Source organism: Thiocapsa sp. C2-2m (assembly GCF_041903745.1).
In the GTDB taxonomy this organism is placed as follows: domain Bacteria; phylum Pseudomonadota; class Gammaproteobacteria; order Chromatiales; family Chromatiaceae; genus Thiocapsa; species Thiocapsa roseilacustris.
The window spans coordinates 57,158-113,438 of the sequence record NZ_JBBWVD010000014.1 but is presented as its reverse complement, the minus strand read 5'-3'; the positions used below and the strand labels follow the sequence as shown (position 1 = coordinate 113,438).

The window sequence follows — 56,281 nt, the reverse complement described above, 5'->3', positions numbered from 1 at the left end:
ATTCAGTGGAACAGCGTCGTTATTGATGTGACCCAGCAACGCCACATCCAAAATGCGTTTGATAGCTTTTTCGACCAGCAGATGAGCTTGAACATGATCGTTGACTTAAAAGGAACCATCCTTCAAGTCAACCCGCTTTGGGAGCAGACGCTGGGCTACACCCGAGACGAACTCATCGGAACGCATTTCATCGACTATGTGCACCCGGACGATCGACAAAGGACCCGGGATGAAACAGGAAATATCGCAGAGCAAGGATGCGGTTCCGGCCGCTTCGAGAATCGGTATCGGCATAAAGATGGAGGCTACCGTCTCATCTCCTGGTCCTCCCGGATCTCTTTCGATGAAGGCTTGATCTATGCGATTGCCACGGACATTACCGAAAGCCGTCAAGCGGAGGAGAAGCTACTCCAGGCGGCAACGGTCTTCAACAGCACTGCCGAAGGGGTGATGGTCACGGACCTCAACGGGATTATCCAGGATGTCAATGGGGCTTTTCTCTCCATCACGGGTTACGACAAGCACGAGGTCATTGGTAAGAATCCACGCATCCTGCAGTCCGGGCGCCATGACCACCTCTTTTACCAGACCATGTGGCGTACGCTTCGAGAGACCGGACACTGGCGCGGCGAGATTTGGAACCGGCGCAAAGACGGTGACGCGTATCCCGTGCTCATGAGCATCAGCACGATCTGGGATGACCAAAAGCAACCGCGAGGCTATGTCGGTATCTTCACCGATATCACGGCGATCAAGGAACATCAGGACCGACTCGACTATCTGGCACACCACGACCCGTTGACGGGACTGCCCAACCGGTTGCTGTTCGACTCCCGACTAAGCCAGAGCATACGCCATGCGACCCGCGCAGGTTCGACACTCGCGGTGGTCTTTGTTGACCTTGATCGATTCAAGCACATCAACGACAGCATGGGCCACGCGGCAGGTGACGCCCTGCTGATTCAGATTGCAGAGCGGCTGCTCCACGCAATCCGGGCCGTCGATACCCTAGCGCGAATCAGCGGCGACGAGTTTGTCATCCTGCTCGAAGACATCGGTGGGCCGGAAAATGCCGCTCACGTGGTTGGCAGCTTGTTGGATAGCTTTGCCCCGTCATTCCAGGTAGACAACCGTGAAATCACCATGAAGGCAAGTATGGGTATCAGTCTGTTTCCCCAGGATGCATCAGATCCATCAACGCTCTTGGCCAATGCCGACGCGGCCATGTACAAGGCCAAGGAGGCTGGGCGCAACACCTACCTGTTCTACTCCGAAGAATTCACCACCCAGGCATTTGAGTACATATTCCTCGAAAATGCCTTGCGGCATGCGCTCACGCACGAGCAATTCTATCTCGTCTATCAACCTCAGGTCCGATTAGATAACGAGGACGTCGTGGGTATGGAGGTGCTCCTGCGCTGGCTACATCCGGACCAGGGCATCATCTCCCCGCTTCGCTTCATTCCGATTGCCGAACACTGCGGCTTGATCCGTGACATTGGGCGATGGGTGCTGATGTCGGCCTGCCAACAAGGTCGGTCTTGGTTGGATGCTGGACTCCCCGTAGGACGGATGTCGGTAAACGTCGCCGGACCGCAATTCCAGCACGAGCACTTTGTCGATGAAGTGACCCAGATCCTGGAGCGAACCGGCTTCCCCCCGCAGCATCTCACCTTGGAGATCACCGAAACCTTTGTGATGGGTCACGCCGACAAGTCCATCCACAAACTGAAACAAGTCCGACAACTGGACATCGAGGTGGCGATCGACGATTTCGGAACGGGGTACTCTTCTTTGAGTTACCTCAAAAAACTGCCTATTGACAAGTTAAAGATCGACCAGTCGTTCGTGCGTGATATTCCCCGCGACTCAGATGACGTCGCCATTGCAGAGGCGATCATCGCCTTGGGTAAAGCCCTCAATTTACAAGTGATTGCCGAAGGCATTGAGACGCTGGAGCAGGTCGAGTTCTTCAAAAGCCACATCGGCATGGAAGGTCAGGGCTATCATTTCGCTCGCCCGATGGAGGCCGCGAAGATGCAGCAGTATCTGACTAGGAAGTTGCGCCTACCCAGGATACGCGACTAAAAAAGTTCATACAGTTAACTGTTGAACGAGACCCTTGAACACATTCCGCCATTTCAGTATTGAGACGGCAGCGGGCACAAGCCTATGCCAAACCTTGGGAGGGAGATAGGGATGCTTAAACAGAATTTCTATTCTTACCAAACGTCAGAGAAAGCATATTGGAGGAGCAAACGTCACGGTAGGCATGTGGAGGGACCGCTTCTGGCCGAAACCAGCCCACATGCATGGCTTGCTATTGCAGGATTTGATGCCAGAGTGAGCCGCGATCTCAAGGGTGCGAACGCTAGCAGTGATGCCTGAAGTCGGGTGGTGTCGATCTGCTAGGTTTGACTCAAAGTCCGCGAACAACCCGAAAATCCGTGATGCTGCGCGCCTGATGACCTAGGCGCGGGACCACGTGTGTGTTTACGAGCCGCTGCAATGCTATCAGCAAGGCCGACTCAGTGCGGCCGTCGCACGTGGTTCCGCTGGCCTTTTCCGCGATCACGATGTCGCAGCCGGCCACGCAAGGCGGCCTTGCCCGAGTAGCCGGACCAGCCGAACGCGCGTCAGCGATCAATCCTCGCGTGACGCGGCGATTCGCACAGCCCAGACCGCGACCTCAACGCGGGTCTTCAGGTTGAGCTTTTTGAACAGATGCTTGACATGGACCTTGACGGTGCCGGGCGACAGATTCAACTCGCGCGCAATCAGCTTATTGCTGAACCCTTCGGCAATCAGCGACAGAACCTCCCGTTCACGAGGGGTCAGGCCGGCCTCATCAGGGCGCACGGGGAGCCCGTCGTGGCGAAGCGCGCGTGCGATCAGCTCCGTCAGCCGGTGGCTGATCACCACGCGACCACGCCCGGCTGCGAGCAGGTTCTCCAGGATCTCCTCCGGCTCCATGTCTTTGAGCAGGTAGCCGTCTGCACCGCCACGTAGCGCGGCGATCACGTCCTCCTCGGCGTCCGAGACGGTGAGCATCACCACGCGGGCGTCGAGGTCGGTCCGTCGCAGGCGCTCCAGGGTCTGTATCCCGGTCATCCCCTTCATGTTCAGGTCGAGCAGGATCAGGTCAGGGCGGGTGGCGATGGCGATCCGCACTCCGCTCTCGCCGTCACCGGCCTCGCCGACCAGGATCAGCTCCGGGGCCATCGCGATCAGGTCGGCCAAACCTTTGCGAAACAGCGGATGGTCATCAATGACGACCACAGCGATGCGGGGCGGGGGCGGCTCGCGTGCGGTGGTCATGGCGGTGTGATCGCGGTCGGATGGTGCTCGCCCTGAGCCGGCGACCGGCTCGGGAATCGGAGCTGTACCCGCGTTCCGCGATGCAATCCGGGCCCGATCTCGATGGCGCCGCCGAGGCTGGCAGCGCGCTCGCGCATGATCTGCAGACCGTAGTGTCCGGCCGGGATGGTCAGCGCTGGGATGCCGCGTCCATTGTCCTCGATCGTCACCAGGATTTCGTCCTCCACGGCTGTTAAGCGCAGTGAAGCCCGCGCCGCTCCGGCATGGCGGAACACGTTCGACAACGCCTCGCGCACGATCTGTAGCACATGGATCTCCTCGTTGGGAGTGAGCAGCAGGGCAGCGAGGCGATTGTCCAGGCTGATCTGGGTTTCTCCGCGCGCACGATACTCTGTGACGGTCGCATTGAGCGCGGCATTGAGTCCACGGTCGTCCACCTTGAGCCGAAACGTGGTCAGGAGCTCGCGCAACTGACTGTACGCATTACTGATTCCGTCGCGCAGATCGGCCAACACCTCGCGTGCCTGCGCCGGGTCGGCGTTTGTTTCCGCGGCCAGGCGCGCATCCAGGCGGGCCGCCTGGATCTTGAGGTACGAGAGCGACTGAGCTAGTGAGTCATGCAGCTCGCGCGCGATGGTGGTGCGTTCCTCGTAGACCGACAGGCGTCGTGCGTCGCGTTGGCGCTGGTGCAGACCCAGCGCGGTGCCGATGCGTGCCGCCAGGGACGTCAGGAGCCGCCGTTGCCGGAGTGGGATGTCCCTGCAGTCGCCCGGGTCGACGATCATGACGCCGAGCTCCTGGCCTTGATTGGTCACCGGAAAGAAAGCGCAGTGGCGCACATCGCCCAACGCGGTCCCCAACGCGGCCGCGGTATGAGCCGGGATCTGGGCCTGAGCAGAATCGTGTTCTTGAGCATCGGCGTTTGAATCGTCCAGACCGCCAGCGTGTGACTCTGCACCGCATGGACTGCGATTGCCAAGGGCGCTGATTCGATGAAGATCCTCACCTTTATCGGGATCATGCCACAACGCCAGGCTAACGCCCTGGAGGCCCAACTTGCCCTGAATCTCTGCGAGCACGCATTCGAAAAGGGGTCGTGAGACTGCTGATTCGTGGAGTCGCTTGCCGACCCGATACAGAAGCTCCAGCGACTGGTTGGCCTGCTCCAGGTCTTGTGTCCTGTCGGCGACGCGCTCTTCAAGACCGGCATAGAGCCTGGCCAGATCCTCTGCCATGCGATTGATGGCCTCGCCCAGTCGTCCCAGCTCATCTGCGCCGGTAAAGGGTGTCCGTCGGCTGAAATCGCCGCGCCGCGACGAATCCGCGCAGCGCAGCAGCTCGCCGAGCGGGACAATCACGCGATGCCGGACCAGGATCATGGTGATCAGCACCGCCACCAGGGTCAACGCAAGGGCGACGATCTGCACCAGGCGTAGCATCGCGATTCGCCCCTCGGCCACCGCCTCTAGTCGACCGACGAGGTCGTCGATCTGCTCGACGAAGCGGTCGACCTGCAGGTGATACGACAGGGCGGCCAGACCCTCGGCCGGGCGTGCTCCGGCCGGCTCTCGAAGCTGCTCAATGTTCAGGTACAGCGCAGGGTGCATCTGTTCGGCCCAGGTCCAGCGGACCCCTTCATATGCTGCGCGCACCGGATCCCCGGCGGCGAGCGGAATTGCATGCGTGAGCCGAGGACTGGCAAGACGTTGCTCGAACTCCGCCACAAGAGCCGAGACCTGGTCGGCGCGTTGTCGGGCGGGAACGCTGGACTCCGCCAACACCATGCCGATGCGGTAGGACTGCATGCGCAGTGAGCCCGACTGATTGACCGCGGACGCGAGGCCCTCGGTGGTTTGCGCGACAACCCCGGTGATGAGCATGCTGAGGATGCCCAAAAGCAGGATCAGGCTCATCAGCAGACCGACACTGATCAAAAGTGACCGGTGGAGCAGGGATGGCAAGACAGATCGCATCGCTACCGCCTGGGCCATACCTGTTCGCGCTCAGCCGACTGGGCCGTCATAAAGGGGTACCACCAAAGCGCCAAAGCCGCCGATTAAAACCGCGCGCAGCTGTAATCAAAACCGCCTAATACGAACATTTTCAGTGTGATCAGAGTGTACTGCGACTACCACCAAAGAGGTAGGTCGACCTCATCGCGCTCAGGTGTATGCCACTTGTTACGATCGCGCGGGCGGATACACTCGGAACGATGAATGACGTCGACCGGTCGTTGAGCTTTCTCCCGCACCTGCGATCGATCGAGGCGTTCGCGGAACTCGACGAAGAGCCTGCGCGCTACCTTGCCGGCGGCAGCCAGATCCGCACGGTCGCGCGGGGCCAGATCATCTGCGAAAAAGGCAGTCTCTCGGGCGGTCTTCAATGTCTCCTGGCGGGTCGCATCAAATTGTCGGTCATCTCTGCGTTGGGCACCGAACGCGTCCTCGATATCCTCTTGCCCGGGCGGGCCTTCGGGCTCGCGGCAGTTCTCCTCGATGAGCCCTGTCCTGTGTTTGCCGAGTCGATCAGCGACTGCCGTCTCCTCGTCGTTGGTCGCGAGCGCATCCAGATCGCCATCGCCGAGTGGCCGCAGGTGGGCGGGATGTTGTTGAAGCTGAATGCCGCCGACGTGCATCGACTCATTAGAGATCTTGAAGCCTGTTGTCTCATGACGGCACGTCAGCGCCTCACGGACTTCCTGATCAAGCAGGGGCGCTGCCACAGCACCGACGACGCGGATGACGTGACGGTGGTTCTGCCGGCCTCTAAGTCGTTGATCGCATCCAGTCTCAACATCAGTCCTGAGACCTTCTCGCGCGAGCTTCATGAGTTGGCCAGTCGAGGACTGGCCCAGATCGAGCGACGGACCATCCGGATCCCATCGCTGGATCGCCTGTCGCAATTCCTTCACGATGAGTCCAATGCAACCAAGGTCACGCCATCGCGCACCGCAGGCCAAGTCGACGAGGCTTCCAGCCGGCCGGTAACCGGCTCGACGGTCCGGTACAGCCATGGAATACTCTGTGATAGCAATGAAGGCGATTTCCGGAAACGCGCTTGCCCGCCAAGCTAGCCCCTGGGGGTCGCGCTTCAGCCCTACCCGAACACCGGGCTGACGACGGACAATCCAGCTCTGCCGAGCTGGGTCCGCCATCTTCCTTGACTTGTTATGAGCGCGCCGGAATGCTCGGCCGGCCCTGACCTTCGCAATGCGTAAAAACAGTATCCAGGTTTACCTCTCGATGTTGTTGATGCCAATCGCATCATGAGGCGTGATGTGATTCAAGATTCAGCTATCACTGACATCGCGCACATCATCCAACTCTCCGTTGTCCACGTGTTTTTTCTCTCGGGAATCGGTGCCATCCTCGCGGTCATGGCCAACCCTCTGTCGCGTATCGTCGACCACGCTTGACCGGTCGAGACAGATGTCACCGCGGATCCGATGGATGCGCCGAGCGCCGCCCTTGTACTGGTCCTGCTCTCAGGCCGCGCGAAGCTCATCGGTCTGTCGATTGGCCTCTTTTCGATGACGGCCCTTTTTTGCCCTCGGAGATTGCGATGCTCTTTCTCGGAGTTTTTTCTCGCTTTCGATGCGTCGGTCCTAGTCGCGCTACTCTTCATCGCGGCTATGGTCGCTTCCATCGCCGCGCTGGTCTTTGTGCCTGCGCAAGGTGTTTTTAGCCACGGCCGGACTGCGATTCGGACTGTGCAACCGTCAATCGATCCGGATCAGTCAGGCGGCCGTCGCATGGCCGTAACGATCAGTCGAGACCGGATAAAGCGGCGATTGCGACGTCGGCTATTTCGGACATCGACGGCTCACGGAGCAGTCAGCGCCGCTTAAACACCCTGCTCATTCACCAACGCCTTTTCGGTAATGTCTCGATAAAGATGCACGACCCGCGAGTACAGGTCTTTGCAGTGAGGGACTTCGGAGATGAGGTGAGCGTTGTGCTGTGCGTCGGCGAGAACCTCCGTCAGAAAATCGATGTCCCCGGCGCGTAGCTTGCCGCCCTCGTCGACCTGCTGTTTCAGCGCCAGAATGCGCGGAAGTCGCTGACGCTCGAAACGTTCCAAAAGAGCTTCCAATACGCCTTCGCGGTTTTGCTCTGAAGTCATTGACGGGCTCTCCAGTCATTGGGATAGAAAGAGATCGGCCTGGCGGATGAAGTCAGGTGCCGGTAGCAGCTCATGCCGATGGAATTTCACCAGGGCACCTACGCGGGGAGCATGGGATGCGATCTGAATCTCGGAAAGGATTAGCCGATACCCTGGTTCATTCGAGCTTTCGCTGATCTGAACCCCGAGCCGGCTTAGGTTCAACGGCTTCCGGATGGCGCTCATCATCGCGGACGGGTTGGCGAGGATTCCGGCGACGAAGCGTAGTTTTTCCGCAATATCGGCGATGGGCTGATCCTGGCGGGCGATTTCGCGCTCGACGGCGGCAAGCTCGAGCTCTAGCGCAACGCGACGATGATCCGTGCCGGGTTCGGTGCGGAGTTGTCTGAGGCGCCTGCGAAGGATGCGAGCAGCGTCGCGACGCTGCGTCGCCTCCTCGAGTCGCTGGCGAGTAAACCCGAGGAATCCATTGAAGATGCAGCACTTCAGCGCTTGCCTCGCGTCGCGCTCGGTCCGTCCGGGTGCGACGACTTGATGCTCGCAAAAGCTGATGGTCGTCTGCATGACATCGCGTTGGACCTGATCGCGCACCAACGCAAGTCCAGGCCTGGACTTACCCTTCATTTGCATACAGAGCAAGGCCCAACATGCGTCGGCATCCGGTTCGTCATCGAAGACCTGCCGAACTTCTCGGCTCTGGCTGAAGACCTCTTGCAGGTGTCCGGGGCTGACGAAGAAGGCGTTGACCTGCGAGTCAGCGGCGAAGGACTCGCGACTGCATGTCAGCGGCCCGGGAACCAGCTCGGCCATGGCATCGATGTGTCGGAGGGCTGCCGCGACCGGTTCGCGAAGGACCTTGGCATACCCGGGCGCCGCACGTAGTCGGGGCGAGACGTGGTCGACCACGTGCTCGACGGCCAGCGCGATCGATGCGTGACATGCGCCCTCGCTCGCCCCGGGGCCCACGCTGGACAGTGCAGCCGGCGCATCCCGCAAGCGCGCAAACAGTTCCTGAACGAGGCTTTTCATTGGTCGCCGAAATCGTTTCCGACCAGTAGATCGACCTCTGCCTGAGGAACGTGGCACTGGGTACAGAAATAGCGGGTTCCGATGATCTTCTTGGCGATGACATCGGGTGCTGTGCGCATGCTCACGTAATGGCTCTCGGGCATCGGGGAAGGTTCCTCCGCGTCCTTGTCCTGATCCCAGAGATCCTGGTCGTGATGGCATTTCAGGCACTTGTTGTTCTTCAGGGTAATGAGGCCGGATTCCTCGATGCTGTGCGGAATCAGGGGCGGGGCATCCACGAACGCCGTCGGCAAGGTCGAGTCGGCATCCTCCGGATCGATCGAGATGTAGTCGAACCGCATCGGCTCGGGAGAATCGAAGGCGTTCCCGACGAGACCGATATCCTCGTCGGTCCAAGACAGGTCTTGTGCGAGTGCGAAGCTGCCGGCGAAAACAATCGCGGCGACTCCCGCGACGGAACGGCGAAACATGATCATGAGCAATCCTCCTTCATTATGAGCTTATTATGAGCACGAGCCTGGTCAGGGCTCGGTGTGCCGAGACGCCACCCAAACGCCAGGCTATTCTCCGGGCAGATCGGTATACAACGTGCGCAATTGGTGCATTCTCCCGAGAGAACCTGGCCGTCCCGTGCCAACCGTTTGAGGTTCAAGACCTGAGGCTCCGGGCAGATCGCTTGGCATTTCCCGCAACCGTTGCAACTGGCTTGATCGAATTTGACCCGGATCTGGGCCGTATGGCGCCCGACCACTGAATAGAAGGCGCCGAGTGGGCAGAGGTGGCCGCACCAACCGTGCTTGACGACCAGCCAATCGAATAGAAAAAGGCCGACCAAGGCGGTCCAGCCCAGACCCAAACCGAAGATGATCTCGCGATGCATGGCCCCGATCGGACTGACCCATTCGAATGCCGGAAGCCCGATCAAGACCGACAGCACCAGTGCGAGTGCCAGTACCGTATAGCGCAGGTGACGGGGAAGCCCGAAAAGGTTTTTATGCCAGGTCTTGCGATGCAGAAAGCCCGCGAAATCGGTGACCAAATTGACCGGACAGACCCAAGAACACCAGACCCTGCCTCCAAGGATCAGGAAGACGCCCAAAACCAGGGCTGCGCCTAAGAGCACTTCGGCTTGAAGGACGTGTCCGGTCAGCAGAATCTGGAGCGTCGCGAAGGGATCGGCGAGCGTCACCTGGCCGAGGATCTCCGATGCACTGAGGTTTCCGCTCAAAAGGGGAAGACCGAATAAGGACCAGCCCCAGTGCAGGGTGCCGAAGAACAGGAGCAGGACACCGATCTGGACGACCCGCCGCAGAATCAAATGGCGCCAAGTCCAGAGTCGTGCCGTTACCGGACGGTCGCTCGCCATCTAAAACTCCGGCTGATTCAGATAATCCAATCCGGGCGCCTGACCCTGCTCCGGTGCGGAATCCAGTTGTCCCCTCCAGGTGTCGCCGGGTTCGGGACTGGGCGGCGCCCACCCCATCCTGAAGTGGTCGCCGATCTTCCCTTGAATCAGTTCAGCAGGTAGCACCTTGATTGCGGCAATTTCGGTCGGGCAGGCACTCTCGCAGATGCCGCAACCCGTACAGCCCTCGCTAAGGACGATCGGCAGGAGCATGGCGTGCTTGCTCAATTCACGCCGTCGGGTTTCGACGCGAATCGCTTTGTCTCGCAGCGGGCAGACCCGATAACAGATCTCGCAACGCAGCCCCTGCCAGGAGAGACAATGTTCCGTGTCGATAAAGGCGAGACCCATCCGCGAGTCCATCACATCGTCGAGCGTCGGCGCCAGCGCGCCGGTCGGACAGGCGACCTTGCAGGGAATGTCGTGACACAGGTAGCAGGGGATTTGCCGCGGCTCGAAATAGGGCGTGCCGAGCGGTGCGCGGTCGGCCAACGCGGCCAGCTTCAGGGTGTCGTACGGGCAGGCGACCACACAGCGCCCGCATTTGATGCAGAGCGCATTGAAGTCCGCATCCGCAAGCGCGCCGGGCGGGCGCAGCGCCAAGGGCTCGGCGCGGGCGTTCTGAATGGCGAGATACGACCAGAGCATGCCGCCGCTCGTTGCGACGGCCGCGCCCTGAATGCCCTTCTGTATGAAACCGCGCCGCGTTGTCATGGTCGGTGAGTCGCCGGACGTAATGAAGGCACTCGGCTCGCCCGGATGCATACTACACATCCGGGTACTGTCGATGACGCCGATGAAGGCGCGCTACACCTTATAGATCTTGATCGCGGTCTTTTTGAAATCCTCTTCCTTGGAGATCGGACAGGTCGCATCGATGCACAGCTTATTGACGAAGACCGACTCGTCGAAAAAGGCCATGAAGCTATAGCCGCGCGGCGGACGATTTCGGCCGGTGGTTTCGATCACTGCCTTGATCTTGCCGCGTCGCGACTCGATCCAGACCGCATCCTGACGTTTGAGCCCGCGCTCCTCGGCATCCTTCTCGTTCATGTCCAGCACGGCCGCCGGCATGGCCCGATGCAGCTCGGGCACGCGGCGCGTCATGGTGCCGGTGTGCCAGTGTTCAAGGATCCGCCCGGTGCAGAGCCAGAGGTCGTAATTTCCGTCGGGCGACTCGACCGGTGCGGCGTAAGGTCTGAAAAAGATCTTCGCCTTGCCGGGGAATTTGGTCTTCTCCTCGGTCGTGGGACCGTTCAAATTGCCGGTCACCAGCTCCTTCATGGCAGCGCCGTAGAATTCGATCTCGCCGTTCTTCACGTAGGGATCGTATTTGGCGTTGAAGCGCCAGGGTGTTTCTTTGCCGTCGACCACCGGCCACCGCAGACCACGCACGTCGTCTTGGTAGTAGACATCGAAAGGCGCGAGGTCGTGATGATGACCGCGCCCGAAGGCAGCGTATTCTTCGAACAATGCCTTTTCGACAAACCAGTCCACATCAAGGTGTTTGACTGTGTGATTGTCGTGTCCTTTAGCGACCGGATCGGGCCAGGCGAACGCCTTATTTTCGGGTGTCTCGAAGAGTGCCTCGTATAAGGTCATCTCGGGTTTGTAGCCCATCTCCTGTCCAGCGGCCATCACGTCCGGGAGTTTTCCCTCTTCGAATCCCTCGTCTTTAAGCCCTGGAATGGCCTGCTCCTTCCAGACCTCGGCCAGGGTGAAGCGCTTGGAAAATTCAAGGATCTGCCACAGATCGCTGCGTGCGTCTCCGGGCGGTGGAACCTGCTCGCGCCAGAGCTGGGTGCGCCGTTCGGCGTTCCCGTAACCGCCCCATTTTTCGAAGATCATGGCGACGGGCAGGATCAGATCGGCCACCTTGGCCGAGATGCTCGGATAGGCGTCCGAGACGACGATGAAATTGTCGTTCTCGCGTGCGGCTTTCAGCCAATGATTGGCATTGGCGACATGCTGGAAGGGGTTATTGACCTGCACCCAGACCCAGGACATCGAGCCGTCTTCCAGATCACGCATGATCTTGGTGATGTGACTCCCGACCTTGGGGTTGAGGGTGTGGGGCGGCAGCTTCCAAGTCTTCTCGGTGATGTCCCGGTGTTTGGCGATGTTGACGACCATGTCGGCCGGGAGCCGATGACTGAAGGTGCCGACCTCGCGCGCGGTCCCGCAGGCGGAAGGTTGTCCGGTCAGGGAGAAGGGGCTGTTGCCGGGCTCGGCGATCTTTCCCAACAGGAGATGCACGCTGTAGATCTGCTCGTTGACCCAGGTCCCGCGCACATGCTGATTGAAGCCCATGGTCCAGAAACTGACCATCTTGCGATTCGGGTCGGCGTATAAATCCGCCAGTCTCACCAGCTTTGCCTTGAACGCATCCAACGATTCTTCGGAATCGCCCTTGGCCAGCTCGGCGACAAAATCCAGGGTGTAGGGCTCGACGCCGGTCTTGAAGTCCTCGAAGCCGACCAGCCAGTGTCGGTCGGCCGTGGCTGCGTTGTCCTGCTTGACCCTGTGAACCTGCTCGGGATCCAGTCCAAGCCCGATGGCCTCGTCCCGCGTCAGAGTCACCTCGGTTTCGCGGGCCTGGATATCCTTCTCGGCTTCGAACGCGAATTTGTCCGTCGCACGCATCCCGTAACCGATATCGGTCGGGCCGGCGCAGAAGACACAATGGGCATCTACGAAGGCTTGATTCACGGCACCGCGCTGGATGATCTCCCGCGCCAGGAAATTCAGGAGCGCCGTGTCGGTGTTCGGTTTGATGATGATCTCGAGATCCGATCCTTCGGAGGTCATGTTCCGCAGCGTCGTGATGTTGACGATCTTGGTATCCGAATGACCAAGGCGGCGGTCGATGATGCGCTGCCAGAGCACCGGATGCGCCTCGGCCATGTTCGCACCCCAGGCGACGACGGTATCCGTGTATTCGATGTCGTCGTAGTTGCCGGGCGGCTCGTCGATGCCGAAGACCTGCATGAACGCAGCCACCGCCGAGGCCATGCAATTGCGTGCATTGGGATCGAGGTTGTTGCTGCGAAAACCGGCTCTCATCAGCTTGGTCATCGCATAGCCTTCCTGGATGAGCCATTGGCCGGAGCCGATGACGCCGATCCCGGTCGGCCCTTTCTCTTCGTAGGCCTTTTTGAACTGGGACGCCATCTCGTCGAATGCCTGATCCCAGGTCACCGGCGTGAACTTGCCCTTCTTATCGAATCGACCGTCGGTCATTCGCATCAAGGGCTGGGTCAGGCGATCCTTGCCGTAGAGGATCTTGCCGTTGAAATAGCCCTTCACACAGTTCAGACCGCGATTAACGGGGGCGTCCGGATCGCCCTTGGTCGCGACGATCTTGCCGTCTTGCGTCGCGATCATGATCCCGCAGCCCACACCGCAGAAGCGGCAGACGCCTTTGTCCCACCGCCAATCCTGCTCGGTCTCGGCCACCGCCGCACTGGCGATACGGCTGATGGGAATTCCGACGGCCATCGCTGTCGCAGCGGCAACGCCTGATTTCAGAAAGATACGGCGGCTAAGCTCCATCATTCCTCCTCGATCTCGTTGTTGTTTTTAAGCGCTCACCCGCGCAGGTCGGGTGAGGTTGCGTCCTATGACGCAGCCATTTCAGCGGGGATCGCGTCCCATTCGGGCGGCGTTTCATCGAAAACGTGGTAGACCATCTCGGCCAGCATTACGCCGGACAGCGCTTTGATGCGGCAGAGCGCGGCGACTTCCTGGTCGACCGTCTCGGCCTCCTGCACGACCACGAGTCGCCCGGTCTCGGGCTCGGTATGATGGACCTCCACCCCGGGCAGCCCGTTGAGCTTGAGCCTCACGTCTTCGATTCGGCCGGGAGGAACGATGACCAAAATTCCTGAGATATTCATAGGTGCTTTACAGTGGCAAGTAGACTTTCTCAACCCGGACGCTAGCAGCGGCGCTCTTGGCAAACCTTGATCTTCCTCAAGAATGGCGAGTCAATGATCGAAGCGCATGCGGTAAAGCACTGGATGGGAAACATACCCGCCTAGACATCGATTGGCATGAACCACACAAGCGCTGATGATTTTCCAATCAGTACCGGATCGGTGTTTGCTGCGATCCAGTTTTTACAAGTCTGCCTGTCGGTCGTTGGTTTTCCCTCGGAGTACTCCCCGATGTCGATCCGATCCGCCTCTCTCGAGCGGCCTGGTAAGTCATCGCACTGAGTTGCGAGCGGCTGCTCATCCCCGACTGCATGACGCAAGACGCCACTGGCCCGCAGCCCGACTACTGCGTCGCCATCCGTCACCAGGGCTTCTGGCTCACCGAGATCGGCGGCCGCGAGCCCGACTCGGACTGGGCCGACTGGTCACGCGGCTCCTTCGGTGCCGGCGGGAAATGGCTCGACTTCGCCGATGTCGCCCACGACCGCCATCGCGGCGCCCGCATCCTCGACGGACGCCTCGGATGCAGTGTGTGTCGACCAAGCTGGCCGCGGCCAATGCAGCAGTCGTCAAGGCAGATCACCTCGACGAAAGAGGAGATAGCCGCCGAAGGCACACGCAGTGCCGACCAGCATCGGGTAGACGATGGCGTACGCCATGTAACCGCCCTGCCCGAAGTTGTCGAGGATGACGTAGGCCGAAGGGCCGAGCATGACCAGTTGCGAGTCGAGCAGGAGCATCGCCGCCGTGCGGAAGACCTGCATGGGATTGGCCAAGGCGATACCGACGACCGTCTCGGGCGGGATCTGATTGCGGATCAGGGTGCCAAGCAGGATGAGGTCCAGGAACAGCAGGAGCGTCAGCCAAACGACGAAGGCGGATGCCTGGGCGACATCGGCCGAACGGCTGAGTGTGGAGAGCAGCATCCCGATGCCCAGGAAACACCAGGCGAGCGCCATCAGCAGTGCGGTGTACCAGATGAAGAGCACCCAGGGCACTTCGGCCCCTTTGACAGAGCCCCAGACGATGGCGCCGACCATTGCGAGAAACACGGGCAGGAAGACGACCAGGAAACGGCCGGCGAGCTTGCCCCAATACCAGGGCGCCAGCCCGATGGGCAGCGAGAGCAGGTATTCGTAGACGCCGGCCTCGCGGTCGCCGGCCACCGAGCGGACCGTGGTGATGAGCACGAAGACGGGCAGGATGGCCATGGCGAGCTGGATATAGGTCACCATCAGGCGTGACAGCCCGGTAAAACCCATGATCCGCGACTCGGTCAGCCCGAAGGCGAACAGCAGAACCACCAGCCCGCCGAAGACGAGCGTGTAGGCGACAAACCACTTGGCCCGGAACGACTCGAGGAGATCGGTCTGGGCGGTCAGCCAGAATTCACGCATGGTCTCGGGACTCCATTAACGGCTCAATCGGCGTGGTCATGCGGCTGAACGGTCGCCGGAATAGGCTCCGCCGGCGGGATCTGATCCGATGCCGCGCCGGGCGACGCCGGGTTGCCATCCAGGTGTCCGCCGTGGACGTTGAAGCGCGCTTCGACATCGAAGATGTGCGCCTTGGCCTGCGCGAAGTCGAGCCCGTCCGGCGCGGGCTCGGGTTGGGCGCCGAGTCCGTATTCCATAGGCGTGACCTGGCCGCGCAGATAGGTCGCGGTGCGAGCATCGATCCAGTCGCCGGTGCGCCAGTCGTTCACCCAGATCTCGGTGGCGGGGTCGTCGCTCTCGGCACGCTCTTCGAGCCAGATCAGCGCGCATCCGATATCGTCGAAGCGATAGACGCGCGAGCGACCGTCCGGTGTCGGGACACGCACCTGAGCGGAGTGCAGACGGTCGGAGAGGACCATGCGGCAGCGCTCGCACGTATCGCGGTCCCATTTCACCTCGACAGGGCCCTGCCCCGGATCGCCGCCGCAGGCGGAGAGCAGGAGCGTCAGCACAACCGCCAACCCCACCGGACGCGGTTTATGCATACGCCACCTCCGCCAACTCGGGCTCGCTCGCCGCATCCAAGCGGATGGATTCAAGCAGCGCCGCATAACGCGACAAGAGTCCGAGGAACCGCAGTCGATCCGCTCCGGCGACCCAGCCCTCCCAGGTGATGCCCTGATCGTTGCTGCGCAGACCCCAGGGCGTGACCGCACGCACGAAGGCATCGTCGGCACGGGTCAGGACCAAGCGGCAGCGCAGACGGCTGGTGAGATCGACCAGGTCCGCGACGCGGTCGTCGAGCACCACCAGGCCCTGGTCCATCTCGATGACGCGGTTCACGAGTGCTGCGACCTCGTCGAGACGGTGACTGGAGATCAGCATGGCGACCTGCTCCTGGCGCTCGGCGAGGAGCTCGAAGAAGATGTGTCGCGCGTCGGGATCCAGGTTGGCGGCGGGCTCGTCCATGACCAGCAGCTCGGTATCCCGACCCAGGGCGATGCTGATCAAGAGCTTCTGTTTTTGGCCGCCCGAGAGCTTGACGAAGGGCTGGTGCCGAAACGCCTTCGCATCCAACCCGAGCCGTGTCGCGACCGCTTCCATGCGGCGTGGATCCGCGCCGCAGACCCCGGAGGCAAACTGAATCAACTGCCCGACCGGCATCTTGAGCGGCGGCGGCAGCTGCGGCACGAAGCCGATCTTGCCGAGCACCTCGCGCCGGTGCTCGCGCGGGTCCAGATCATCGACGCGGGCCTTGCCCTGACAGACATATTCCCCGAGCAGACAGCGGATCAGCGTGGTCTTGCCGGCCCCGTTGGAGCCGACCAGGGCGACCCGGTGTCCGCGCTCGATGGCGAGGTCGATCCCCTTCAGGACGGTTTGCCGTCGGAAGCGTTTGCTGACCTGCTCGAAACGGATCATAGGGCCTTCTCCAGTCCCTTGAAGGTGTAGCTCAGCGAGCTGGTCGGACAGACGTCGACGCAGAGACCGCAGCGGGTGCAATCGGCGCCGATGTCGGTGGTAAGTCCTTGCGCACGGCCGCGAATGGTGACGTCAAGCACATGCGGCACCATGCAGATCTTCCGGCAGTCGCCCTCGTGATGGCAGCTCTGCATGTTGTACTGCACGCGCAGCGGCGAGACGACACCGACCAGGCCGTAGGTGATGCCGATCGGGCAGACATAGCGGCACCAGGCCCGGCGCGAGAGCAGCACCTCGAAGGCCAGCAGGGCGAGGATCCAGAGCAGCGCCAGACCGGGGCCGTAGATGAGCACGCGGCTGAGGATTCCGGTCGGGGAGATGGTCTCGAAGACGGTATAGCCGGTCAGCAGCGCAAGCAGGGCGAAGATGACGTAAAAGACCGCCCGCACGGTGCGATGGAACTGGATGTCGATCGCCCAGCCGCGCTTGGCGAGCCACAGGTGCAGCGATTCGGCCCATTCGGCGACCAGATGATAGGGACAGACCCAGGAGCAGAAGGTCCGCCCGCCGAGCAGGATCCAGAGCACCAGGACGGTCAGTGTGCCGATCAGCAGGTTAACCACGATGTGCTTGTAGGCGAGTGTGACCTGCAGCGCCGAGTTCAGATCGGCCAGGTGGAAGCCGATGACGCGCGAGGCGGTCAGTGCGCCCTCGACCAACTGCACGTCGAGTACAAAGGACAGGACGAACAGCAGATTCACCACGATCAAGGTGATCCAGCGGCGATTGCGCCATTTGTGGCGGTTTGGGCTGCGCGCGTGACCGGCCTCGACCGCTTCCAGCGCCTCGCGGGTCAGCGGAGTCTTGCGCTTCTCTTTATAGATTAACTGGATCGGGATCGGGATCTGCTCGGGTGCAGGCTTGACCGGTTTGAGCCCCACCAGCTGGCGCAGCGAGTCGATGAAGTAGCTCATTGGAAGTCGGCGCTCCGATGGATGTCCACGACGATGGCGGCGGGCTCGGCGGGACAGACCATCTCGCAGACCCCGCACCCGACACAGCCGTCTTCGACCACCGGTATCGCGCCGCGGCCGTTCGGCATCGGTTGCATCCGGATGGCATGCAACGGCGGGCACTGATTGGGATCGCCCGAGGGCGGCGTGCCGGCATCGCATTGGGCGATGCGGATCTCGATCGGGCAGAGTCGGACACACAGATCGCATAGGGGCAGGTCGAACGGATGTTCGGCCAGCGGGATCGGGTTCCAGCGGTCGACGGACTCAAAGCGCAGCAATGCGGGGTGATCCGTGCCGCGGGCCGCGCCTTTGAAGGGCTGACCCCGCACGGCGAGACAGCGGCCGGGCCGGGCGAGGCGCGCAAATCCCATCCGCGTCTCGGCGGGATAGTCGATGTCGTGCGTTAGTGCCCCGGTCGGACAGGCCAGAACGCATTGCAGCCCGTCGCAGGAGAAGTCGCAGGCCTGGTCACGCGCCTCGATATAGGGCACGCCGATCCCGACGCCGTCGTTGATGTCGGCCAGCTTGATCGCTTCGACCGGACAGACCTGGACGCACTGGCCGCACTTGATGCAGGCGGAGAGAAATTCCTGCTCGTCGAGCCGATCCTTGAGTGCGCCCGGCGGACGCAGACGCGCGTTGGCCTGTCCGATCAGCGGGATGAGTCCGACCAGCGAGGCCCCGACCACTCCGACCAGGAGGGCGGTGCTGCGCAGGAACTCGCGCCGTCCCTGCTCGCGCAGCTTCTTGGTCTTGCGCTTCGGTGTTGGCTTCGTTTTCGCCTTCGACTGAGCAGTCGGTTTCTCTGTCATGTTCGGTCCACCTCTCAATCCCGCCCGAGCGAGCGGCGCAGCGCCTCGTAGGCGTCATAGCCGCCGGACGTCGCGGCCGGCTCGGCATCGGGGGCGGGCACCTTGGGCTCCGCGTCCGGATCCAGCTCCCAATCCGAACCGCCCGCCAATCCGGCTTGCGGCACGGCGAGCACGACCTCGGTGTCCGCGCTCCAGAGCGGGCGCTCGTCGCGCACCAGAAGATCCGGGGTGGTGAAGGGCGCGAGCCGCTCGAGGAAATCGATCACTTCGAGCATCGGTGCACCCTTGAAGAACTGCGCCGGGGGCACGTCCATCCAGAGCCGATCGGCGAAGGCTTGAATGACGTGCGGTGAATCGCCGAGGCCGTCGTCGTTGCGGTCGAATCCTTCGTAATCGTCCCAGTAATTGCCGTCCCAGGTGTTGCGGTTGGCGGTCTTGCCGCCCTCCACTACGACCTGCGTGGTGTTGCCCTTGAAGCGGTTTCCGGTCAGAACGTTGCCCTGCCAGTCATTGATGAAGCGGATCCCGATGCCGTTATAGGCGATCAGGTTGTCGCGAAAATAATTGATGCTGCCGGGCTGGTAGGGCGAGACGTCCAGATACAGGCCCTCGGCGCAATAGAGGATGCGATTGCCTTCGATGACGACGTCCGAGGTCTCCTTGAAGCCGATACCGATGCCGGTCGTGCCCGTGGCATTGGCGATCAGGTTGTTGCGCACGATGATGCCGTCGCTGTACATCAGAAAGATCCCGACCGTGTTGTTCTCGTAATGGTTGCCCTCGACTCGGTTGGTCTGGGAGTACATGAAATGCAGCGAATAGCGCCCGCCGCGCGCGTCGTTGCGGGCGATCAGGTTGTCGCGCGAGTACCAGACCACGGTGTCGCGCGCGTCGCGGATGATGTTGTCCGTGACCTGGTTGTTGAAGCTATACCAGAGCCGGATCGCATCGCCCCGCACACCGAGATCGACCGGCTTGGACGAGATGTGGTTTCGCCGCACGATGTTGTTCTCGGACTGCTGCAGGTCGACGCCGAACAGGGCGTTGTCGATGCGGTTGTCCGTAATCACGTTGAACTTGCCCCGAACCTGCACGCCGGAGTCCAGGTCGTTGTGCGAGCTGCCCGAGTTCGTGAGATGCAGGTTCCGAAGCGTCGCCCCGTCGGTTTCGAGCAGGACCACGGTGCCCTTGCCGCCGCCGTCGATCGTCACCTGATCGCGACCGTCGATGGTCAATGGCTTGCCCAAGCGCACGGGCCCGGCGTAGATCCCGGGCTCGGGTGTGAGTACGGAACCCGCTTCGGCGGCATCGACAAGAGGCTGCAGCGGCGGGTAGGCGGCCCCGGCCAATGCGGGGATCAGGAGCAAACCTGCACATACAAACCGGCCGGACCCGAACCGTAGGATGGGCAGAGCGACAGCGAAACCCATCCACCCCGCGCCAATGGCATCAGACAAAAACCGGGCAAGACTGGGGTTTGGAGGATGGGTTTCGCTGCGCTCTGCCCATCCTACAGCTGAGCTTGAGCTCATGCCGATGACTTGATCTGCTTGCGCCGCAGCAGAGTCGCTGCCGCCAGCACGACCGAGAGCAGCAGCATCAGCCCGAAGCCCCAATAAGGATAGGAATGGGTCCCGAACTGGGCAACCTTGCCGTCGCCGAAGACGGTCGGCATGAAGGGCTTCACCGTAAAGGCGCCCATCGCATTCATATTGTGGCCGTACCACCAGAGCCAGGCTGAATAGTCCAGGATGAAGATCAGCGGCAGGGCAAGCGGCGCGATGATCAAGAGCCAATACAGCGGACCTTGCGCGCGGCGCGCACCCCAGAGCAGCAGCAGCATGGCCCCGATGATCCCCCAGAAGATGACATGGGCTGCCGCACTCATGATCACGACCATGGGCCGGATCTCGTCGGGGTTGTTGAAGTAGCGCCCGAGGCTCTTGCCGTAGTGCCAGGTGAGCAGTTGGTGCCCGCTCCCGGTCCACTCCAGGCGCTCGCCGACGGGCTGTTTGGCCTGATCGCGCTCGAAGGCACCGCGCAGGCTTGCGGCAAGTGCGGCCTTGTCCGGCTCGCCGGCGATGTCGATGTCCGGAACACCCGAGTCGGCCTCCGGTTCCGCATCCCCCTCCAACGATGCCTTCATCTGGGCGATCAGTGCCTCGGCCGGCGACAGGTCCTTTTCGGTCTCGGGCGTTGCAGTCTCTTGATCGAGTGCGAACGCCAGTGCGCTCAGATAGCCGTGGCTGTTCAGCTTGAGCCCATCGGCCGTGTACAAGGTCATGGTCATCCAGCCGACGATCAGCGCAAACCCGGCGCCCATGACCGCCAATCGGGTCTTGGAACCGGGTATGGCGAATCCGACGATCATGACGCCGAGCATCGACAGCAGAAACGGTGCGAAGGCCCGCTCGACGACGCCACCGGCCGAGATGGGATACATGCCGACGTAATGATTGATGGTGTCCATCTCATGGACACAATTGAGTGCCTCGTCCTCGGTGATCTCCGACTTCTCGACCTTCTGGCAGCCGTTGAAGACGCCGTTCATGTGAAAATGGATGCGTACACCGTCCGGGAAGGACTCGGGCGGATAGTTGGGTGCGGTCAACGAGACCCACCAGATGGGAACGAAATAGATGGCGCCGAGCAGGATCAATCCGATCAGACTTAGACCGAAGATCAACGGCGTGCGCCGATCCGAAAAGGGGACACTCGATGTATTGCTCATGATGGATACGGCCATGCGCGTGTGTTGCGTGGAGGAGTCTTCAGCATCGGTCCGGCCGGCGACATCTGAAGTGAGGAGCGTCGAGCCGATACGCGACACCGCCGCAGCGGTGTCACGCGATCGGAATCAGGCTGCGGATCTCGGGATCTGGAATGCACCGCATCGATGCGGTTCGTCAAACGCCGGATCCGAACCGTGATCCTCTCCGGATTACTCGAAGTCCGGGTTCTTCCAATCCGCCGAGTCGGCCAACTGCTCTTCGGGGACCGGTTGCCAAGAGGTGTAGCTGATGACCGCCTGCATGTCCTTGTCCGAGAAATTCTTGATCTGCTCGACCATCTCCGGATTGGCATTGCGCCGCTTATGGTCACGGATCCATTCGAACTGGCGAACCATGTATTCGTAATGTTGGCCGTTGATGCGCGGATAGAATTTTTCCACGTCGCCCATCCCGATGTCGCCATGGCATTTCACGCAATTGTCCTTGTAGAGCTGCTCGCCCAGCGCATACTCCTCGGTTCCGGGTCCATACGGCCCTTTGCCCCACGCCGGGTTCATCGGCAGGCTTTCGATATAGGCAACCACATCGGCCAGCGCTTGTGCATCGCCGATCGATTGCGGGAGCGAGAAGGGATACATGGTCGGGTTGTCGCGGTTCTGTGCCCGGATGTCCGCCATCTGCTTGATCAGCACACCGCGGTGTTGACCGGCCAATTGCGGGAAGGTGCCGTCCGGCGTGCCCCAGCCCTCGGGTAGATGGCAGGCGGCACAGACTTCGTAGACATCCATGCCGTTCTCGACATCCGGCTCAAGATGCAAGGCGGCGTCCTGCTCGCCCCCGCCTTGATTCCAATCGACGGGCGCCTCGCGATGGACACGGTCGGCGTCGGTCGTGTCCTCGGCTAAGAGCGTACCGGTGGTCCCGACGGCTGCTGCCAGGATTGCGATTTGAAACAGGTGACGTTGATTCATGTCGTACTCCAATCAAGCTCGAACAACTCGATCAATGGCGCCACGTTCGGCAAGTTCTTTCGAGGTCTTGTCTAAGATTGAGCAATGCTCACACCGCGAGACATTGCGCGTTGAGTGCAAACGGTTTGGTGATGCACGCGCCAATGAGTGAGACCCCGGTCTCGGAACAGCGGACTAATTACAATGTACTCAGCCAGTCCGCAATCGCACGCATCTCATCCTCGTTGACGAGATGCATGATGCCCCTCATCGCCGCGGTCATGCCGTTGCTGCGGGTGCCATTCTTGATGTCCACCATTTGGTTATAGGCGTAATCCGGGCTTTGGCCGGCCAACTTCGGATAGACGGGTAACAGGGGCGTTTGAGCATCTTTGCCGTGACAGGCAACACAGGTCTTCGCCACATAGAGCTCGGCACCATCCAGAGCCAGCGCCGGCAAGGCTGCCGCTGTCGCCGCGGCGATCGAGGTCGACATGAGAACGAACTTCAAGGCGTTCATGATGAATTCTCCGGCCAAAGGCCGATTGCTGATGTTCAGATACCGTCATCGACCGGGACCGAAGTCCCGGTCGATCAAGATCCTTCTAGGGGTTGATCTTTGCGCCCTCCTCATCAAGCAGGTTCTTGGCCCGCAGACCCAGGTCGGCGGCCTTCACCTGGTACTGCCACCACTGATTGGCCCAGAGCATGGCGTTCTGCCAATCGGTCTTGGCGGCGGCGTCCTCGGATTTCTTCTTGGACTCCTGTGCAAACCCGAGCTGGTCGGTGGCGTCCTCGACGAGTGCGACCGCGGTCGGGAAGTCCTGGAAGTTCCGAGCCGTGATGTAGGCGACCACCTGGTCGATGACGGCCTGGGTCTCGAGGTTGGTCTTGACCTGGGTGTCGTAGTCGGCTTGCGAATACAGCGTTCCTTCGACCATCGCGACCTCGGTTGCCTGATAGCCCTTCGGACGGACCAGCAGATAACCCTGCATCTCCAGATGCAAGGCGGAGCAGAACTCGGTGCAGTAGTAAGGGAAGACGCCCTCCTCGTCGGCGACGAAGCTGAACGAGGCGGTCTTGCCGGGCTCGATCGAGAGGTTCACGTTCTGCCCGTAGAGCGCAAAGCCGTGTACCTGATCCTGAGCACGCTCGAGGTTGGTGAGATGCAGATGGACCTGATCGCCGACCTCCGCCTCGATGATCTCGGGCGTGATGTGCGAGCGAATCACGGTACCCATGACGCGCGTGGTGCAGTTGCCTTCGGCGTCGCAGGTCCGCTCGGTGGTCTCGCGGCCGGCGCGCGTCCGATTCGGGTGCTGTTCATCGGTCCGACTGTTCCAGCCGGATTTATAGCGCACCGCCGGTTGCAGCTTCTCGGCACGAATGGCGGCGGCATAGTGGGGCTCGCCGAGCGGCAAAGGCATGTCATAGATGAGCTGCATCTTGTCGCCGCTGATGTCGATCAGTTGATGGTTCTGCGGATGCAGCGGGCCGACGGGCTGATGACGATCGATCGAGAGCTTGTTCAGGGCGACCAGATACTTGCCCTGCGGGTTGACGGTGTCGCCCTCCATCGTCATGAGATGACCGATGTTGTAATGGATCGACAGCTTGTCGAGCACCTTGCCCTCGCAGTAGTCGTATTTTGCGACCTGCGAGTCGACGTACAGCGAGGTATAGGCAACGCAAGGCTTGGAGTCGAACTGCGTGTGCAGCGGACCGAGCCCCAGATTGACTTGCGTGTGGAGCGCCGCTTGCATCGGGATGATCGGCACACCATAGGGATCCTTACCCTCGAAATTGCCCTCCTCGATGGCCTTCATGATCTTCTCGAAACTGTACACGGAGACATGACTGTCGAGCTTGCCGGCGACGATGATGAATTTGCCGTCCGGCGTCACATCCACGCCGTGCGGACTCTTGGGCTCAGGCACCAGATAAAGCAGACCCTCGGCGATCGCCTGCTCCATCGGGATGAAGTACATCCCCTTTTCCTGCTTCACCTTGCCGGCCTTGACGAGTTCCTCGGCCTTCTTCCAATTGGTGACATGCAGGTAATCGGTGTCTTTGGAAGAACATCCGGCCTCGAACGGCGGACGTCCGCGCTCGATGCCTCCGACATATCGCTCGGTACAGAAGGAGTTGGTGAAGCCCCAGCCGTAACTGTCCTTCTTGCCTGCGTCGGAGAGGTCCTGACTGTAGGGTCCGAGCTCGAGCGTAAAGGAGTTCTCGGGCTCGATGCGGCCCTTCTCCTTATTGAAGCTCCAATAAGTGAGGCCGCCGCGGTATTTGTCGTTGAACTCCTCCAAGGGCACGAAACCGTCGTCGAGGAGCGGGGCCGCGTATTGCGCCGCCTCCATCACGTATTCGGTATTGGGCGTCACGAAGGCGCCGCCATGGGAGGACTTGAAGAAGGGATTCACCACGATCTGCTTGGTTTCGAAGTCGTGCAGATCGATCAACGCGATACGCGGGTTTGCCTTGTCGTTGATGAAGACGAATTTGGCATCGTAAGCGCCGTCCGTCTCGGACATCGCCGGGTGATGGGTGTCGCCGTAAACCAGATCCTTGCCGCGTGTACGACCCTGCGCGAGCACCGCCTTGGACTCGTCGTCGAAACCGTAGCCCTGCCAAGGCTCGGGCGTAAAGACGCCGATGTATTTGAGCAGCCGCATCGAGGGGATGCCGTAGACGATGACCTGACCCGACTGTCCGCCGGAGGCGAAGACCACGAACTCGTCGCGCCCGCCCGTGGGGACATAGGTCTTGGCCGCGGCGAGAAGATCCTTCTCGGTCAGGCCGCGACGATCCATGACGTCTTTCAGGGTGTCGTCGGACCAGGCGGCCGAGGCGACCCCTAGGCCGAGAAGCGTTCCTGTTGCTAGGGTCATCATGCGCTGTGTCAGCGTTTGCATCTCTGTCCTCCCTCCGATTATTGGCCGATATTGGCGAGCACGATCTCGAAGTGGTCGTTTGTCGAGGCGAACGTAACAAAGCCTGGCGCGGAGTAACTTGATCTATGTTAAATCCAACGGCAAACAGGGCATTTCACACACCCGAAAAACCGACGGCGATGTCTGACCAGCCGAGGCGACGCCCAAACCTGGCCGATTTGATTTACGTCAAGGTCTGGACCTAGCCTCGTCGATACCGTTAAGGCGATTTCCGCAAACTTCCATACCCGTAGGTTGTGCTGACGATAGGAAGCACAACTTGCGCCGACGGTTGGTTGTGCCTCGCACGGCTCGGCACAACCTACTCCCTTGGTATGAAGGTTTCCGGAGTTCGCCTAAGAGGATCGTCGTCCGACGAGATCCCCCATCAGCCGCATCGCCCGTGGTGTGGCGACCCGCTGCATCAGGACAGTCCCGCCCAAATCGATTCCGCAGACCACAGGCCATTTCCGGCTTTCCTCCCTCGAAATCCCACGCCAGGACACGAAACCCCATGCTTGTCGATGCAGGACCCAAAGCTCGTACCCTGGCGGTTCTCGCCCTTGGGTTTCGGCCATTCTTTCTCGCCGCCGGGATCAGTGCGGTCGCCCTGGTGATCGTCTGGCTCGCCATGCTGACAGGACGACTAACGCAACCGGGTTATCTCGCCGGACCCCTCTGGCATGCCCATGAGATGCTGTTCGGGTATCTGGCAGCCGTTGTCACCGGCTTTCTCCTGACAGCGGTGCGCAACTGGACCGGCATCGACACGCCCACGGGTGCGGCGCTCGCCGGCCTGGTGCTGCTCTGGTTGGCGGCTCGGCTCATGCCCTGGCTCGGCGTCCCGCCGATCCTGGTCGCCCTCGTCGATGTGAGCTTCTTTCCGGCCCTGGCGATCGCGCTGCGGCGACCTCTCTGGCGCAGCCCCAACCCGGTCAACCGGGTCTTTCTGCTGCTGTTCGCCGGGATAACCCTCGCGAGCGCACTGGTCCACCTCGATGCACTTGGATACGTCCCCGGAGGTGCGGCCCGCGGTCATCGCCTGATGCTGGATCTGATCATCCTGACGATGCTGCTGGTGTCGGGCCGGGTGATGCCATTCTTCACCGAGCGCGGGATCGTGGGCGCGAAACCCCGAACCTTCCCTGTGGTCGAGCGCTTGACGTTCATTCTGGCCGGCGCACTCCTGGCCGCCGACATGCTCCAACCCTTCGCACAGCTGACCGGTGCCCTGGCAATCAGCTTAGGTCTGGTGCTTCTGGTGCGCATCGCCGGGTGGCACGATCGACGCGTTTGGACGACGCCGATGCTGGCGGTGCTCTATGCCGGCCTGCTCTGGCTCGCGCTCGGGTTGATTCTGGACGGGCTGCCGGCCTTCACCGCGCTCCCGGCGCGCGGTGCGCTGCATACCCTGACCATCGGGGCGGTCGGCGTCGTGACGCTGGGGATGATGGCGCGCGTGTCGGTGGGCCACACGGGGCGCGCGATGCAGGCAACACGCATGACGATCCTTGCCTTTGTTCTGATCAATTGTTCAGCCGCCCTGCGCGGTCTCGCGCCGCTGATCGATCCGAGCGGATATCACGCCTGGCTGATGAGTTCAGGTCTTTGCTGGATCCTCGCCTTCGGCCTCTTCCTCTGGGTGCACGCCCCGATGCTGGTGACATCGCGGCCGGACGGCCGGCCGGGTTGATCCGAGCCGCGCCGGGCGTCAGGGGTTCGACTTGTCCGAACGCCGGTGGGCCTTCAATTTCGGCGCCTCCCGAAGCTTGTCCAGAATGTGCCCGAGACTCAGGATCGGGTGGGGCCGGAGCATCCGGGGACCGGCATAGCGCATGACATCGCGCACCCGCTCGCGCATCAGGGCGCTGTAGCAGTGCACCTCGCAGAGGTTGCAGGCCGGCTTGTCCTCTTGAAACGGGCAGGTCTCCAGGCGCCGGTGGGCGTAGTCGAGTAACGGCCTGCACTCGGCGCAGAGACCCGCGTTGCCGGGATGATGGTCCCGGCAATAGATGCCCAGCATGGCGGTGATGGTCTTCTTCTCACGCGTAATACGGCGGCCGAAAGGCATTTCGGTTCCTCGGTGCGTCTGGCGGCTCAGTCATCCAAAATCGAGATATACGCAAAGATGTCTTGTAGCTCCTGCGCGCTGAACGCGGCCAGAAGCTCGTCGGCATCCGGCTCCGAGGGATCGTGGATGCGTGTCTTATTGATGTATTTGCCGACTTGCCGCTGAAGGTAGTTGGTGTACTGGCCGGCCAGCATCGGCACGGCGTCCCGCGCACGACCCCAGCCATCACGTCCGTGACAGGAGGCGCACTCGCGTTGGTAGAGTGCTTCACCAGCAGCCGTATCACCCTGCGCCCGCGGGATCTGCAGGACGCGTTTGGTGGCCATGAGCCGTTCGTAGGCGTTAAAGTCGGGTGCCGATTCATCGACCGGCGGGAGTTGACTCGGAAGCTCAATGGCCGCCAGAAATGCGGAGATATCCCGGATATCGGAATCGGTCATCTGGCGCGGCTCAGTGTGCTCCACCATCGCCATATTCGCGCGATCCCGGCTGCGAAACAGGGCGAGCTGCCTGGCCGTGAAGGCCGCCGGCAAGCCGGCCAGGCGCGGATACTCGCCATCCTTGCCGCCCTGCCCGTACTCGCCATGACAGCCGGCGCAAACATCGTTGATCTCGGCACCCGTTTCAAGATCGGGCTCCAGATCGGTGGCCTGGGCGGAGTAAGCGACGACTTTCCCGGCATGCGCGCCAGCTGAACAGAGCACGAGCGGAACAAGCCAGAGGATCGCGAGGAGGAAGCCGGATGGGCTCGTCCGTTTGATCCAAAACCGCGTCGTCACCTTTTGGTCCGTCACATCCATACCTCCGGATAACGGCGTGTTGCCGGGATGTTGTTCACCACGAGAGCAACGGCCAGCAACATCAGGGGGCCAATCGTCGCTGGAATCAGAACATACAGATAACCGATCGCGTGGATCTCCTCCGAGCCGATCACCGCGATCAGTGCGGTGGCCCCGCCGGGCGGATGCAGCGTCTTGGTTAGATGCATCAGTGCGATGGCGGTCGCAACCGCGACGGCCTGCGCCAGCCAGAGCTCGCCGCCGAGTAGTTGCCAGCTGGTGACCCCGACCAGCGCCGAGATGACGTGTCCTCCGACGAGATTCCGTGGCTGTGCCAACGGACTGCGCACGGCGCCATAGACCAACACCGCGGAGGCGCCCAGCGAGCCGATGGTGAGCGTCAGATCGGTCCCGGAAAACAGCGCCTGATTGATCCAGGCAACCGATCCGATCCCCAGAAAGCCGCCCACCCAGGACCAGAACACCTCCTGATTGCTCACGCGCGGCGGACTGCCTCGCGTGGTTCCGCGCATCTTGCGCAGATACGCCTTCAGTGCAGACGGTGTCTCGGGGCTCACGGCAACGCATCCAGGTGGCACGCGGCGAGGACATCCTGACGCAACAGCAGACCGGCCAGCCGACCCGCGTCATCGACCACCGGCGTGCCGCGGCCTCGATGCTGCGCGAACGCCGCCATGATGCGGCGAAATCCGGCGCCCCGAGACAGTGTGATGGCGGGTGTCGTCATCAGACTGCCGACCGCAGTGGTGGTCAGCTCGTGGACCAGGCGCGAGTCGTCTTCGGCGAGTCGGGCAAGCAGACTCAGCGCGCCGGTACAGCCGATGGCGCGCAGCACATCGGTTTCACTCAAAATCCCCACGACGCGCCCGGCGGCATCCGTCACGGGCAGTGTCTTCAGACTCTGGCGGTCCATCTGCTCGATCGCCTGATGAAGCGAGACGGCGGGGTCGAGCGGCTCACTGACCGCGCGCATCAAGCGACCAGCCACCAGGCCCGCAAAGAGTCGCTCCATGGCATGCCGATGGGCCAGGTGATAGAGTTCCCGGAAATCCTCCGTCGTGATGTCGATATAACCCGAGAGGTGACGCATCGCATCAAAGATGTCCGCATCCGAAAGCTCAACCTCCGGGATGTCGACGCCCTCCATGAGCGCTTCCGCCTGATTGGGTTCCGGGTTGGTTTCGTAGGCCGGCCGCGTCATCACAATCACCTCCTGGCCATGCAGTCACCTCGTTTGTGACGCCGGAGTCTTCAAAACAGAGGATCACCGAACGCGCGCGATCGGACCGGTCGCGACCCCGGACATCCGCTCCGACCACGACCCTGATGCGGATTTGAAACCCGTGAAGACATCCGGGCCTTGACCTGGGTCAATCACAGCACGCCGCCAAAGGCCATCCGGCGGCAAGCCGGTGCGTCCGAGCGATACGGGGACTGGTCGATGCGACGGCGTTACCCCTGAATCCCCCGCCCCCCAGAGAATCGGCACCAGGCTCAGTTATTCAGCAAGCCGGCCGGTCCGCATGGCAGCACGCCGAGCTCCAGGTTGTCCTGGAGTTGGGCGATTTCACCCAGTGCGTCACGGTCGAGGATGGTGACCTGCGCGCCATGGACATCGATCACACCCTGGGCGCCAAGATCCTTGACCACGCGAGAAAAGGTCTCCGGCTGGATCGACAGCCGCGAGGCCAGCACACCCTTGCGAACATCCAGTTTGATCATCCGCCGGTCGGGCGGAATCTTGGCGAGCAGATAGCGGGCAACGCGGCTGCTCGCGCTATGCATGGTCAGGTTGTCGATCTCGCCGATCAACCCGCGCAGACGCTGACTGAGTGATCCGAGCATCAGAAAGCAGGTCTCGACCGACTCACGCAGCATTTGCGCGAAATCCCGTGCGTCCAGACTGATCAGCTCGGTCGGCGCCAGCGCCCCGGCACAGACCGGGTATCTCGGCGCGTTGAGGAACATCAGCGCCTCGGCAAAGGTCTGCCCCGGCGACACCAGCTCGATCACCTTCTCGGCGCCGCTGGGGGAGAGCCGGTACAACTGAATCTGACCCGCAAGCACCAGGTAGAAGCGCTCGGCTGGATCACCCTGACTGAACAGGATCTGCTCCGCCCCGAGCACAACGCGAACGGCATGCCGACTCACACGCTCCAGCTGCTCTGTGCTCAGGCCAGCCAGCAGAGGGGCGGTTTTCAACTCTTCGATCATCTCGGGCCTTCTCGCGCTCTCGCCATGGTTGACGTGACAGACGTCCGTCGTCGCGCCCCGCTTACTGGACCCCGAACGGCCTGTCAACCCGGCACAGAGCCGTAGTTTTCGGAGAAAGCAGGCTCGCTCCACCAAATCCAAGCCCACGAGGCGCAAAGGCGGCTTGATCTGCATCAAGGCATCAGGGCGGTCGGGGCCGTGCAATGCGCTCACCTTTGGATCGATCGACGAGGGACTTTCTCCAGTGGCACAAGTCTTCACGAAATCTATGGCGCGGAACATCTTTTATGGTGGGTCCGTCTTCTTCATCCTACTCTTTCTCGCCCTGACGCTCGACACCTCCTTCGCCTTGCCCGAGCGCGATCAACGCCATCAACTCGATCTGTCGACCGAGGTCGGCCAACGCATCGCCGAAGGCAAGGAGCTGTGGGAGAACAATAACTGTATCGGCTGCCACACCCTGCTCGGCGAAGGGGCCTATTTCGCCCCTGAGCTGGGGAATGTCTATACCCGCTTCGGCAACAACAAGGAGGCGATCAAGGCCTATATCCAAAGCCGTCCGCCAATGGGTATCCCGGGGCGACGCAGCATGCCTCAGTTCAACTTCAGCAACGAGGAGCTCGACGCGATCGCCGAATTCCTGAAATACAGCTCCGAGATCAATACGGCAGGCTGGCCGCCGAACATTCAGGGCTGATTCGCCGCACCGGAGAATCCATTCGATGAAATATGCATCTCAAGCCGTCGCCAAGCCGTATTTTATTGCTGCGATCGGACTCTTTCTCGCCCAAGTCATCTTCGGGATCGTCCTGGGTATCCAATATGTCGTGGGTGATTTCCTCTTTCCGGAGATCCCCTTCAATGTCGCCAGGATGGTGCACACCAATACGCTGATCGTCTGGCTATTGATGGGCTTTATGGGCGCGGCCTATTACCTGATCCCCGAAGAGAGCGAGCGCGAGCTATATGCCCCCTGGCTGGCGGTCGTCATGTTCTGGATCTTCCTGATCGCCGCCGCCCTGACTGTGATCGGCTATCTTGCGGTCCCCTACGCGCGACTGGCCGAGATGACGGGCAACGACATCCTGCCGACCATGGGGCGTGAGTTTCTGGAGCAACCGACCATCACCAAGGTCGGCATCGTGATCGTCGCGCTGGCCTTCCTGTTCAATATCGGCATGACGGTGCTCAAAGGACGCAAGACGGTCGTGAGTCTGGTCATGCTGATCGGTCTGATCGGTCTGGCAGTCTTCTTCCTCTTCTCCTTCTACAACCCGACCAACCTGGTGCTCGACAAGTTCTACTGGTGGTGGGTGGTGCATCTGTGGGTCGAGGGCGTCTGGGAGCTCATCATGGGGGCCATGCTCGCCTTCGTGCTGATCAAAACGACCGGCGTGGACCGCGAGGTGGTCGAAAAATGGCTCTATATCATCATCGCCATGGCCTTGATCACCGGCATCATCGGGACCGGACATCATTACTATTGGATCGGCGCGCCCGAGTACTGGCAATGGTGGGGATCCATCTTCTCGGCACTCGAGCCCCTGCCCTTCTTCATGATGACGGTGTTCGCGTTTAACATGGTGAATCAGCGTCGGCGCAATCACCCGAACAAGGCCGCCGTCCTCTGGGCGCTCGGCACCGCGGTGCTCGCCTTCCTCGGCGCGGGCGTCTGGGGCTTCCTGCATACCCTGGCGCCGGTGAACTACTATACCCACGGCTCGCAGATCACGGCGGCGCATGGGCATCTCGCTTTCTATGGGGCCTATGTGCTGATCAACATCACCATGATCTCCTACGCCATGCCGCTCCTGAACGGTCGGGAGGCCAACAGCATGCGCTCGCAGGTTCTGGAGATGTGGGCCTTCTGGCTCATGAGCATCGGCATGGTGTTTATCACGCTGTTCCTTACCGCGGCAGGTATTCTGCAGATCTTCCTGCAACGCTACACGGAAACGCCGCTGCCCTTCATGGTGGTGCAGGAGAAGGTGGCGCTCTTCTACTGGCTGCGGGTGATTTCAGGGCTCGTCTTCCTGGGCGGTTTGGGCACCTACATCGCGTCCTTCTTCGTCGCGGCGCACGATGCCAAGCACCCGCAGGCGATCGAGGCCGGTAAGGTGCAACCGAGTCCGGCAGTTGTCTGAGGAACGGGGTGCAAACCGGGGCCGATCGCGGCAATCCGGTCCCGGTTAGGCGCCGGACGCTAGGGCTATGCCGAGCGTGATTCATGCCGCTGCCAGCAGGCTGCGGCATGCCAACATCGACTCGGCTCCTGAACAGCTTTCGGGGCGACGTCTTCTCGGGTTACGCTGCCTCGCTCCGATCACCGCGTCGACGCGGCGCTCGAGTCCCTTGCCAAACCAACGATCTCTACACTTCGATCACCAGACCAACCAAAACCCTGAGGACACCGCTATGCGTCTTTTAGCCACACTTCTCGTGGCCTTCGTCTTGATCGCGGGCGGCCTCGTGGCGCCCGTCTTGGCGAGCGAAGACGACCCGCTCTTCATCAACCTGACAACGGATGACCCGCACCGCGCGAACATGGGCATCACCTTCGGGAAGAATCAGCTCGAACGCGGCCATCCCTTGACCATCTTCCTCAACGACAAGAGTGTCTTCATCGGGGCGAAGGCGAATGCCGCGACCTTCGGCGAGCACCAAGAGAAACTGGCCGCGATGATCGACAAGGGCGCCCTGGTACTGGTGTGTCCCATGTGCATGAAGCACTACGGCGTCGCCGAGGCGGATCTCATCTCCGGTGCGCAGGTCGGCAACCCCGATCTGACCGGCGGCGCACTCTTTAAAGACGACACGCAAACCTTGACCTGGTAGTCGCCTTCGAAGGGCCAAGCCGTCACCGGTTTTCCCCTTCGATCACTCTCGAGGACAGGTCGATGAAGCGCATGCCACTGTCGACGGCACTCTTGCTGACATCCTTTTGCTCGAACGTTTCGTCATCGGTCGAGCCGCCCGGCGATGTCGACCCGCGTTCGCCTGCGCGTCCGCCCGAACCGCTGCGCGATTCGCTCGCCGGCGGCGGACTGGCTCCGGAGCTTATAGCCCTGCCGGCAGGCCGCTTTACGCGCGGCGATCTGCAGGGAACCAGCACGGATGCCGACGAAAAACCTCCAACCGATGTAACCCTGTCGAGGCCATTCGCGATCGGGGTCTACGAGGTCACGTTCGACGAATTCGATGCCTTCTGCATCGCGACCGGTCGCGGCAAACCGGACGACTCCGGCTGGGGTCGTGAACGACGCCCTGCCGTCAACGTGACCTGGAACGACGCCGTCGCTTACACCCAGTGGCTGAGCGCCCAAACGGGCCGACGTTATCGCTTGCCGACCGACGCCGAATGGGAATACGCCGCCCGCGCCGGCACGAACACGCGCTTCTGGTGGGGCAATGATCTCGGTGTGGATCTCGCCAATTGCGCCGGTTGCGGCAGTGCTTGGGACGGGTACGAAACGGCGCCTGTCGGCTCCTTTCAACCCAACCCCTTCGGCCTCTACGACACGGCGGGCAATGTCTTCGAATGGGTCGCCGATTGCTTTGCGGAGACCTTCGCGAAGGCGCCTGCCGACGGGAGCGCTCATGAGAATCCCGCGGGCTGTGGTCAGCGGGTCTATCGGGGCGGCAGTTGGAGCTTTCCGCCCCGCGAGGTGCGCTCGGCGAATCGGTGGCGGGACTTCCCGACCGGCTCCAGCGACGACATGGGCTTTCGGGTCGTGCGCGAGTTCGATCCGGAGCGTTGATCCACGGCCCGCGGCCGGACTAACGCAGGAGCGAGTAACTCAGTCCCGCCAGTGCGCAGGCCGCGATCACCGCGATGACGCCGACGTTGAATCGCCACAGCGCGACGAACGCAGCGATCGTAAGCAGCAGCGAGAACCACTCGAAGGGTCCGGCGAACGGCGCCGCCTCGCTGCCCTCGGGCCAGAGGACATGCCAGGCAAAGAACACCGCCAGATTGACGATGACCCCGACCACGGCCGCGGTGATGCCGGTCAGCGGCGCGGTGAACTTCAGATCATGCCGTGTGGCTTCGATTGCGGGGGCACCGATGAGGATGAAGAGGAACGACGGCAGGAAGGTGAAGAAGGTGGCTACACCCGCCCCCGCGATCCCGGCGAGCAGCAGGGAATCGGGGCCGAAGATCTCCTTGGTCCATGCACCCACGAAGCCGACGAAGGCGACCACCATGATCAGTGGCCCCGGGGTGGTTTCGCCGAGCGCGAGGCCGTCGATCATTTGGGTCCCGGTCAACCAGCCGTGGGTCTCGACCCCGCCCTGATAGACATAGGGCAGCACTGCGTATGCACCGCCGAAGGTGACGAACGCCGCCTTGGTGAAGAACCAGCCCATCTGTGTCAGCGTCCCCGGCCAACCGAAGCCGAGCCAGAGGAGACCCTCGACCAGACCCCAGAGCGAGAGTCCGACCAGGGCGTAGCCCAAGGTATGCCGCCACGAGAAGCGAGCGCGCAACGGCAGCGGCGTGTCGTCGTCGATGATCGCCGGACCATAGTCGCCGCTGCCGGAGTCATGTCCGCCGCCGGTCCTGAATCGATCCGGCGCGATGCGCCCACCCAGATAGCCGATCAGGCCCGCGCCGAGCACAATCGCCGGAAACGGCACGTTCAGCGCGAAAATGGCGACGAAGGCCGCCGCGGCGATCGCCCAGAGCGCGCCGTTGCGCAGCGCTCGGGATCCGATGCGCCAGGCCGCGAAGACGACGATTGCCGTCACCGCTGGCTTGATCCCGTAGAGGATACCGGCGACCACCGGCAGATCGCCGTAGGCCAGATAGACGAAGGTCAGCGCGATCAGGATCGCGAGCGACGGCAGCACAAAGAGCACGCCCGCCATGATGCCGCCGAGTGTCCCGTGCATCAGCCAGCCGATATAGGTCGCAAGCTGCTGCGCCTCCGGTCCGGGCAGCATCATGGTGTAGTTCAGCGCATGCAGGAACCGATGCTCGCTGATCCAGCGTCGCCGCTCCACCAACTCGGTGTGCATCATCGAGATCTGTCCGGCCGGTCCGCCGAAGCTGATGAAGCCGAGCTTGAGCCAATAGAGAAAGGCATCCCCGAGGGTCACGGATCGCGGCGGCGAGGATGCAGGGGCTTGCGCGGGCGATCGACCGGGTAATGTTTTGGCGGTCTCGCGTGTCGTTGCCATAAAGGATCTCGGAGCGGGAATCCTCTCGGACCTGTTGGTGTCCTGGAGGGGCCTCACTCAGGCCAGAAGGGTTTCCGATAGGCCGGCTATCGATGTGATGGGACAGTATGATCACAAATGCCCTTGGCCGCGATACATCTGACGGCAGCCCGCGCTTGATGCTGAACCGGAAAAACTCTTCGCCTAGCGACGCGCGCCGCGGGCCGGTTGTCGTTTGATATCCGTCAAGGTCGGGACCCGAGGGTTCTCCTATCGTGAGTCTCGGGTGGTGACGTCATGACGCGGAGTCGCCCGGCGCCATCCAAACGGAGGCCGCAAATCGAAACAACCGATCCGAATCAAGACCAACCACAAGGAGTCAATACCCTCATGCGCACTTTAAAGACCTGGTGCTTGGGCCTGCTGCTCGTCACTCTATGCGTCGTCACCAACGCCCAAGCCACCGAAGATAAATCGATGGGCCTGTTCATCAACTTGACGACGAGTCAGACTGCCACTGCCGGTCACGCGATGCACTTTGCATCGAACATGCTCGAGCGCGGGCACCCGGTCGCGTTCTTCCTGAATCATCAGGCGGTCGCCTACGCCACCGCAAATGCACCCGACGAGCCTTTCGGCGATTCCGGACCGACGGTCGCCGACATGCTCGCGGATCTGATGGCGCGTGGGGCGAAGATGATCGTCTGCCGTCTCTGCATCAAGATGCAGGGGATCGACCCGCAGAGCCTCGTTGAAGGCGCCATGCTCGGCAACCCCGAGCTCGTGAGCGAATATCTCTTCGACCCGAGCTATCAGGTCATCAGCTGGTAGCCCACACGGCCGCAGGCGCCCTCGGCGGCTTGCCCGTCGGTGGGTGCCTGCGGCCTTTGTCTGCGTGGACTTTGTGAAAGAAGTGCGAGGTCGGCTAGTTGTCAGAAAGGCGCGCTGGCCTGGATCCCGCCGCACCCCGATTTGATGTCGATCAAAGCCGATATCCGACAGTCCCTCTAGGATGCAGGTCAATGAAGGGCCGCCGATGCCCGATCCGACCCAATCCGACCTGATCAAGAGCCCTCGATGTCCGCAACGCTCACGGCAGTCCCGCCCGTCCGTCACCCGCCGGGTGATTTGGCGATCTGGATCTTCATCCTCGCCGAGCTGGCGGTCTTCGCCATCTTTTTCGCCTCCTATGCCTTCGCGCGCATGGGCGATGTGGCGATGTTCAACCAATACCAGGCCACGCTCGATCAGCGCGCGGCGCTGTTCAACACCCTGGCCCTGATCACCAGCAGCTATTTCGTAGTGCGCGCCATTGCCGCAATCCGCGAGGATCAACGCAAAACGAGCGTGCGCTGGCTGCTCGCCGCCCTGGCCATGGGCACCCTGTTTCTGGTCGTCAAATCGGCGGAGTATGCCCACCATTTCGGCGAAGGCGTGCGGCTGAGCAGCAACACCTTCTATATGTTTTATCTCTCCTTGACCTTCTTTCATTTTCTGCATGTGGTGCTCGGTATGGTCATCCTGGCGGCGGTGGCGCTGAAGACCCACCAAGGTGCTTATTCCGCGAGTGAGCATACCGGCATGGAGACCGGCGGTGTTTATTGGCATATGGTCGATCTGGTGTGGCTGATCCTTTTCCCCTTGGTCTATGTGATGCGATGAACACCGTCATGAACACGCAAACCGCGATGCGCCCCTGCACACGGGTCTATCTGCTGCTCGTCGTGCTAACGGTGGTGACCTTCGCCGTCGGCTATTTTGATCTGCTCTCGGGAAACCGGGCCTTGTTTTTGTCGCTGCTCGTGCTCGGCTTTGCCTTGATCAAGGGTCAACTCATCGGCGATTTCTTCATGGGCCTGAAGGGTGTGCGCGGACCCTGGCGCTTCGTGATTCTCCTGTGGCTGTTGATCCCGGGAACCCTAATCACCGTCGCCTTCACACTAGCCGGCTGAGCACAGATGACATCCAGACACGCCGTTCGTCCGATCTCGATTCCGAACACCGGCGCGATGGCCGGTCACGCGGCGCAGGCGTCCGCCGAGACCCAGCGCGAGACCCAGCGCGAGTCGATCTTTTACAAGCCGCAAGGCCGCGAGGTCGCGCTCTTCGAATACGCATTCCACAATCGCCTGCCCGTGATGATCAAGGGGCCGACGGGTTGCGGTAAGACCCGCTTCGTGCGCTATATGGCCGAGCGCCTGTCGCGCTCGCTCTACACCGTCGCCTGTCATGACGACCTGACCGCGGCGGACCTGGTGGGACGCCATCTGATCGGCGCCGAGGGGACCTTCTGGAGCGATGGTCCGCTCACCCGTGCGGTGCGCGAGGGCGCCATCTGCTATCTCGACGAGGTGGTGGAGGCGCGCAAGGACACCACGGTGGTGCTGCATCCGCTCACCGACGATCGACGTATCCTGCCGTTGGAGCGCACCGGCGAGACCCTGCAGGCGCCGCCCGGATTCATGTTGGTCGTCTCCTACAATCCCGGTTATCAGAACCTGCTCAAGGGGATGAAGCCGAGCACGCGCCAGCGCTTCGTCGCGGTCACGCTCGGCTTTCCCGCGCCACGCCTGGAGGTCGCGATCCTGATCGGAGAAACCGGGATCGAGAGCGCATGGGCCGAGCTACTGGTGCGGATCGCCGGCTCACTGCGCGCACTCAAGGACCACGATCTGGAGGAAGGCGTCTCGACACGATTGCTTGTCTATGCGGCGACCCTGATCCAGGCCGGCATGGACCCACGCGACGCCTGTCTCGCCGCGCTGGTCGAGCCATTGACCGACGATGCCGAGACCATCGCGGCACTCGCGGATGTGATCGATGCGACACTCGTTTAAACCGCGCCCAGAGCGGTATGCGATGTTTTTGGATGAGATCGGCCCCGGTAGAGGTGACGAGCGTTGGAGTCGGCGCGGTTTAAAGTATCAGAAAATTTATGATTCCAAACCGCGTCCCCTCTAAGTGCTGTCGATGCATCAAACGCCGAGCTCACTGGAGAATGAGCATCTCGTTCTGGACGCGGTTTAGCCCAACAAACCTGGATGAAGCCTCATGAAGAGTACCTGGCATGAAGGTCAGCGGATCGCCATCGCCGCCGAGTCGCTGTATCTCGCCAACCTGCTCATCCTGCCCGGGGTCGGCTTTCTGCTCCTGCTGGCGCTCGCGTTTTGGGGGCGCGAGGGTCGCGCACCGCTGGCGGCTGCACACCTGGATCAAACGGTCCGCGCGAGTCTTTGGGCCGGATTGCTTCTGATCATCGTGATCTCCGCGGTCATGGCGATCGCCGGTGCCGGAGCCATGTTCGTCTGGACGCTGGTGATCCTCTATTTCATCGTCTGTCACACCACGCTGGTCCTGCTCGGTGTCTTCGGCCTGACCAAGGCGTTGGCTGGACACTGCTGGCGCTACCCTCTGGTCGGGCCGCCGCTTCCGGGCGGTTGTCCTCAGGCAAAACGCCATGTCTAGAACCCGGCTGCAACAGCGGCGTGCCTGGTTTCAGATCGGATTCTTTGCGCTCTTCCTGCTGGCGCCGCCGCTCGATCTCTTCCGGATCGATCTGACGCTCGGCCACGCGATCCTGTTCGGGCAGCACTGGACGCTCGGGATCGAGGACTTTCTCGCCGCTCGCACCGGCATCGGCGATGCGACGCTCAACCTCTTCGTGCGCGGCTTTCTGCCCATCTTCGGCGGCGCCGCGCTCTTCTTGTTCATTGCCTGGCGCTACGGGCGTCTCTATTGCGGTTGGCTGTGTCCGCATTTCTCGGTCGTCGAGACGATCAACGCGCTGATGCGCCGCGCCTCCGGCAAACCCAGCATCTGGGAGCGCCGCACCCTGCCGCCGCCGCTGCGCGGTCCGATTCCGAAGGAGACCAGCCCCAAAAAGGCTGGATCCGAACCTTACTGGAACCGCTGGTACTGGATCCCGACCCTGCTCGCCGTGGTCGGCTTCGCCTTCCTTTGGGCGCTGGCCCTGCTCACCTATCTCCTGCCGCCCTTCGAGATCTACCACAACCTGCTGAACGGCACCCTCACCCGCAACCAGAGCATCTTCCTGACGGCGGCCACGATCGCCTTCACTGTCGAGTTCCTGCTCGCGCGTCATTTCTTCTGCCGCTATGTCTGCGCGGTGGGTCTGTTCCAGAGCCTCGCCTGGATGGCCAATGATCGGGCGATGGTGGTCGGCTTCGACACCCGCCGAGCTACCGCCTGCACCGATTGCGACAACGCCTGCGACCATGCCTGTCCGATGCGGCTGAAGCCGCGCACGCTCAAGCGCAAGATGTTCACCTGTACCGAGTGCGCCGAGTGCATCTCGGCCTGCACACAGGTGCAGCACGGCGACCCGCAGCAGAGCCTGCTGCGCTGGGTCGAGGGCGCGGAGGCGTTGCCGGTCGTCACCGGACGCCCGGCGCCGACGTCCTCAGCTTCAGCTCCAAGCGAAGACGCCATACTGCCCGGAGCCTGTCGACAGGCGTAGGTCGAGGTTCAGAGATAAGTTGAGCACTGAATCTAATCGTTGTCTTGCACGACAGCGACAACGACAAGGACGACAGGGACGACAGGGACGACAGGGACCTATCGTGACAAAGGTGCGCTGTCGTCGAGTTGTTTGACTTTCAACGCAACGGTTGTGCGCCCATCAATGGAAGAACACGTCGGAGCACTCTGGCATCGCGCCATCACCCGTCTCTCGGAGCGGCGGCACCCCTCGGCGGCGGTGACGCTCGAAGAGGTGGCCGTCCCCATCGGGATCTTCTTTCGTGCGCTCGGCGGCGACGGCGGACTTCAGGTCGAAGCGGCAGAGGCGAGCGCACACGGAGCCCGTCGCGGGTTCCTGCAACGACTCGCCGGGCTCGACGAAAAGGTCGAGCTGGCCTGGCGTGACGAGCGCTCCTTGCGGCTGCCCGCCCGGATCGACCTCTTCCCGGAGCGGGCGCTCAATCGCGATCTCTACATCTGGCTTGCCGCGCTCGCGGCCCAGCAGACAGGCCCGACCCGAGATTGGCTCGTCGAAAGTCAGGACCAGGCCCGCCGGACGCTCTCGCGATTTCCGGGTCTTCGCCTGCGCTACCGGCGGTTGCTCGATGCCCATCTCGACCTGCGCCCGGATCCGCGTGCCCTGCCGGCGGATGAGCGTGCGCGCGAAGAGGTCATCCGTCTTGCGCTGGAGGATCCCGGCAGTGTCGCGCGGCTCCCGACAGCGCGCCGTCCACCCTATCCGGTCGTGCTCTGGCTGCATCCCGATCCCGAGCTCCCCGCGGGCGCATGGTCCGACCCCTCCGGAGGCGACTCGCAGGACATCGATCGCGATGCCGCGGTGGAGTCGCTGGGCGAGCGACGCCGGCGACGTGCTGAGCGGGTCGCCATGCCGGAGAAGGACCAGGGCTTGGTCACGATCCGGATGGAGAACATCCTCACCTGGGGCGAGCATGTCCAGGTCGACCGCGGGACCGACGAGGAGGACGACCTGGAGCGTGCCCGCACCGCCGCCGCCGATCTGGATCGCATCTCGGTCGCGCGCGACCGTAAGGCATCCGGCGCACGTCTGAAATTCGATCTGGACCTGCCGGCCGAGTCCGAGGACGACCTGGTCCTCTCGGAGGGGATCCTGTTACCCGAGTGGGACTGGCGAAAGGGCACACTTTGCCCGAATCAATGTCGCGTGATCCCGCTCATCGCCGCGGACGCCACACCCTGCGAGCTACCCGAGCGCCTGCGCCGCACGGCCCATCGGCTGCGCCACCAGTTTCAGGCCCTCGCACCGGCGCGGGTGTGGCAGCGCGGCCAATCCGATGGACAGGAGATCGACCTGGACGCCTATCTGCGTTTCGCCACCGATCGCCATGCCGGTGCCGGCACTCACGGCGACGGACTCTATCGCGACATGCGCAAAGGGGCGCGTGATCTGGTGTGTCTGCTGCTCTCGGATCTGTCGCTCTCGACCGACACCTGGGTCGACGACCGAGCACGCGTCATCGATGTCATCCGCGACAGTCTCTTTCTCTTCGCCGAGAGCCTGGCCGCGACCGGCGATCGCTTCGGCATGCTCGGTTTCTCCTCGCGCCGACGCGATCCGGTGCGGATCCACAGTCTCAAGGACTTCGAGGAGCCGCACGGCGCCGGCGTGCGCGGGCGCATCGCCGCCGTCAAACCCGGCTATTACACCCGCATGGGCGCCGCCATACGCTACTCGACTCGCCTGCTCGCCGCGCAGCCGGGCGGCCGTCGGCTCCTGCTGATCCTCTCCGACGGCAAGCCCAACGACCTCGACCGCTACGAAGGCCGTTACGGGATCGAAGATACCCGCCGCGCCGTCCGGGAAGCCCGCGCCATCGGCCTGACCTGCTTCTGCGTCACCATCGACGAGCGCGGCAACGACTATCTCCCCCACCTCTTCGGCACCGGCGGCTATGTCGTCATCCGCCGGCCAACAGAGCTTCCTGCGCAGCTCCCGGTTCTTTATGCGCGGCTGACGGCTTAAACCGCGCCCAACGCGGTATGCGATGTTCTTGGATGGGATCGGTCTCGGCAGACTTGGCGGCCGCTGGAGCTGGCGCGGTTTAAGATATGAAAAAATATAGAATTTTAAACCGCGTTCCCCGCTAAGGGCCGTGGATGCGCCAAACGTCGAAATCACTCGAAAGTTAGCATCTCGCTCCGGACTCAGTTTAGGAGGACAGATCGCCCCGGATCCGCATGACATCAGGCCCGAATGCGGTCTCGCGTCGGAATCGGTGTTTGTGGCGATGCAATGGTTGCACTACTATCACCTCATGCCAGTGATCGAACGCTTTGCTCAGTGTCGGGTGCGCATCAACGCCAATGATCATCCGCCGCCGCATTTCCACGTTGTGATGAATGATGGCCGCGAGGCTTTGGTGACGATCGCAGACATCAAGATCGTCCACGGCAAGGTGGTCGCCCGCGAGATCGTCAACGTATTGGCCTGGGCCGAAGCGAATCGGAACATGCTGGCCGACACCTTCGAGGAGTTGCAGCGATGAGCCAAGATCACTTCGTGTTAACGGCTGTGGAACCACTCCCGAGCTACCGCTTACGCCTGACCTATGCCGATGGAAAGACTTTCGAGGTCGACCTGAGCGAGCGCATCCAGACGAGTGCCTTCCTCGCGCCCATCAAGGATGAAGAGCTGTTCGTCCTTGCGACGCCTGGCTTTGCCGGCCGCTCGGTGGACTGGATCGAGGGCGAGCTCGACCTGGGATCGGATAACCTGAGACATCTTGCGGTGGAGCAGGCCGGCGGTATCGGTCATGAGCGTATCTGGTCCTGGCTGCACGACAACGGACTGACCCTCGAGGAGGGGGCCGAGGCGCTGGGGATCTCGCGACGGATGTTGATCTACTACCGTGACGGCGAAAAACCCATCCCGCGCTCGATTTGGCTGGCCTGCCTGGGATGGGAAGCGGTGCGACCGCAAAATAGGAGTCTGCCGATGCATGTCGGCGATTCGATGTGACCGCTTGGCACGGGACATTCAATCAAATTTGATCAAAGGGTTATACTCAGGCCAGAGAATCAAAAAACCGGCAAAGAGGATCGATCCCATGCAGCGCCGGACGTTTGAGGCGCGACTCGCCGAGCTTTAGCGGCGCCTTCGGGATCGCCAAAGGACGCTTTACGTTACGTGCGGTGCCACATCCCCGTCACTGCACGCGCGCTATCGGCGTCTCGTCCAGAAGCATCTCGATCCGTTCGGCAATCTCGGCGGCCGGTGTCGAGTAACCGAACTTACGGATATAGCTTCCGTCGGGGCCGAGCAGATACATGCCAGCGCTGTGGTCGACGTGGTAGCGGTCAGCCGGTGCACCCGGCTCGCTGACCTTCTCGAAACGGGCGTTGAAGTTCTGAGCGGCGCGCGCGATGAGCGACGCCGAGCCGGTCAGGCCGATGATGCGCGGGTGGAAGTAGGCGGTATAGGTCGCCAGCACCTGCGGGGTATCGCGCTGCGGATCGACCGTGATGAAGATCGGCTGGACGCGATCCGCACGATCGCCTAACCGCTTCAGGATCGCCGCCGCCTCGACCAGCGTGGTCGGGCAGATGTCCGGGCAATAGGTATAGCCGAAGGCGATGAGCTGGAATTGGCCGGGGAAATCGGCGTTGGTGACCGCACGCCCGTTGGCGTCCATCAGGAGGTAACGTCCGCTCGGCGGGGACTCGTCGGCGGCGGGCGCATCGGCGGCGTCGACCGATGCCGTGGCCATGCCGGCGGTCAGAAGCAGCGCTGCAACCAGCGGAGCGACGACGGGGATCCTCATGATCCGGTCTCGTCGTTCGACAGGGACGTCTCGGCGCCGGGCGGTTCCGGATTCGCGTGCTCCGGATTCGCGTGTTCGGGGAAAACCGCCTTCAGTGCTGACGCCGATTCCGCCAATCGCGCAGCCAGATCGGCCTCGGTCGGGCAGGTCGTCCCGTCCTTGGTCGCCGCGAGGAAGGCGGCGTTGGTCGCCGTCTCGAAGAGGGTTCCGTAGCGGCGGGTCTTGGGGGCATGGCCGATCATCAATGCCTTCGCCTCGCTGGACGCATCGAACTGCCGACAGGCGAGCGCCTGGCCGTTCAGCGTTCCCAACGTCCGGACCTCCACGAAGCCGATCTCGTTCGACGCGGCCTGATCGGCCGAATCTGCGAAAGCGAGACCCGTGGATATCAGCAACAGACCGGTCAGGATCGGAAATTTCATGCGAGGCATCCCAGGCTTCGGCGGGGTCGGTGTCTTCGCGGATGCGCTCGGGTCGCCGACGCCTCCTCTTTTTTATCATCCGGATCAAAACCAAGCTCGCTTTTCAGCATAGCGCAAGGGGATTCCAATCCCTTGACGGAGATCAAGTGCGGCAGACCGGCGCGGGCTCATGATCGTGAAGCGCTTGGATCCGCTCCAGTTCCTCTGCCCCCAGGGCAAGCTGTGCGGTCTCGAACAACTCCTTTTCCTCGAACCGGATGTAATCCGTGAGCATCTCCGCGAATGCGGTCAGGGCGTCGGATCCGCCCGTCGCGATCAAGGTCCGCATCCTCAGATGCTCGTCCAGGGTACGCTCCACCAGCATCTCCTCACCGGCCGCACGCAATGCCGGCAGCAGTCCGCGCTCTTCGAGCTTGAAATGAGGCTGTAGCTCATCGGCGAAGCGTTGCCTCAGGTCCGCCCAAGCGGCCTCGCGATCGCCCGAGGCCCCGGCTTGCTCACGCGCCCGCCGCGCGATGACCAGGCCGCTGTGATGTTCGCTCGACAGGCGCCGCAATGCTTCGATGCGCTGCATGGGTCGTTGCTCCGTTTTGAGAATGGAACCCTCGGATAACGGGGTTTCGAGTAAAGCCGAGACATCGAGCCCTTTGATCGCTTGGAGCGCAAGCTCCCAACGGCCCTCGCCGCACAGTCCGCTAATGCCGGCCTGCTCATAGGCTGCCGATGCCGCCTGCAGGCAGGCTGATCTGACCCGTTCGGCAAGCGAGCGCGGGTCGGTCACGACTGCCGCATCTCGCGAGCTGAGCTTGGCGGACCAACAGGCTCGGGGAGCTGGTCGTGCCCGGTGGCGAGCGGCTCGGGCGTGCATTCCGTCGGCGTGCCGCCGTCGGCAGGCGAGCGTTCCGCGATGACGGCGTGCAGGGTCGAAAGCGCTGCATCGAGAACGGGCGACTCGCTCTCCAACGGATAGACCACGTAGGCCGGCAACAGAAACCGCGGGCTTTCCGGTGCGACGTGCAGGCATCCCGCACGAACGTAAGTTGCGGCGACGCGCTCCGGGACGAAGCAGGTCCCTCCGTTGGCTAAAATCAACTGCAGACCCAGCCAGCCGATATTGGCCATCTGGGCCGGCCGTTCCAGATTCGGGTAGACCTTGCTGTGCTGGGCATAAAAAGTCGGCCCCCAGTTCACGTAGACATAGCCGTCGTCGAGCTCGGTGCGCCTCGGATCGCTGGTCACCAGGATCAGGGTTTCGTCGAATAGGTGCTCGACCTGAAGGCCGGCGCTGTGCTGGGGCGTGTACATCAAGGCGAGGTCCAGGGTGCCCTCGACGATGCGCCTCATCAGGTCGTCCTCGAAACCGATCTCGCTGCTGATCGAGACATCCGGTGCCTGCTCGCGCATCCGTCCGGCCCAGAGCGGCAGGAAGCCGTCCCAAAGGGCAATACGCGCGCCGATCGTGATGCTGGCCCGAAAGCGGCTGGGTAGACCGACGTCGTGGCGTGCCTGCTCAAGCGTCAACACCAGCGTCTTCGCATGCCGAAGAAAGCGTCGGCCCGCGGGGGTGAGTGTCGCGCCCGAGCGGTTGCGCACGAACAGCCGAGCGTTCAGATAATGCTCGAGACCCTGAATGCGCGCGCTGACCGTGGATTGGGTGACGTGCACGCGGTTGGCGGCCTCTTGGAAGCTCCCGTGTGCGGCCACCGCCAAGAAGGTTCTGACCTGGTCAATGTCCATAAGCCGCGTTCCGCATGGCATGCGCTCGTCTCATGTTGTTCCGCCTTTGTATCAATCCGCACGGGCTTGAGCAAACGCGGCTTAAGTCCTTTGGTATCGAGAAACCCGATATCTACCGCCGAAAGGATTTGTTTGTCTCGGGTTCAAGTAGAGGCTAATTTGATGATATCGACAAAGTATCGATGGAGTCGGAGACGAGACCATGATTGACGTAAAGGTGTCCATGAAGGTCACGAACGAACCGTTGAAACGTACACCCGTGGTCCTGAAGCTCGATGCGGACGGGTCCGAGACGGCGCCTGTCCTCACCGATCGTGCGGGCTGGGCGCGCTTCGATCTTCCGCCGACCAGCGGGAAGGTGCTGGTGTCCGGTGTGGAGCGTTTCGACGGTCGCCTCGACGGCGAGATCCCGATCGAGCTTTGGTCGATTACCCAATCCGAGCACAACTCGAAGGGCTTGCCGGGCGAGTTCCCCTCCGGCAGCAATGCCTATCCGAACATGACCACGCGCAGCATCCAGGTCGGTGACCGCGCGATCCTCACCGACAGCGAAGGCTACCTGGTCGATCCGTCGGATTGGTCCGAAGAGTTCGCCCGAGCCCTGGCGGCGGACGACGGGCTGGAGCTCAACGCCGAGCACTGGGAGATCATCCGTTTCCTCAGAGCCAGCTATGCCAAGCATGGCACCCAGGCCATTGTGCGCGACATGATTACCCATTTCCGCACCGTCTGGGGCAGCGAGAAGGGCAGCAACCGCTATCTGCATCGGCTCTTTCCGCGCGGTGGTCCGCAGAAACAAGGCAACCGCCTCGCCGGATTGTTACGCACCAAGGGCGAGCACTAAGGCCACAACCGGGACCACCACTGGGGCTCACTACAGCGCGTCCAGGCCCCAGGGACCGCAGGCTTCAGTCGGCGAGGATTGCCGCAGGCGCCGACTGAAGTCGGCGGTCCGGGCAAGCGACAGATTTGGGATTGTCACCCGCCCGCCATCTCTTCGACACCCCTTCGACACCCGGACATCCGAGTGTCTATACTAAGCCGCCACGACACATCGCCTGCCGCCTCCTGTCGGAGCCGGAAAGACCGGGCGCGCTTCTCGACGCGATGTCGTCGCAATGCCGGATCCGTCTAGACCCGACCCCGAGACACGACAATGGATCAGCTCGATCTCGTTCAACTGCAACGCCAATTGAGCCATCAGGGCATCCTGATGAGCTTCAGTGGTCCCTTCTCGCACAGCATCATCGAAGAGTTCGGTCATGCGATGAAGAACTATCTGGGGGACGCCAGCCCGACGGGCTCCGCGCTCATGGACGTCTTCGCGATCTATATCGAGCAGGCGCAGAATGTGCGCAACTACATCAAGCGTTGGGACCAGGATCCGGATCATGCCCAACTGCGCTATTCAGGCATCGTCGTCATTGCCCATAACGCCGGTCACTATATCGTCAGCTCGGGCAATCTGATCGACCGCGGCGACGCGCCTGGCCTGGTCGCGCATTTGGAGCATCTGAACGGGCTCGACAAGGCGGAGCTCAAAGTCCTGCAACGCCGGCAGATGCGCGAGCCGCTGACCGCGGCCGGTGGCGGCGGTCTGGGTCTAATCGAGATGGCGCGCAAATCCAGTGGGCCTTTGGTCTACGCCTTGACCGATATCGATGATCGGTTTGCCTTCTTCAGCCTGAGCGTCATGATCTGACGCACACGAGATTATCGGAATGGAAGACTTAATCATCGAAGCAACGCGCTCCTCGCCGGAGATCCGATTCGATGCCGTGGCGCGTCGCCTGACGCTGCGCGGCGAGTCCTATCCGGAGAATGCCGCGGCCTTCTACGCCCCGGTCTTCGCCTGGGTGCAGGCACTGCTGGACGCCCTGCGCCCCGCAGAGCCCGTCGAGGTCGAGCTTGAGATCGGTTATCTCAACAGCAGCAGCACCAAGGTGATCCTGAATCTGCTTGATCTGTTGGATCTCGCCGCACAGAAAGGCGCGTCGATCCGCGTGACCTGGCGTTACGATTCGCGGAACGAGTCGGCGCTGGAGTGCGGCGAGGATTTCAGTGAAGAGCTGACCGCGGTGGAGTTCCGGCTCGTCGAGATCGAGGCCGGCCCGTGACGTCGCCTGCCCCGGGATTGCTCGACGGCGAGGAGCAAACCTTACGGGTTGCCGAGGATCTCCTGGCGTCCGGCGAGCTTGGCGCCGGAGCAGAACCCTTCGGCGAGCTGACCCGCCAATACGGCCGTCTGCTGCGTCATGTGCGCTCGCTGATCAAGGTCAGCGACCGCATGCAGATCGAGCTCAATCATCTCAACGACCGGCTAAGCAAGAGCGAGCTCAAGTATCGCTCGCTCTTCGACAACGTGAGCGAAGGGATCTTCATCGCGCAGTTGAGTGGCCGGTTCCTGGATGTCAATCCGGCGATGGCGCGCACACTGGGCTACGGCACCCCGCTGGAGTTCCTGCGAGTTCACGAAGAAGACGAGCTCTGGCCCTTCCTTGACGCGTTCGAGAAGGAGCGCTTCATCGCCAACCTGGCCGAGCACGGCAGCACGACGCGCCTGCAGACCCGAATGCTCCACAAAGACGGCAGCATTATCTGGGTCGAAATCAACGCCCATGCCCATTCAGATGACCACGGCGCACCGACCATGATCGTCGAGGGCATCCTCTCGGACATCACCGAGCGCAAGCGCATGGTGGACGAGCTGCGTTATCTGGCCACCACCGACGGTCTGACCGGTCTGCTGAACCGTCGACATTTTCTGGAGCTGTGCGAGCACGAGCTGCAACGTCGTCGCCGATCGGACCAGCACATGGGTCTCTTGATGCTGGACGCCGATCACTTCAAGCGCGTCAACGACAGCTACGGCCACGACATCGGCGACGAGGTGCTGCGGGCCTTATCGCGTCTGTGTCGCCAGCAGTTTCGCGAAGGCGATTTGATCGGCCGACTCGGCGGCGAAGAGTTCGCGATCCTGCTCCCGAGCTCAAGCCCGCAGAACACGCAGGACGTGGCCGAGCGGCTGCGCCGGAGCATCGAGCAAACCCATCTCCCCATGCCGGACGGCACGATGCTGAACTTTACCGTGAGCATCGGCACCTGCACCCTGCCGACCAGCCAGGTCGCCATCGGGGCCCTGCTCAAGCTGGCCGACCAGGCCCTCTTCGAGGCCAAGCGCAGCGGGCGCAATCGGGTGATCGCACACCTTGCCGAGTGATCGGCGCTCGACGCTCGCCGATTCAACCCGCCGGCTCAACCAAGCGCCCGCCAACCGAGCACTGTCACATCATCACGCCGCTCGTGCTCGCCCGCATGGGCAAGGAACGCCGCCTCGATCTGCGCCCGCTGCGTCGCGAGCGGCTGATCCCAGACCGCCTCGACGATCCGCGTAAAGCCCGACCGGCCCAAGGGGAGTCCGCCCGGGTCACCGGGCTGATCCAGGAGACCATCCGAGCAGAGATAAAAGACACTGCCCGGCTCCAGCGGCAAGCTGTGGCTGGTGAAGACGACGTCACTGCGTGAGCGTTTGTAGCCCAGACTCGGCCGGTCGCCGCGGACGACATCAACCGCGCCGTCGCGCACACGGTAGAGTGGCAGATGCGCGCCGGCGAAGATCAGCTCACCCGCGTCCGGACGCAGCAGACAGATGGCCGCATCCAGGCCGTCGTCCGACGGGCTCGCGTCGGTTTCCTGTCGCAGGGTTGTTTTGACCCAGTCATTCATGCCGTGGAGTAAATCGGCAGGCGCATGGCAGGCCTCGTCCTGGATCAGGCGTCGCAGCCCGGCCACTGCAAGCATCGACATCAGGGCGCCGGGCACGCCATGACCGGTGCAGTCCAAAAGCGCCACCAGCACGCCGGCGGGACAGGTTTCGACGCAGAAGATATCCCCGCCGACAATGTCGCGCGGCAACCAGATGCTGAAGCCATCGACCTGGGCCGGGGCGAAGGCCGCATCCCCCGGCAGCAGCGCCGATTGGATGCGCTGGGCGTACTGGATGCTGTCGGTCACGCGCAGCAGGAGCTGATCCGAGCGCTCTTTCTCCACGCTCAAATCCGCGAACGCCTGTTCCAACTGGCGTGTCATCTCGTTGAAGGCGGCCGAGAAGTCGCCCATGAAGTCGACCCGCTGCGTCAGATCGCCGGCGGCGATCTGTTGGGTCTTCCAGGTGAGATGACGCAGATTGGCCTGCAGGCTCTTGAACGACTGCACGACGCGCATCTTGCTGGCCGGCGGCTCGTAGTCCAGCTCGCCGCGCGCCATCGCATACATGAAATCGGCGAACAGGGTGTATTCGCCGATCAGCCGGTTGAAGTACTCGACGAATTGACGAAACTCGTTGGCCGGGTACTCGGGCGGCAGCTCCAGAAGCGGCGGTTTCTCGCCGCGCAGGATCCGATAGCTCGCCTCGGTGAGCCGATCGAGATCGCCGACATCGACCTGGATCATGCGCGGTGGCTCCGCTCAGCCGTCACAGCGCCAGTGCCTCGAAGCGACAAACCCGATCGCCGGATGCCCAGCAATCGACCTCGCGGACCTGAAACTCGCGGCCCGTGTGGGATGTGAGCAGTCCGTGAATGAAGCCTTCATCGTAGGTGCAGACCTGCTCGCCGCAGACCGGGATACCGGAGCAATCGAGATCTTCCGCAACCGTGAGCGTGAACCGCAGTTGCTCCAGATCGGCCTTCTCCACGCGCAGGATGCCGATATTGAGCTGCTTGAGCGAATCCTGAAGATCGGCCACTAAAGCCTGGAAGTCGTGCTTTTGCGTCAGGACGTTCTTGTAGAACTCTTCGCCTGCGCGTTTGCCCGCGTCGTAGAACAGATGATCGGCCTCCGAGACGCCGATTCTCTGGATCAGAACGTCGCGCAGCGTGAACTGCATCAGCCGGTAGACGGCCACGTTCATGGAATCGCCCAGATTGGGGCGGCCCTCGTCGAGGTTGCCGAGCATCGACCAGTCGAAGCGGGATTCGGTGCGTTCTTCTTTGAACATCGTCGTGTCGCCAAAAGTAAGGATGCGGCCGTCGCAGCAGGAACGGCGGATGGATCGGCCGCACGAGAACCCCATCCGTCATCCCGGATTCAGTATATCCGGCTTGGCTTGAAGATGAGCCCTTTCAGACGCAGGCCGCGTCGTCCGTCAGCGCAAGGCGTGCGTCAATACGCCGATAGGTGCGTGCAACGCCGATCAGCAAGCCCAGCAGCAAGGCAGAGGACAGCGCGAGGACCAGGCCCGCCGGTCGCGCCAGCGCCGGAACGAAGACCGATCCACAGAGCAGTCCCAGTGCGAGCAGATGGAGGCCGACCTGCGCCTGCGCCAAAGGGATCGACAGCAGGCTGCCCATGTGGGGGATGCGCAGATCAAAGCGCCTGGCGGCGAGTTGGCGGTGCTGCAGATGAAACCAGGTCAAGAACGGCATGATCTTAAACAGCATGCCAGCCGGCAGGCCGACGCCGAGCCCGACCAGCAGCAGCACGCCGACCAGCGTCGGCGGCGCCGCGAAGGCCCAGGCGACGGCGGCCATGCCGATGCTCAGCATCGCCGACCACCAATGGATCAGCGTCGGATCGAGCCGCGGCCGCTGTCGGCGGCGGATCAGCACCAGCGTCATCACGGCAAAGCCCACGAAACCCAGCCCGGCGGCACCGAACAGCATCCGGCCGAGACGCTCATCGCCGAAGAGCCAGGCCACACTGGCCCCGGTGATCCCGATCAAGAGAACGGGAGCCAGCCACCGCCTGATCGGCGTGGGATAGGCCGGCGTCACATAGAACATCGGCAGCACCTGAATGGCCACGCCCATGACGAGCAGTCCGACCCATCCCATCAGGCCCCAGGCGGCATGCACGTCGACCGTCCGGGCAACGTCCGGTAGTCGGATCCAACCCAGGACAACGGCGACCAGCAGGAGACCCAGGATCACCGTCACGACCAGCGAAATGGCCGCAGTGCGCAAGGCGAGCAGCGTGCCGGGCACCCCGCGCGCCCCCGCCAGAGCGATGGTGACGGGGACCACGAAGACCAGAAAGCCCAGTCCTGTAGAGACCCCGCCGAGCAGTAAAGCCGCCGCACCGCCGGTCAGCAGCAGATGGGTGAGCGTGCCGACCAACCGCACCGCCGGGACCGGCGCACCCGCGACCACGGGCAGCATCTGCAACAGAGCACCGCACATGATCAGGCCGAGATAACCAATGGCGATCAGATGAGTCGCGGCAAGTGCGCCGGGCATCCAGCGCGAGACCAGGAGGGTTGGTCCCTGCCAGGCTAAGAGCAGCCCGGCGGCGATCGCGAACAGCGGCGCAGTGAGAAAAAACCGCGCGGGGATATCGATCGGCGGGGCCTGGTCGAGAGAAAGTCCGCCCGTGTCCATCATTTTATGAACCGCGTTTTGAGTGAGTAACGTCGCTTTGTCGTCTGGGCTTGGCGTCGCCGACACCTGAGGCCATTGGCGCGACGCGGTTCAAAAAAATGAATCGATTGATCTTTTTAAACCGCGCAGCTCCGAAGCCGGTCGGCAGGGAGGAACCGGGAATCCGAGCACTGAACACCGCATGGCCCAACGCGCGAGGTTTAAAAACGGCCCGCGCCCTGTTGCCGGAATCGACTGACCGGACGCTGACGCTCCGGCATGGGTGAGATCAGGATACGATACCGATCGTCCTCTGCGCTGCTCTCCCAGCGGTAGCCCATGCGTCGCAGCATGTCATAGAGCGGATAAGGCTCGCGACGATGGAGCACGCACAGGCGGTCGCCAGGTGGCAGCTCTGCGAGCGCATCGAGAATCCGCTCCATCGGCTCCGGGGCGGGAAGATCGCTGACGTCGAGTGTTCTGTCCATTGCTCATGCCGCCTTTAGCCGGTTGAGGATATCCGGGGTCTGGTCGCCCAGATTCTCCTCGGCCATCGGATAGAGGATGCCTTCTTCCTTTGAGTTGTGTTGCTGGATCACCAGATGGAGCGTCTCCAGGATTCCGAGACAGGCGTCCGCATCCTGCTCGCCGACCGCCTCGTTGAGCTCCTCCACCAAGGAGCGCATCTGACCGTGCTCCATGGTCATTATGGCGGTCGGCCCGGAGGCCCATGGGCTGACGGCGACCAACTCCGGAAACAGCACCTGCTCCTCCATGTCGAAATGGCCGAGCAACGCAGTCGAGAAAGCCTTGTCGTGCTCCGCGAGTCGCGTCCAATCGCCGCCCGAGACCGCCTGCTCGCAGGCGGCGAGCAGGCGGTCACAGCGCTGATGGTCGTCGGTCATAAAGGTGGCGATCGAGTCGGTCATGGCGAATCCTCCGGTTGAATGCTCAGGCATTGTCCCGGCATGGGGCAGTGCTTCCTTGACCTAGGTCAGATCGTATCGACCGCGAACGCGACGGCAACACATGCAAATCCGAGTCACCCGGGCGGATTTGACCTGTGTCAAGGAAGATCAGGAGGCCGACTGTCAATCTGCATTGACACTCACCATCGGCCGGGGGCTCGACGCATGCGCATTCTCTTCATCCACCCAAACTATCACTCGGGCGGCGCCGAGATCGCCGGCAATTGGCCGCCGGCGTGGGTGGCCTATCTCACCGGTGCGCTCAAGACCGCGGGCTTCACCGAGGTGCGCTTCGTCGACGCCATGACCAACGATCTGTCCGAGGAGCAGGTCCGCGCCGCCATCGTCGCGTATCGCCCCGACGTCGTCGGCTGCACGGCCATCACACCCTCCATCTACAAGGCCCAGCGCCTGCTCGAGATCGTCAGGGAGGTCGACCCGAAGATCGTCACTGTGCTCGGCGGCGTGCATGCCACCTTCATGTATCAGCAGGTCCTGGGCGAGGCGCCCTGGATCGATGCCATCGTGCGCGGCGAGGGCGAGGAGATCATCGTCGATCTGGTCCGCACCATCGACGAAGGCCGCTGGCCCGAGGAGCGCGGCAAGGTCAAGGGCATCGCCTACGCCGTCGACGGCAAGATCATCGCCACCCCGGCCGCCCCGACCGTGAAGGACTTAGACGCCATCACCCCCGACTGGGGCGTGCTGGAATGGGATAAGTACAACTACATCCCGCTCAACAAGCGCGTCGCCATCCCGAACATGGCCCGCGGCTGTCCCTACACCTGCTCCTTTTGCTCGCAGTGGAAGTTCTGGCGCGACTACCGCATCCGGGATCCGAAGAAGGTCGTCGACGAGATCGAGACCCTGGTGCGCGACCACGACGTCGGTTTCTTCATCCTCGCCGACGAGGAGCCGACCATCAATCGCAAGAAGTTCATCGCCTTCTGCGAGGAGCTGATCGCGCGCAATCTCGGGATCCTTTGGGGCATCAACACGCGCGTCACCGACATCCTGCGTGACGAGGACGTGCTGCCGCTCTATCGCAAGGCCGGCCTTATTCATGTCTCGCTCGGCACCGAGGCCGCGGCCCAATTGAAGCTCGACCGCTTCAACAAGGAGACCACGGTCGCCGACAACAAACGGGCCATCGCTCTGCTGCGCGATGCCGGCATCCTCACCGAGGCACAGTTCATCGTCGGGCTCGAGAACGAGACCGCCGAGACGCTCGAAGAGACCTATCAGATGGCGCGCGACTGGAAACCGGACCTCGCCAACTGGGCCATGTACACCCCCTGGCCGTTCACGGATCTCTTCCGCGAGCTGGGCGACAAGGTCGAGATCTTCGACTACGAGAAGTACAACTTCGTCACGCCCATCATCAAGCCGGCCGCCATGGATCGTGCCGAGCTGCTCGACCGCGTGATGCACAACTATCGCCGCTTCTACATGCACAAGGCGTTCTTCTCCTATCCCTGGGCCGGCAGCGGCGAGCGGCGGCGTTATCTGCTCGGCTGTCTGAAGGCGTTCCTCAAGGCCGGCTTCGAGCGCAAATTCTACGATCTGGGCAAGGTCAACTACTGGGGTCCGCAGTCCAAGAAGAAGGTTGACTTCCACTTCGACCCCAAACGCACCCGCGTCGCCGAGGGCGGCACCGACTGGAAGGCCAAGCACAGCCGCAAGATCAAGGGCGACGTCCAGGCCCAGATCATGGCCTGCGGTGGCGGCAAGGAGCAGCTCGATCAGGCCGAGATCGATGCCCTGACGGTCGCGCCGCCGACGCTGCCCAAGGCGGCCGCCAAGGCGTCGGTTAAGGTGATGATCGAATAGGAACGGTTTAACAATGAGGTAACATCACTCGACCAGAGAATACCTTTGCCTGGATTCTCGTTGTCGATTACGACAACGAGAACGACAACGATTAGATTCGGTGCTCAATTTATTTCTGAGGCGTGACGGAGGGGCGAAAGCGACCCGCGTCACACGACACCGAAGTGATCGTCTAGCGGATCAGCAAGACACACCTCGGGTTCATTTGCAGGCGCTCGACATGACAACCCTTACCCTCGCCCATCGATTTCTCATCACCGCCGTTTTGGGGGTCGCTCTTACCCCGGCCACCCCTGTCATGGCGACCAACTGGATCATGCTCCAGGGCACCGAGCCCGCCACGGCCCCCGCCTACAAGGCTTTCGGCTTCGTCGGTATCGACCAGCAGCAGACCAGCGGGAGCCACCTCCCTGCGGGTCCCTGGCAGGGACAGCCGATGGTGTTGAACCAGATCCCACCCAAGCTCGAGGAGAATTCCGTCCTTCAGTTCTCCTATGCACGTCTGGGAGTGCGTGGCCGGCTCCTCGACGGCAAGCTGAACTACTGGATCTCACCTCTGGCGGGGGACAACGCCATCTCCGCCAACGGGACCCCGAACGTCAAGTTCACCGATGTGAGCCTGACCCTGAACCGGATCCCCCATGCACGGATCCGCATCGGTCAGTTTTTCATGCCCGGCTCCGAGGAGGGTATGACCCCCGTGATCGTGCGGGACTACATCAACCCGACCAGTGTCGGGAGCCAGATGGTGAACGAGCTGCCGTTCGACAGCGACGGGCTGCCCAGCCGGGACGCCAACGACCCGACGGGCCCGGCGAGCGGCTGGCGCGACACCGGTATTCAAGTCTTCGACGCCTTCACGACCGGCGCCTGGGAGCACACTTATGCCCTGATGGCGGGCACCGGCACCGGGCTTGCGATCTACAACGGCTGGTCGAGCGGGCAGCCCGAGTGGCACCTCTACTGGAGCTCGGAGCTTGTCTTCGGCGGCACCGGCCCCTTCCGCGAGGGGCTCAAGCTCTTCGCCTGGCACCAGGACGGGGAGCGCGAAGTTCGCGCCGGGCTGGCACAGACGAAGCAAGACTTCGACCGCGAGCGCTACGGGCTGGGCGCCACCTTCCGCCGCGGGCCCTGGCGCGCGGCAGCGGAGTGGATTAAGGCCGACGGAATGATCTTCAACGGCACGGATGGCGCCGCGGTGCCGGGAGCCGTCAGCAACAATGGCAATCTGGTCGCCTCCTATGAGGTTCTGCCGAAGGAGGAGGCGGATGGCTGGTATCTGGATGGCGGCTACACCCTCTTCGGGAAACTGGAGCTGCGCACTCGCTTCG

Annotated in this window: 56 protein-coding genes (2 of these 56 cut by a window edge); 22 read left to right on the top strand and 34 right to left on the bottom strand. The window is 62.3% G+C overall.

The features are described from left to right. Positions 1–2,088: the 3' portion of a PAS domain S-box protein gene (locus AADX97_RS12785; RefSeq protein WP_374238725.1), read on the top strand. Its footprint begins 1,134 nt before the window's first position; only the last 2,088 of its 3,222 coding nucleotides appear in the window; the start codon falls outside the window, past its left edge; its stop codon occupies positions 2,086–2,088. Between the two features lie 555 nt (positions 2,089–2,643). On the opposite strand, the gene narL is transcribed toward AADX97_RS12785, so the two are convergent. Next, positions 2,644–3,318 carry a two-component system response regulator NarL gene (gene narL / locus AADX97_RS12780; protein ID WP_374235509.1) on the bottom strand — a complete coding sequence of 225 codons (675 nt, stop codon included), beginning with the start codon at positions 3,316–3,318 and terminating at the stop codon, positions 2,644–2,646. Continuing rightward, positions 3,315–5,291, bottom strand: coding sequence for a histidine kinase (locus AADX97_RS12775; RefSeq protein WP_374235510.1), 1,977 nt, complete (start codon positions 5,289–5,291; stop codon positions 3,315–3,317). Before AADX97_RS12775 ends, narL begins: the two co-directional genes overlap by 4 nt. A gap of 239 nt (positions 5,292–5,530) precedes the next feature. On the opposite strand from AADX97_RS12775, the gene AADX97_RS12770 reads away from it, so the two are divergent. Further along, complete coding sequence (locus AADX97_RS12770; protein WP_374235511.1) at positions 5,531–6,391, top strand: Crp/Fnr family transcriptional regulator; 861 nt, start codon at positions 5,531–5,533, stop codon at positions 6,389–6,391. Positions 6,392–7,161: 770 nt separating this feature from the next. Here the strand turns inward: AADX97_RS12770 and AADX97_RS12765 are convergent. From AADX97_RS12765 to nosZ, 17 genes are all read right to left on the bottom strand, one after another. Further along, positions 7,162–7,440 carry a hypothetical protein gene (locus AADX97_RS12765; protein WP_374235513.1) on the bottom strand — a complete coding sequence of 93 codons (279 nt, stop codon included), beginning with the start codon at positions 7,438–7,440 and terminating at the stop codon, positions 7,162–7,164. A 15-nt stretch (positions 7,441–7,455) separates the two neighbouring features. Beyond that, a complete protein-coding gene (locus AADX97_RS12760) occupies positions 7,456–8,469 on the bottom strand; it encodes a hypothetical protein (RefSeq protein ID WP_374235514.1) in 1,014 nt (337 codons plus the stop codon). Further along, positions 8,466–8,945, bottom strand: coding sequence for a nitrate reductase cytochrome c-type subunit (locus tag AADX97_RS12755; protein WP_374235515.1), 480 nt, complete (start codon positions 8,943–8,945; stop codon positions 8,466–8,468). The genes AADX97_RS12760 and AADX97_RS12755 overlap by 4 nt, the downstream gene beginning before the upstream one ends. After that, positions 8,942–9,835 carry a quinol dehydrogenase ferredoxin subunit NapH gene (gene napH, locus AADX97_RS12750; RefSeq protein ID WP_374235516.1) on the bottom strand — a complete coding sequence of 298 codons (894 nt, stop codon included), beginning with the start codon at positions 9,833–9,835 and terminating at the stop codon, positions 8,942–8,944. Before napH ends, AADX97_RS12755 begins: the two co-directional genes overlap by 4 nt. Further along, a complete protein-coding gene (napG, locus tag AADX97_RS12745; protein ID WP_374235517.1) occupies positions 9,836–10,639 on the bottom strand; it encodes a ferredoxin-type protein NapG in 804 nt (267 codons plus the stop codon). Between the two features lie 42 nt (positions 10,640–10,681). Then, on the bottom strand, positions 10,682–13,429 hold the full coding sequence (gene napA / locus AADX97_RS12740; RefSeq protein WP_374235518.1) for a nitrate reductase catalytic subunit NapA: 2,748 nt from the start codon (positions 13,427–13,429) through the stop codon (positions 10,682–10,684). Between the two features lie 62 nt (positions 13,430–13,491). Next, a complete protein-coding gene (locus AADX97_RS12735; RefSeq protein WP_374235519.1) occupies positions 13,492–13,770 on the bottom strand; it encodes a chaperone NapD in 279 nt (92 codons plus the stop codon). 608 nt (positions 13,771–14,378) lie between these two features. Beyond that, a complete protein-coding gene (locus AADX97_RS12730) occupies positions 14,379–15,206 on the bottom strand; it encodes an ABC transporter permease (RefSeq protein ID WP_374235520.1) in 828 nt (275 codons plus the stop codon). 23 nt (positions 15,207–15,229) lie between these two features. Beyond that, on the bottom strand, positions 15,230–15,790 hold the full coding sequence (locus AADX97_RS12725) for a nitrous oxide reductase accessory protein NosL (protein ID WP_374235521.1): 561 nt from the start codon (positions 15,788–15,790) through the stop codon (positions 15,230–15,232). Next, the gene (locus AADX97_RS12720; RefSeq protein ID WP_374235522.1) at positions 15,783–16,667 is read right to left on the bottom strand and encodes an ABC transporter ATP-binding protein; all 885 of its coding nucleotides are present in this window, start codon (positions 16,665–16,667) and stop codon (positions 15,783–15,785) included. Before AADX97_RS12720 ends, AADX97_RS12725 begins: the two co-directional genes overlap by 8 nt. Continuing rightward, positions 16,664–17,641: a NapH/MauN family ferredoxin-type protein gene (locus AADX97_RS12715; protein WP_374235523.1), complete on the bottom strand. Its 978-nt coding sequence runs from the start codon at positions 17,639–17,641 to the stop codon at positions 16,664–16,666. Before AADX97_RS12715 ends, AADX97_RS12720 begins: the two co-directional genes overlap by 4 nt. Continuing rightward, positions 17,638–18,495, bottom strand: a complete 858-nt coding sequence (locus tag AADX97_RS12710) for a 4Fe-4S binding protein (RefSeq protein WP_374235524.1) — start codon at positions 18,493–18,495, stop codon at positions 17,638–17,640. The genes AADX97_RS12715 and AADX97_RS12710 overlap by 4 nt, the downstream gene beginning before the upstream one ends. 14 nt (positions 18,496–18,509) lie before the next feature. Then, positions 18,510–19,862 (bottom strand): nitrous oxide reductase family maturation protein NosD, encoded by a 1,353-nt coding sequence (gene nosD / locus AADX97_RS12705; protein ID WP_374235525.1) that lies wholly within the window; start codon positions 19,860–19,862, stop codon positions 18,510–18,512. A 161-nt stretch (positions 19,863–20,023) separates the two neighbouring features. Continuing rightward, the gene (locus AADX97_RS12700; protein WP_374235526.1) at positions 20,024–21,226 is read right to left on the bottom strand and encodes a hypothetical protein; all 1,203 of its coding nucleotides are present in this window, start codon (positions 21,224–21,226) and stop codon (positions 20,024–20,026) included. Positions 21,227–21,436: 210 nt separating this feature from the next. After that, a complete protein-coding gene (locus tag AADX97_RS12695; RefSeq protein ID WP_374235527.1) occupies positions 21,437–22,198 on the bottom strand; it encodes a cytochrome c in 762 nt (253 codons plus the stop codon). Between the two features lie 178 nt (positions 22,199–22,376). Further along, positions 22,377–22,697, bottom strand: a complete 321-nt coding sequence (locus AADX97_RS12690; RefSeq protein ID WP_374235528.1) for a cytochrome c — start codon at positions 22,695–22,697, stop codon at positions 22,377–22,379. Between the two features lie 85 nt (positions 22,698–22,782). Continuing rightward, positions 22,783–25,095: a Sec-dependent nitrous-oxide reductase gene (gene nosZ / locus AADX97_RS12685; RefSeq protein ID WP_374235529.1), complete on the bottom strand. Its 2,313-nt coding sequence runs from the start codon at positions 25,093–25,095 to the stop codon at positions 22,783–22,785. A 532-nt stretch (positions 25,096–25,627) separates the two neighbouring features. On the opposite strand from nosZ, the gene AADX97_RS12680 reads away from it, so the two are divergent. Next, positions 25,628–26,806, top strand: coding sequence for an NnrS family protein (locus tag AADX97_RS12680; protein WP_374235530.1), 1,179 nt, complete (start codon positions 25,628–25,630; stop codon positions 26,804–26,806). Positions 26,807–26,824: 18 nt separating this feature from the next. Here AADX97_RS12680 and AADX97_RS12675 read toward each other — a convergent pair whose 3' ends face one another. From AADX97_RS12675 to AADX97_RS12655, 5 genes are all read right to left on the bottom strand, one after another. Further along, on the bottom strand, positions 26,825–27,184 hold the full coding sequence (locus tag AADX97_RS12675; protein ID WP_374235531.1) for a nitrous oxide-stimulated promoter family protein: 360 nt from the start codon (positions 27,182–27,184) through the stop codon (positions 26,825–26,827). 26 nt (positions 27,185–27,210) lie between these two features. Beyond that, a complete protein-coding gene (locus tag AADX97_RS12670) occupies positions 27,211–27,978 on the bottom strand; it encodes a c-type cytochrome (protein ID WP_374235532.1) in 768 nt (255 codons plus the stop codon). Beyond that, on the bottom strand, positions 27,975–28,541 hold the full coding sequence (locus tag AADX97_RS12665) for an HPP family protein (protein ID WP_374235534.1): 567 nt from the start codon (positions 28,539–28,541) through the stop codon (positions 27,975–27,977). Before AADX97_RS12665 ends, AADX97_RS12670 begins: the two co-directional genes overlap by 4 nt. Further along, a complete protein-coding gene (locus tag AADX97_RS12660; RefSeq protein ID WP_374235535.1) occupies positions 28,538–29,185 on the bottom strand; it encodes an HPP family protein in 648 nt (215 codons plus the stop codon). Before AADX97_RS12660 ends, AADX97_RS12665 begins: the two co-directional genes overlap by 4 nt. A gap of 293 nt (positions 29,186–29,478) precedes the next feature. Continuing rightward, complete coding sequence (locus AADX97_RS12655; protein WP_374235536.1) at positions 29,479–30,198, bottom strand: Crp/Fnr family transcriptional regulator; 720 nt, start codon at positions 30,196–30,198, stop codon at positions 29,479–29,481. Positions 30,199–30,466: 268 nt separating this feature from the next. Here AADX97_RS12655 and AADX97_RS12650 point away from each other — a divergent pair, with 268 nt between their 5' ends. The 4 genes from AADX97_RS12650 to AADX97_RS12635 all read left to right on the top strand — a co-directional run bounded on the left by AADX97_RS12650 (position 30,467) and on the right by AADX97_RS12635 (position 33,956). Then, complete coding sequence (locus tag AADX97_RS12650) at positions 30,467–30,895, top strand: cytochrome c (RefSeq protein ID WP_374235537.1); 429 nt, start codon at positions 30,467–30,469, stop codon at positions 30,893–30,895. A gap of 25 nt (positions 30,896–30,920) precedes the next feature. Continuing rightward, positions 30,921–32,342: a cbb3-type cytochrome c oxidase subunit I gene (locus AADX97_RS12645; RefSeq protein WP_374235539.1), complete on the top strand. Its 1,422-nt coding sequence runs from the start codon at positions 30,921–30,923 to the stop codon at positions 32,340–32,342. A 271-nt stretch (positions 32,343–32,613) separates the two neighbouring features. Beyond that, positions 32,614–33,033 carry a DsrE family protein gene (locus AADX97_RS12640; RefSeq protein ID WP_374235540.1) on the top strand — a complete coding sequence of 140 codons (420 nt, stop codon included), beginning with the start codon at positions 32,614–32,616 and terminating at the stop codon, positions 33,031–33,033. Positions 33,034–33,095: 62 nt separating this feature from the next. Then, positions 33,096–33,956 (top strand): formylglycine-generating enzyme family protein, encoded by an 861-nt coding sequence (locus AADX97_RS12635; protein WP_374235541.1) that lies wholly within the window; start codon positions 33,096–33,098, stop codon positions 33,954–33,956. A gap of 19 nt (positions 33,957–33,975) precedes the next feature. Here AADX97_RS12635 and chrA read toward each other — a convergent pair whose 3' ends face one another. Further along, positions 33,976–35,379 (bottom strand): chromate efflux transporter, encoded by a 1,404-nt coding sequence (gene chrA / locus AADX97_RS12630; protein ID WP_374235542.1) that lies wholly within the window; start codon positions 35,377–35,379, stop codon positions 33,976–33,978. A 369-nt stretch (positions 35,380–35,748) separates the two neighbouring features. Between chrA and AADX97_RS12625 the strand changes: the two genes are divergently transcribed. The 9 genes from AADX97_RS12625 to AADX97_RS12585 all read left to right on the top strand — a co-directional run bounded on the left by AADX97_RS12625 (position 35,749) and on the right by AADX97_RS12585 (position 42,835). Beyond that, positions 35,749–36,189, top strand: coding sequence for a DsrE family protein (locus AADX97_RS12625; protein ID WP_374235543.1), 441 nt, complete (start codon positions 35,749–35,751; stop codon positions 36,187–36,189). A 246-nt stretch (positions 36,190–36,435) separates the two neighbouring features. Further along, complete coding sequence (locus tag AADX97_RS12620) at positions 36,436–37,020, top strand: cytochrome c oxidase subunit 3 family protein (RefSeq protein ID WP_374235544.1); 585 nt, start codon at positions 36,436–36,438, stop codon at positions 37,018–37,020. Positions 37,021–37,028: 8 nt separating this feature from the next. Then, positions 37,029–37,310, top strand: a complete 282-nt coding sequence (locus tag AADX97_RS12615; RefSeq protein ID WP_374235545.1) for a cytochrome C oxidase subunit IV family protein — start codon at positions 37,029–37,031, stop codon at positions 37,308–37,310. Positions 37,311–37,316: 6 nt separating this feature from the next. Next, the gene (locus AADX97_RS12610) at positions 37,317–38,195 is read left to right on the top strand and encodes a CbbQ/NirQ/NorQ/GpvN family protein (protein WP_374235546.1); all 879 of its coding nucleotides are present in this window, start codon (positions 37,317–37,319) and stop codon (positions 38,193–38,195) included. Positions 38,196–38,409: 214 nt separating this feature from the next. Further along, entirely contained in the window at positions 38,410–38,823 is a 414-nt protein-coding gene (locus AADX97_RS12605) for a hypothetical protein (RefSeq protein ID WP_374235547.1), read from the top strand. Next, positions 38,816–39,835 (top strand): 4Fe-4S binding protein, encoded by a 1,020-nt coding sequence (locus AADX97_RS12600; RefSeq protein ID WP_374235548.1) that lies wholly within the window; start codon positions 38,816–38,818, stop codon positions 39,833–39,835. Before AADX97_RS12605 ends, AADX97_RS12600 begins: the two co-directional genes overlap by 8 nt. A 165-nt stretch (positions 39,836–40,000) precedes the next feature. Further along, on the top strand, positions 40,001–41,839 hold the full coding sequence (locus tag AADX97_RS12595; RefSeq protein ID WP_374235549.1) for a nitric oxide reductase activation protein NorD: 1,839 nt from the start codon (positions 40,001–40,003) through the stop codon (positions 41,837–41,839). Positions 41,840–41,969: 130 nt separating this feature from the next. Beyond that, positions 41,970–42,362: a DUF4160 domain-containing protein gene (locus tag AADX97_RS12590; RefSeq protein ID WP_374235550.1), complete on the top strand. Its 393-nt coding sequence runs from the start codon at positions 41,970–41,972 to the stop codon at positions 42,360–42,362. Continuing rightward, positions 42,359–42,835 (top strand): hypothetical protein, encoded by a 477-nt coding sequence (locus AADX97_RS12585; protein WP_374235551.1) that lies wholly within the window; start codon positions 42,359–42,361, stop codon positions 42,833–42,835. Before AADX97_RS12590 ends, AADX97_RS12585 begins: the two co-directional genes overlap by 4 nt. A gap of 187 nt (positions 42,836–43,022) precedes the next feature. On the opposite strand, the gene AADX97_RS12580 is transcribed toward AADX97_RS12585, so the two are convergent. The 4 genes from AADX97_RS12580 to AADX97_RS12565 all read right to left on the bottom strand — a co-directional run bounded on the left by AADX97_RS12580 (position 43,023) and on the right by AADX97_RS12565 (position 45,796). After that, positions 43,023–43,637 (bottom strand): SCO family protein, encoded by a 615-nt coding sequence (locus AADX97_RS12580; RefSeq protein ID WP_374235552.1) that lies wholly within the window; start codon positions 43,635–43,637, stop codon positions 43,023–43,025. Continuing rightward, entirely contained in the window at positions 43,634–44,059 is a 426-nt protein-coding gene (locus AADX97_RS12575; RefSeq protein WP_374235553.1) for a hypothetical protein, read from the bottom strand. Before AADX97_RS12575 ends, AADX97_RS12580 begins: the two co-directional genes overlap by 4 nt. A gap of 142 nt (positions 44,060–44,201) precedes the next feature. Further along, positions 44,202–44,840, bottom strand: coding sequence for a hemerythrin domain-containing protein (locus tag AADX97_RS12570; RefSeq protein WP_374235554.1), 639 nt, complete (start codon positions 44,838–44,840; stop codon positions 44,202–44,204). Further along, on the bottom strand, positions 44,837–45,796 hold the full coding sequence (locus AADX97_RS12565; protein WP_374235555.1) for a LysR family transcriptional regulator: 960 nt from the start codon (positions 45,794–45,796) through the stop codon (positions 44,837–44,839). Before AADX97_RS12565 ends, AADX97_RS12570 begins: the two co-directional genes overlap by 4 nt. A gap of 202 nt (positions 45,797–45,998) precedes the next feature. Between AADX97_RS12565 and AADX97_RS12560 the strand changes: the two genes are divergently transcribed. The 4 genes from AADX97_RS12560 to AADX97_RS12545 all read left to right on the top strand — a co-directional run bounded on the left by AADX97_RS12560 (position 45,999) and on the right by AADX97_RS12545 (position 49,016). Beyond that, positions 45,999–46,640 (top strand): TusE/DsrC/DsvC family sulfur relay protein, encoded by a 642-nt coding sequence (locus AADX97_RS12560; RefSeq protein WP_374235556.1) that lies wholly within the window; start codon positions 45,999–46,001, stop codon positions 46,638–46,640. 312 nt (positions 46,641–46,952) lie between these two features. Beyond that, a complete protein-coding gene (locus tag AADX97_RS12555; protein WP_374235557.1) occupies positions 46,953–47,498 on the top strand; it encodes a SiaB family protein kinase in 546 nt (181 codons plus the stop codon). Between the two features lie 19 nt (positions 47,499–47,517). Further along, a complete protein-coding gene (locus AADX97_RS12550) occupies positions 47,518–47,913 on the top strand; it encodes a DUF1987 domain-containing protein (protein ID WP_374235558.1) in 396 nt (131 codons plus the stop codon). Further along, on the top strand, positions 47,910–49,016 hold the full coding sequence (locus AADX97_RS12545) for a GGDEF domain-containing protein (RefSeq protein ID WP_374235559.1): 1,107 nt from the start codon (positions 47,910–47,912) through the stop codon (positions 49,014–49,016). The genes AADX97_RS12550 and AADX97_RS12545 overlap by 4 nt, the downstream gene beginning before the upstream one ends. Positions 49,017–49,051: 35 nt before the next feature. On the opposite strand, the gene AADX97_RS12540 is transcribed toward AADX97_RS12545, so the two are convergent. From AADX97_RS12540 to AADX97_RS12520, 5 genes are all read right to left on the bottom strand, one after another. Beyond that, positions 49,052–50,248: a SpoIIE family protein phosphatase gene (locus AADX97_RS12540; RefSeq protein ID WP_374235560.1), complete on the bottom strand. Its 1,197-nt coding sequence runs from the start codon at positions 50,246–50,248 to the stop codon at positions 49,052–49,054. A gap of 22 nt (positions 50,249–50,270) precedes the next feature. Next, entirely contained in the window at positions 50,271–50,795 is a 525-nt protein-coding gene (locus AADX97_RS12535; RefSeq protein ID WP_374235561.1) for a V4R domain-containing protein, read from the bottom strand. 124 nt (positions 50,796–50,919) lie between these two features. Beyond that, positions 50,920–52,176: a hypothetical protein gene (locus tag AADX97_RS12530; RefSeq protein ID WP_374239295.1), complete on the bottom strand. Its 1,257-nt coding sequence runs from the start codon at positions 52,174–52,176 to the stop codon at positions 50,920–50,922. 197 nt (positions 52,177–52,373) lie between these two features. Further along, positions 52,374–52,640, bottom strand: a complete 267-nt coding sequence (locus tag AADX97_RS12525; protein ID WP_374236207.1) for a DUF2249 domain-containing protein — start codon at positions 52,638–52,640, stop codon at positions 52,374–52,376. A 3-nt stretch (positions 52,641–52,643) separates the two neighbouring features. Then, positions 52,644–53,081: a hemerythrin domain-containing protein gene (locus AADX97_RS12520; protein ID WP_374236206.1), complete on the bottom strand. Its 438-nt coding sequence runs from the start codon at positions 53,079–53,081 to the stop codon at positions 52,644–52,646. A 204-nt stretch (positions 53,082–53,285) separates the two neighbouring features. Between AADX97_RS12520 and bchE the strand changes: the two genes are divergently transcribed. Next, the gene (gene bchE, locus AADX97_RS12515; RefSeq protein ID WP_374236204.1) at positions 53,286–54,950 is read left to right on the top strand and encodes a magnesium-protoporphyrin IX monomethyl ester anaerobic oxidative cyclase; all 1,665 of its coding nucleotides are present in this window, start codon (positions 53,286–53,288) and stop codon (positions 54,948–54,950) included. Between the two features lie 220 nt (positions 54,951–55,170). Further along, a protein-coding gene (locus AADX97_RS12510; RefSeq protein WP_374236203.1) for a porin crosses the window boundary here: on the top strand, positions 55,171–56,281 show its 5' portion. It continues 218 nt past the right edge of the window; only the first 1,111 of its 1,329 coding nucleotides appear in the window; its start codon is at positions 55,171–55,173; its stop codon lies off the right edge, out of view.

Excerpts from the sequence above, each read along its gene's own strand:
- AADX97_RS12585 (WP_374235551.1), top strand. The coding sequence starts at position 42,359 with ATGAGCCAAGATCACTTCGTGTTAACGGCTGTGGAACCACTCCCGAGC.
- AADX97_RS12580 (WP_374235552.1), bottom strand. The coding sequence starts at position 43,637 with ATGAGGATCCCCGTCGTCGCTCCGCTGGTTGCAGCGCTGCTTCTGACC.
- chrA (WP_374235542.1), bottom strand. The coding sequence starts at position 35,379 with ATGGCAACGACACGCGAGACCGCCAAAACATTACCCGGTCGATCGCCC.
- AADX97_RS12760 (WP_374235514.1), bottom strand. The coding sequence starts at position 8,469 with ATGAAAAGCCTCGTTCAGGAACTGTTTGCGCGCTTGCGGGATGCGCCG.
- narL (WP_374235509.1), bottom strand. The coding sequence starts at position 3,318 with ATGACCACCGCACGCGAGCCGCCCCCGCCCCGCATCGCTGTGGTCGTC.
- AADX97_RS12675 (WP_374235531.1), bottom strand. The coding sequence starts at position 27,184 with ATGCCTTTCGGCCGCCGTATTACGCGTGAGAAGAAGACCATCACCGCC.
- AADX97_RS12600 (WP_374235548.1), top strand. The coding sequence starts at position 38,816 with ATGTCTAGAACCCGGCTGCAACAGCGGCGTGCCTGGTTTCAGATCGGA.
- AADX97_RS12700 (WP_374235526.1), bottom strand. The coding sequence starts at position 21,226 with ATGAGCAATACATCGAGTGTCCCCTTTTCGGATCGGCGCACGCCGTTG.
- AADX97_RS12725 (WP_374235521.1), bottom strand. The coding sequence starts at position 15,790 with ATGCATAAACCGCGTCCGGTGGGGTTGGCGGTTGTGCTGACGCTCCTG.
- AADX97_RS12730 (WP_374235520.1), bottom strand. The coding sequence starts at position 15,206 with ATGCGTGAATTCTGGCTGACCGCCCAGACCGATCTCCTCGAGTCGTTC.
- AADX97_RS12655 (WP_374235536.1), bottom strand. The coding sequence starts at position 30,198 with ATGATCGAAGAGTTGAAAACCGCCCCTCTGCTGGCTGGCCTGAGCACA.
- AADX97_RS12540 (WP_374235560.1), bottom strand. The coding sequence starts at position 50,248 with ATGATCCAGGTCGATGTCGGCGATCTCGATCGGCTCACCGAGGCGAGC.
- AADX97_RS12720 (WP_374235522.1), bottom strand. The coding sequence starts at position 16,667 with ATGATCCGTTTCGAGCAGGTCAGCAAACGCTTCCGACGGCAAACCGTC.
- AADX97_RS12755 (WP_374235515.1), bottom strand. The coding sequence starts at position 8,945 with ATGATCATGTTTCGCCGTTCCGTCGCGGGAGTCGCCGCGATTGTTTTC.
- AADX97_RS12775 (WP_374235510.1), bottom strand. The coding sequence starts at position 5,291 with ATGCGATCTGTCTTGCCATCCCTGCTCCACCGGTCACTTTTGATCAGT.
- AADX97_RS12550 (WP_374235558.1), top strand. The coding sequence starts at position 47,518 with ATGGAAGACTTAATCATCGAAGCAACGCGCTCCTCGCCGGAGATCCGA.
- AADX97_RS12605 (WP_374235547.1), top strand. The coding sequence starts at position 38,410 with ATGAAGAGTACCTGGCATGAAGGTCAGCGGATCGCCATCGCCGCCGAG.
- nosZ (WP_374235529.1), bottom strand. The coding sequence starts at position 25,095 with ATGCAAACGCTGACACAGCGCATGATGACCCTAGCAACAGGAACGCTT.
- bchE (WP_374236204.1), top strand. The coding sequence starts at position 53,286 with ATGCGCATTCTCTTCATCCACCCAAACTATCACTCGGGCGGCGCCGAG.
- AADX97_RS12520 (WP_374236206.1), bottom strand. The coding sequence starts at position 53,081 with ATGACCGACTCGATCGCCACCTTTATGACCGACGACCATCAGCGCTGT.
- AADX97_RS12735 (WP_374235519.1), bottom strand. The coding sequence starts at position 13,770 with ATGAATATCTCAGGAATTTTGGTCATCGTTCCTCCCGGCCGAATCGAA.
- AADX97_RS12525 (WP_374236207.1), bottom strand. The coding sequence starts at position 52,640 with ATGGACAGAACACTCGACGTCAGCGATCTTCCCGCCCCGGAGCCGATG.
- AADX97_RS12555 (WP_374235557.1), top strand. The coding sequence starts at position 46,953 with ATGGATCAGCTCGATCTCGTTCAACTGCAACGCCAATTGAGCCATCAG.
- AADX97_RS12595 (WP_374235549.1), top strand. The coding sequence starts at position 40,001 with ATGGAAGAACACGTCGGAGCACTCTGGCATCGCGCCATCACCCGTCTC.
- AADX97_RS12575 (WP_374235553.1), bottom strand. The coding sequence starts at position 44,059 with ATGAAATTTCCGATCCTGACCGGTCTGTTGCTGATATCCACGGGTCTC.
- AADX97_RS12615 (WP_374235545.1), top strand. The coding sequence starts at position 37,029 with ATGAACACGCAAACCGCGATGCGCCCCTGCACACGGGTCTATCTGCTG.
- AADX97_RS12650 (WP_374235537.1), top strand. The coding sequence starts at position 30,467 with ATGGCGCGGAACATCTTTTATGGTGGGTCCGTCTTCTTCATCCTACTC.
- AADX97_RS12565 (WP_374235555.1), bottom strand. The coding sequence starts at position 45,796 with ATGGACATTGACCAGGTCAGAACCTTCTTGGCGGTGGCCGCACACGGG.
- AADX97_RS12645 (WP_374235539.1), top strand. The coding sequence starts at position 30,921 with ATGAAATATGCATCTCAAGCCGTCGCCAAGCCGTATTTTATTGCTGCG.
- AADX97_RS12535 (WP_374235561.1), bottom strand. The coding sequence starts at position 50,795 with ATGTTCAAAGAAGAACGCACCGAATCCCGCTTCGACTGGTCGATGCTC.
- AADX97_RS12640 (WP_374235540.1), top strand. The coding sequence starts at position 32,614 with ATGCGTCTTTTAGCCACACTTCTCGTGGCCTTCGTCTTGATCGCGGGC.
- AADX97_RS12620 (WP_374235544.1), top strand. The coding sequence starts at position 36,436 with ATGTCCGCAACGCTCACGGCAGTCCCGCCCGTCCGTCACCCGCCGGGT.
- AADX97_RS12635 (WP_374235541.1), top strand. The coding sequence starts at position 33,096 with ATGAAGCGCATGCCACTGTCGACGGCACTCTTGCTGACATCCTTTTGC.
- AADX97_RS12660 (WP_374235535.1), bottom strand. The coding sequence starts at position 29,185 with ATGACGCGGCCGGCCTACGAAACCAACCCGGAACCCAATCAGGCGGAA.
- AADX97_RS12680 (WP_374235530.1), top strand. The coding sequence starts at position 25,628 with ATGCTTGTCGATGCAGGACCCAAAGCTCGTACCCTGGCGGTTCTCGCC.
- AADX97_RS12690 (WP_374235528.1), bottom strand. The coding sequence starts at position 22,697 with ATGAACGCCTTGAAGTTCGTTCTCATGTCGACCTCGATCGCCGCGGCG.
- AADX97_RS12610 (WP_374235546.1), top strand. The coding sequence starts at position 37,317 with ATGACATCCAGACACGCCGTTCGTCCGATCTCGATTCCGAACACCGGC.
- AADX97_RS12560 (WP_374235556.1), top strand. The coding sequence starts at position 45,999 with ATGATTGACGTAAAGGTGTCCATGAAGGTCACGAACGAACCGTTGAAA.
- AADX97_RS12765 (WP_374235513.1), bottom strand. The coding sequence starts at position 7,440 with ATGACTTCAGAGCAAAACCGCGAAGGCGTATTGGAAGCTCTTTTGGAA.
- napA (WP_374235518.1), bottom strand. The coding sequence starts at position 13,429 with ATGATGGAGCTTAGCCGCCGTATCTTTCTGAAATCAGGCGTTGCCGCT.
- AADX97_RS12715 (WP_374235523.1), bottom strand. The coding sequence starts at position 17,641 with ATGAGCTACTTCATCGACTCGCTGCGCCAGCTGGTGGGGCTCAAACCG.
- AADX97_RS12770 (WP_374235511.1), top strand. The coding sequence starts at position 5,531 with ATGAATGACGTCGACCGGTCGTTGAGCTTTCTCCCGCACCTGCGATCG.
- AADX97_RS12695 (WP_374235527.1), bottom strand. The coding sequence starts at position 22,198 with ATGAATCAACGTCACCTGTTTCAAATCGCAATCCTGGCAGCAGCCGTC.
- AADX97_RS12530 (WP_374239295.1), bottom strand. The coding sequence starts at position 52,176 with ATGATGGACACGGGCGGACTTTCTCTCGACCAGGCCCCGCCGATCGAT.
- AADX97_RS12625 (WP_374235543.1), top strand. The coding sequence starts at position 35,749 with ATGCGCACTTTAAAGACCTGGTGCTTGGGCCTGCTGCTCGTCACTCTA.
- napG (WP_374235517.1), bottom strand. The coding sequence starts at position 10,639 with ATGCATCCGGGCGAGCCGAGTGCCTTCATTACGTCCGGCGACTCACCG.
- AADX97_RS12710 (WP_374235524.1), bottom strand. The coding sequence starts at position 18,495 with ATGACAGAGAAACCGACTGCTCAGTCGAAGGCGAAAACGAAGCCAACA.
- napH (WP_374235516.1), bottom strand. The coding sequence starts at position 9,835 with ATGGCGAGCGACCGTCCGGTAACGGCACGACTCTGGACTTGGCGCCAT.